The sequence below is a fragment of the Streptomyces sp. STAM6 genome (genome assembly GCF_054963715.1).
In genome coordinates this window covers 283,674-339,670 of the sequence record NZ_JBUEFZ010000005.1, presented here as the reverse complement: position 1 = coordinate 339,670, position 55,997 = coordinate 283,674, and the positions used below count along the sequence as shown (strand labels likewise).

At 71.8% G+C, this 55,997-nt stretch carries 51 protein-coding genes and 8 tRNA genes (2 of these 59 cut by a window edge); 25 read left to right on the top strand and 34 right to left on the bottom strand.

Translation table 11 applies throughout. From position 1 onward, the window contains the following. From ACY34K_RS10240 to ACY34K_RS10175, 14 genes are all read right to left on the bottom strand, one after another. Positions 1-224, bottom strand: partial view of a YcaO-like family protein gene (locus ACY34K_RS10240; RefSeq protein ID WP_462745822.1) — the beginning only. The gene continues 1,102 nt to the left of window position 1, outside the view; only the first 224 of its 1,326 coding nucleotides appear in the window; the start codon lies at positions 222-224; its stop codon lies beyond the left edge, outside the window. Then, complete coding sequence (lanKC, locus tag ACY34K_RS10235; protein ID WP_462745821.1) at positions 221-2,818, bottom strand: class III lanthionine synthetase LanKC; 2,598 nt, start codon at positions 2,816-2,818, stop codon at positions 221-223. The genes ACY34K_RS10240 and lanKC overlap by 4 nt, the downstream gene beginning before the upstream one ends. Positions 2,819-2,946: 128 nt before the next feature. Beyond that, the gene (gene mpaP / locus ACY34K_RS10230) at positions 2,947-4,635 is read right to left on the bottom strand and encodes a daptide biosynthesis intramembrane metalloprotease (RefSeq protein WP_462745820.1); all 1,689 of its coding nucleotides are present in this window, start codon (positions 4,633-4,635) and stop codon (positions 2,947-2,949) included. Continuing rightward, positions 4,632-5,375 carry an ABC transporter permease gene (locus tag ACY34K_RS10225; protein WP_462745819.1) on the bottom strand — a complete coding sequence of 248 codons (744 nt, stop codon included), beginning with the start codon at positions 5,373-5,375 and terminating at the stop codon, positions 4,632-4,634. Before ACY34K_RS10225 ends, mpaP begins: the two co-directional genes overlap by 4 nt. Further along, positions 5,368-6,114 (bottom strand): ABC transporter ATP-binding protein, encoded by a 747-nt coding sequence (locus ACY34K_RS10220; protein WP_462745818.1) that lies wholly within the window; start codon positions 6,112-6,114, stop codon positions 5,368-5,370. Before ACY34K_RS10220 ends, ACY34K_RS10225 begins: the two co-directional genes overlap by 8 nt. Then, positions 6,111-6,305: a hypothetical protein gene (locus ACY34K_RS10215; protein WP_462745817.1), complete on the bottom strand. Its 195-nt coding sequence runs from the start codon at positions 6,303-6,305 to the stop codon at positions 6,111-6,113. The genes ACY34K_RS10220 and ACY34K_RS10215 overlap by 4 nt, the downstream gene beginning before the upstream one ends. A gap of 132 nt (positions 6,306-6,437) precedes the next feature. Next, on the bottom strand, positions 6,438-6,617 hold the full coding sequence (locus ACY34K_RS10210; RefSeq protein ID WP_462745816.1) for a daptide-type RiPP: 180 nt from the start codon (positions 6,615-6,617) through the stop codon (positions 6,438-6,440). Between the two features lie 98 nt (positions 6,618-6,715). Next, positions 6,716-6,904 (bottom strand): daptide-type RiPP, encoded by a 189-nt coding sequence (locus ACY34K_RS10205; RefSeq protein ID WP_462745815.1) that lies wholly within the window; start codon positions 6,902-6,904, stop codon positions 6,716-6,718. A 103-nt stretch (positions 6,905-7,007) separates the two neighbouring features. Continuing rightward, a complete protein-coding gene (mpaC, locus tag ACY34K_RS10200) occupies positions 7,008-8,216 on the bottom strand; it encodes a daptide-type RiPP biosynthesis dehydogenase (RefSeq protein ID WP_462745814.1) in 1,209 nt (402 codons plus the stop codon). Further along, on the bottom strand, positions 8,213-9,517 hold the full coding sequence (mpaD, locus tag ACY34K_RS10195) for a daptide-type RiPP biosynthesis aminotransferase (protein ID WP_462745813.1): 1,305 nt from the start codon (positions 9,515-9,517) through the stop codon (positions 8,213-8,215). Before mpaD ends, mpaC begins: the two co-directional genes overlap by 4 nt. Continuing rightward, positions 9,514-10,398 carry a daptide-type RiPP biosynthesis methyltransferase gene (gene mpaM / locus ACY34K_RS10190; RefSeq protein WP_462745812.1) on the bottom strand — a complete coding sequence of 295 codons (885 nt, stop codon included), beginning with the start codon at positions 10,396-10,398 and terminating at the stop codon, positions 9,514-9,516. The genes mpaD and mpaM overlap by 4 nt, the downstream gene beginning before the upstream one ends. Then, a complete protein-coding gene (mpaB, locus tag ACY34K_RS10185; RefSeq protein ID WP_462745811.1) occupies positions 10,395-11,522 on the bottom strand; it encodes a daptide biosynthesis RiPP recognition protein in 1,128 nt (375 codons plus the stop codon). The genes mpaM and mpaB overlap by 4 nt, the downstream gene beginning before the upstream one ends. A gap of 18 nt (positions 11,523-11,540) precedes the next feature. Continuing rightward, on the bottom strand, positions 11,541-12,500 hold the full coding sequence (locus ACY34K_RS10180) for an LLM class flavin-dependent oxidoreductase (RefSeq protein ID WP_462745810.1): 960 nt from the start codon (positions 12,498-12,500) through the stop codon (positions 11,541-11,543). Positions 12,501-12,711: 211 nt separating this feature from the next. Then, positions 12,712-13,350: a helix-turn-helix transcriptional regulator gene (locus ACY34K_RS10175; protein ID WP_462745809.1), complete on the bottom strand. Its 639-nt coding sequence runs from the start codon at positions 13,348-13,350 to the stop codon at positions 12,712-12,714. 477 nt (positions 13,351-13,827) lie between these two features. On the opposite strand from ACY34K_RS10175, the gene ACY34K_RS10170 reads away from it, so the two are divergent. From ACY34K_RS10170 to ACY34K_RS10145, 6 genes are read left to right on the top strand one after another with little or no spacing between them, the layout of a single operon-like run. Next, on the top strand, positions 13,828-14,874 hold the full coding sequence (locus ACY34K_RS10170; protein ID WP_462745808.1) for a glycosyltransferase family 2 protein: 1,047 nt from the start codon (positions 13,828-13,830) through the stop codon (positions 14,872-14,874). Continuing rightward, on the top strand, positions 14,871-16,292 hold the full coding sequence (locus ACY34K_RS10165) for an NDP-hexose 2,3-dehydratase family protein (protein ID WP_462745807.1): 1,422 nt from the start codon (positions 14,871-14,873) through the stop codon (positions 16,290-16,292). The genes ACY34K_RS10170 and ACY34K_RS10165 overlap by 4 nt, the downstream gene beginning before the upstream one ends. After that, complete coding sequence (locus ACY34K_RS10160; protein ID WP_462745806.1) at positions 16,289-17,290, top strand: NAD-dependent epimerase/dehydratase family protein; 1,002 nt, start codon at positions 16,289-16,291, stop codon at positions 17,288-17,290. Before ACY34K_RS10165 ends, ACY34K_RS10160 begins: the two co-directional genes overlap by 4 nt. Then, positions 17,287-18,399 carry a DegT/DnrJ/EryC1/StrS family aminotransferase gene (locus ACY34K_RS10155; RefSeq protein ID WP_462745805.1) on the top strand — a complete coding sequence of 371 codons (1,113 nt, stop codon included), beginning with the start codon at positions 17,287-17,289 and terminating at the stop codon, positions 18,397-18,399. Before ACY34K_RS10160 ends, ACY34K_RS10155 begins: the two co-directional genes overlap by 4 nt. Next, a complete protein-coding gene (locus ACY34K_RS10150; protein WP_462745804.1) occupies positions 18,396-18,977 on the top strand; it encodes a dTDP-4-dehydrorhamnose 3,5-epimerase family protein in 582 nt (193 codons plus the stop codon). Before ACY34K_RS10155 ends, ACY34K_RS10150 begins: the two co-directional genes overlap by 4 nt. Positions 18,978-18,984: 7 nt before the next feature. Then, on the top strand, positions 18,985-20,202 hold the full coding sequence (locus ACY34K_RS10145) for a methyltransferase domain-containing protein (RefSeq protein WP_462745803.1): 1,218 nt from the start codon (positions 18,985-18,987) through the stop codon (positions 20,200-20,202). 20 nt (positions 20,203-20,222) lie between these two features. Here the strand turns inward: ACY34K_RS10145 and ACY34K_RS10140 are convergent. From ACY34K_RS10140 to ACY34K_RS10125, 4 genes are all read right to left on the bottom strand, one after another. Continuing rightward, positions 20,223-20,298: transfer RNA gene (locus tag ACY34K_RS10140), tRNA-Lys, on the bottom strand. A 182-nt stretch (positions 20,299-20,480) separates the two neighbouring features. After that, positions 20,481-23,507 (bottom strand): FG-GAP-like repeat-containing protein, encoded by a 3,027-nt coding sequence (locus ACY34K_RS10135; protein WP_462745802.1) that lies wholly within the window; start codon positions 23,505-23,507, stop codon positions 20,481-20,483. Between the two features lie 253 nt (positions 23,508-23,760). Next, a complete protein-coding gene (locus tag ACY34K_RS10130) occupies positions 23,761-25,953 on the bottom strand; it encodes a DEAD/DEAH box helicase (protein WP_462745801.1) in 2,193 nt (730 codons plus the stop codon). Positions 25,954-26,183: 230 nt separating this feature from the next. After that, positions 26,184-26,762: a hypothetical protein gene (locus ACY34K_RS10125; protein ID WP_462745800.1), complete on the bottom strand. Its 579-nt coding sequence runs from the start codon at positions 26,760-26,762 to the stop codon at positions 26,184-26,186. Positions 26,763-27,052: 290 nt separating this feature from the next. On the opposite strand from ACY34K_RS10125, the gene ACY34K_RS10120 reads away from it, so the two are divergent. The 5 genes from ACY34K_RS10120 to ACY34K_RS10100 all read left to right on the top strand — a co-directional run bounded on the left by ACY34K_RS10120 (position 27,053) and on the right by ACY34K_RS10100 (position 29,446). After that, entirely contained in the window at positions 27,053-27,403 is a 351-nt protein-coding gene (locus tag ACY34K_RS10120; protein ID WP_462745799.1) for a metallopeptidase family protein, read from the top strand. A gap of 111 nt (positions 27,404-27,514) precedes the next feature. Next, positions 27,515-29,083 carry a metallophosphoesterase family protein gene (locus ACY34K_RS10115; RefSeq protein WP_462745798.1) on the top strand — a complete coding sequence of 523 codons (1,569 nt, stop codon included), beginning with the start codon at positions 27,515-27,517 and terminating at the stop codon, positions 29,081-29,083. Between the two features lie 80 nt (positions 29,084-29,163). Then, positions 29,164-29,236, top strand: a tRNA-Glu gene (locus tag ACY34K_RS10110). 39 nt (positions 29,237-29,275) lie between these two features. Then, positions 29,276-29,350: transfer RNA gene (locus tag ACY34K_RS10105), tRNA-Asp, on the top strand. A 22-nt stretch (positions 29,351-29,372) separates the two neighbouring features. Next, positions 29,373-29,446 (top strand) — tRNA-Phe (locus ACY34K_RS10100). 207 nt (positions 29,447-29,653) lie between these two features. Here ACY34K_RS10100 and ACY34K_RS10095 read toward each other — a convergent pair. From ACY34K_RS10095 to ACY34K_RS10080, 4 genes are all read right to left on the bottom strand, one after another. Then, positions 29,654-29,998 carry a hypothetical protein gene (locus ACY34K_RS10095; protein WP_462745797.1) on the bottom strand — a complete coding sequence of 115 codons (345 nt, stop codon included), beginning with the start codon at positions 29,996-29,998 and terminating at the stop codon, positions 29,654-29,656. A gap of 189 nt (positions 29,999-30,187) precedes the next feature. Next, positions 30,188-31,006 (bottom strand): cytochrome c biogenesis CcdA family protein, encoded by an 819-nt coding sequence (locus ACY34K_RS10090; RefSeq protein WP_462745796.1) that lies wholly within the window; start codon positions 31,004-31,006, stop codon positions 30,188-30,190. Then, the gene (locus ACY34K_RS10085) at positions 31,003-31,719 is read right to left on the bottom strand and encodes a DsbA family protein (protein WP_462745795.1); all 717 of its coding nucleotides are present in this window, start codon (positions 31,717-31,719) and stop codon (positions 31,003-31,005) included. Before ACY34K_RS10085 ends, ACY34K_RS10090 begins: the two co-directional genes overlap by 4 nt. 61 nt (positions 31,720-31,780) lie before the next feature. Further along, positions 31,781-32,263 (bottom strand): hypothetical protein, encoded by a 483-nt coding sequence (locus ACY34K_RS10080; RefSeq protein WP_462745794.1) that lies wholly within the window; start codon positions 32,261-32,263, stop codon positions 31,781-31,783. A 141-nt stretch (positions 32,264-32,404) separates the two neighbouring features. On the opposite strand from ACY34K_RS10080, the gene hrpA reads away from it, so the two are divergent. From hrpA to ACY34K_RS10065, 3 genes are all read left to right on the top strand, one after another. Next, the gene (gene hrpA, locus ACY34K_RS10075) at positions 32,405-36,400 is read left to right on the top strand and encodes an ATP-dependent RNA helicase HrpA (protein WP_462745793.1); all 3,996 of its coding nucleotides are present in this window, start codon (positions 32,405-32,407) and stop codon (positions 36,398-36,400) included. A gap of 98 nt (positions 36,401-36,498) precedes the next feature. Further along, positions 36,499-36,573: transfer RNA gene (locus ACY34K_RS10070), tRNA-Asp, on the top strand. A 130-nt stretch (positions 36,574-36,703) separates the two neighbouring features. Next, positions 36,704-36,904 (top strand): DUF6274 family protein, encoded by a 201-nt coding sequence (locus ACY34K_RS10065; protein WP_462745792.1) that lies wholly within the window; start codon positions 36,704-36,706, stop codon positions 36,902-36,904. Between the two features lie 265 nt (positions 36,905-37,169). Here ACY34K_RS10065 and bldC read toward each other — a convergent pair whose 3' ends face one another. Both bldC and ACY34K_RS10055 read right to left on the bottom strand, forming a co-directional pair. Next, a complete protein-coding gene (gene bldC / locus ACY34K_RS10060) occupies positions 37,170-37,376 on the bottom strand; it encodes a developmental transcriptional regulator BldC (RefSeq protein ID WP_003949541.1) in 207 nt (68 codons plus the stop codon). 543 nt (positions 37,377-37,919) lie between these two features. Next, positions 37,920-38,765, bottom strand: a complete 846-nt coding sequence (locus ACY34K_RS10055) for a hypothetical protein (protein ID WP_462745791.1) — start codon at positions 38,763-38,765, stop codon at positions 37,920-37,922. A 155-nt stretch (positions 38,766-38,920) separates the two neighbouring features. Here ACY34K_RS10055 and ACY34K_RS10050 point away from each other — a divergent pair, with 155 nt between their 5' ends. Then, positions 38,921-40,003 (top strand): Leu/Phe/Val dehydrogenase, encoded by a 1,083-nt coding sequence (locus ACY34K_RS10050; RefSeq protein WP_462745790.1) that lies wholly within the window; start codon positions 38,921-38,923, stop codon positions 40,001-40,003. Between the two features lie 331 nt (positions 40,004-40,334). Continuing rightward, complete coding sequence (locus ACY34K_RS10045; protein WP_462745789.1) at positions 40,335-40,589, top strand: DUF3073 domain-containing protein; 255 nt, start codon at positions 40,335-40,337, stop codon at positions 40,587-40,589. Positions 40,590-40,646: 57 nt separating this feature from the next. Here the strand turns inward: ACY34K_RS10045 and purM are convergent, their stop codons facing one another. The 4 genes from purM to ACY34K_RS10025 all read right to left on the bottom strand — a co-directional run bounded on the left by purM (position 40,647) and on the right by ACY34K_RS10025 (position 45,245). Then, positions 40,647-41,732: a phosphoribosylformylglycinamidine cyclo-ligase gene (gene purM / locus ACY34K_RS10040; RefSeq protein WP_462745788.1), complete on the bottom strand. Its 1,086-nt coding sequence runs from the start codon at positions 41,730-41,732 to the stop codon at positions 40,647-40,649. 44 nt (positions 41,733-41,776) lie between these two features. After that, on the bottom strand, positions 41,777-43,303 hold the full coding sequence (gene purF, locus ACY34K_RS10035) for an amidophosphoribosyltransferase (protein ID WP_462745787.1): 1,527 nt from the start codon (positions 43,301-43,303) through the stop codon (positions 41,777-41,779). A gap of 159 nt (positions 43,304-43,462) precedes the next feature. Further along, positions 43,463-44,272: an META domain-containing protein gene (locus tag ACY34K_RS10030; protein WP_462745786.1), complete on the bottom strand. Its 810-nt coding sequence runs from the start codon at positions 44,270-44,272 to the stop codon at positions 43,463-43,465. Between the two features lie 181 nt (positions 44,273-44,453). Further along, entirely contained in the window at positions 44,454-45,245 is a 792-nt protein-coding gene (locus ACY34K_RS10025; protein ID WP_462745785.1) for a maleylpyruvate isomerase family mycothiol-dependent enzyme, read from the bottom strand. Positions 45,246-45,342: 97 nt separating this feature from the next. On the opposite strand from ACY34K_RS10025, the gene ACY34K_RS10020 reads away from it, so the two are divergent. Beyond that, a complete protein-coding gene (locus tag ACY34K_RS10020) occupies positions 45,343-45,747 on the top strand; it encodes a nuclear transport factor 2 family protein (protein ID WP_462745784.1) in 405 nt (134 codons plus the stop codon). 54 nt (positions 45,748-45,801) lie between these two features. On the opposite strand, the gene ACY34K_RS10015 is transcribed toward ACY34K_RS10020, so the two are convergent. The 5 genes from ACY34K_RS10015 to purS form a co-directional block, all read right to left on the bottom strand. After that, complete coding sequence (locus tag ACY34K_RS10015; RefSeq protein ID WP_462745783.1) at positions 45,802-46,668, bottom strand: M23 family metallopeptidase; 867 nt, start codon at positions 46,666-46,668, stop codon at positions 45,802-45,804. 20 nt (positions 46,669-46,688) lie between these two features. Next, on the bottom strand, positions 46,689-47,189 hold the full coding sequence (locus ACY34K_RS10010) for a helix-turn-helix domain-containing protein (RefSeq protein ID WP_462745782.1): 501 nt from the start codon (positions 47,187-47,189) through the stop codon (positions 46,689-46,691). A 104-nt stretch (positions 47,190-47,293) separates the two neighbouring features. Continuing rightward, positions 47,294-49,543 (bottom strand): phosphoribosylformylglycinamidine synthase subunit PurL, encoded by a 2,250-nt coding sequence (gene purL, locus ACY34K_RS10005; RefSeq protein WP_462745781.1) that lies wholly within the window; start codon positions 49,541-49,543, stop codon positions 47,294-47,296. Further along, positions 49,540-50,220 (bottom strand): phosphoribosylformylglycinamidine synthase subunit PurQ, encoded by a 681-nt coding sequence (gene purQ / locus ACY34K_RS10000; protein ID WP_462745780.1) that lies wholly within the window; start codon positions 50,218-50,220, stop codon positions 49,540-49,542. The genes purL and purQ overlap by 4 nt, the downstream gene beginning before the upstream one ends. Beyond that, entirely contained in the window at positions 50,217-50,462 is a 246-nt protein-coding gene (purS, locus tag ACY34K_RS09995) for a phosphoribosylformylglycinamidine synthase subunit PurS (RefSeq protein ID WP_266379892.1), read from the bottom strand. Before purS ends, purQ begins: the two co-directional genes overlap by 4 nt. A 334-nt stretch (positions 50,463-50,796) precedes the next feature. Here purS and ACY34K_RS09990 point away from each other — a divergent pair, with 334 nt between their 5' ends. The 8 genes from ACY34K_RS09990 (at position 50,797) to ACY34K_RS09955 (ending at position 55,464) form a co-directional block, all read left to right on the top strand. After that, a complete protein-coding gene (locus tag ACY34K_RS09990; RefSeq protein ID WP_462745778.1) occupies positions 50,797-51,126 on the top strand; it encodes a histone-like nucleoid-structuring protein Lsr2 in 330 nt (109 codons plus the stop codon). 181 nt (positions 51,127-51,307) lie between these two features. After that, a tRNA-Gly gene (locus ACY34K_RS09985) sits at positions 51,308-51,379 on the top strand. Positions 51,380-51,458: 79 nt separating this feature from the next. Continuing rightward, positions 51,459-51,531, top strand: a tRNA-Gly gene (locus tag ACY34K_RS09980). A 157-nt stretch (positions 51,532-51,688) separates the two neighbouring features. Further along, positions 51,689-52,630 carry an ABC transporter ATP-binding protein gene (locus ACY34K_RS09975; protein ID WP_462745777.1) on the top strand — a complete coding sequence of 314 codons (942 nt, stop codon included), beginning with the start codon at positions 51,689-51,691 and terminating at the stop codon, positions 52,628-52,630. Between the two features lies 1 nt (position 52,631). Then, positions 52,632-53,396: an ABC transporter permease gene (locus tag ACY34K_RS09970; protein WP_462745776.1), complete on the top strand. Its 765-nt coding sequence runs from the start codon at positions 52,632-52,634 to the stop codon at positions 53,394-53,396. A 27-nt stretch (positions 53,397-53,423) separates the two neighbouring features. Next, on the top strand, positions 53,424-54,749 hold the full coding sequence (locus ACY34K_RS09965; protein WP_462745775.1) for a sensor histidine kinase: 1,326 nt from the start codon (positions 53,424-53,426) through the stop codon (positions 54,747-54,749). Beyond that, positions 54,746-55,369, top strand: a complete 624-nt coding sequence (locus ACY34K_RS09960; protein WP_462745773.1) for a response regulator — start codon at positions 54,746-54,748, stop codon at positions 55,367-55,369. The genes ACY34K_RS09965 and ACY34K_RS09960 overlap by 4 nt, the downstream gene beginning before the upstream one ends. A gap of 22 nt (positions 55,370-55,391) precedes the next feature. Further along, positions 55,392-55,464 (top strand) — tRNA-Gly (locus tag ACY34K_RS09955). Between the two features lie 61 nt (positions 55,465-55,525). Here the strand turns inward: ACY34K_RS09955 and ACY34K_RS09950 are convergent. Continuing rightward, a protein-coding gene (locus tag ACY34K_RS09950; RefSeq protein ID WP_462745772.1) for a phosphoribosylaminoimidazolesuccinocarboxamide synthase crosses the window boundary here: on the bottom strand, positions 55,526-55,997 show its 3' portion. 428 nt of this gene lie beyond the right edge of the window; the window shows 472 of its 900 coding nt (coding positions 429-900); its start codon lies beyond the right edge, outside the window; it ends in the stop codon at positions 55,526-55,528.

The window sequence follows — 55,997 nt, the reverse complement described above, 5'->3', positions numbered from 1 at the left end:
ACGGCCTCGCCGACGCCGCGCGGCAGCGCGTCGGTGCGGGAGTGACCGTACGCCCCGATCACGCAGGGGTCGAGCGCCCGGCCGCCGGGCACGGCCGGGGCCGTCGGCGGGGTGATCCGCACCAGGACGCGCCACAGCAGGTCGGCCGGCGCGGCCGGCGGCATGGCCTCGAACCGCTCGGCCAGCCCGTGCGAGCGGTCCAGGGTCGCCAGGAAGTCGATCACGAGCGGCCCCCGGCGCCGGGGGCGGTTCCGGGCCCGCGGAAGAACGGCAGGGACGGCGCGTCCGGGGTGAGGGCGGCGTTCAGCGCGAGCAGGGCGCCCGCGCCGCCCGTGGCGAGGTCGGTGGAGATCCGCATGGACTCGTGCCCCAGGAACGCCGTGCCGTCGCCGTGGCACACCGCCTGCAGCTCGAAGTCCCGCACGTGGCGGAGCACCGGGTCGTCGGCACCGGCCCGCGCCGGAGCCGGCTGCCCCGGCTCGCCGCTCATGTGGAGCAGCGCCAGCGCCGTGCCCGCACGGCCGTGGAACAGCCCGGTCTGGGGCACGAACTGGTGGGCGGCCGACTCCCGGATCGCGTCCCGGGCGCGGGCCAGCCGGGCGTCGGGACGGTGGGCGAGGAAGTCGTGCAGCACCATGCCCGAGCCGCCGCAGCCCGTCGCCAGCAGGGGCATCCGGCCGGGCGCCTCCTCCGGGAAGTGGCCGTCGGTCCAGCCGAGGTGGCGCAGCTCCCGGTCCAGGGCCTCGTGCGCGCGGTCGAGCAGGGCGTGGTCGCCGGTCTCCTCGTACAGCCGCAGCAGGAACAGGGCGCGGCCGGCCGGGCCGCGGAGAAGACCGAACCGGGCCTTGCCGTCGGGGAGGCCGTCGGGGGCTTCGGCGAGGTGCCCGGCGAGCCGTACCGCCCGGTCCAGCAGGGCGTCCTCGCCGGTGCGCCCGGCGAAGTGCAGCAGCGTCAGGCCGATCCCGGCGGCGCCGCCGAGCAGGGTGTCGTCGGTGGCCCACGGCCCGGCGGGCTCCTCGTCGAGCCGGGTCTCGACGCGGGCGAGCAGCTCCCGCGCGTCGTCCGGGCGCCCGATGCGGTCCAGCGCGAAGGCGATGCCGCTCAGCCCGGTCCAGAAGCCGGGCCCGGGCCGGTCGAGGGCCCGCGCGGAGCGGGTCAGCCAGTCGGTGAGTTCCGCCGGGACGGGCGTGCCGGCCGCGGCCAGCGACCAGAGCACACCGGCCGCTCCGTAGGCCAGGTTCACGCCGCCCTCGGGCGTGACGAACTGCTCCGGGTCGCCCGGGAAGAGCCGGTCGTCGCGCCCGGGCGTGGCGGTGGTCAGCGCCGCGTGGGCGATCCGGGCGCGCAGCGCGGGCCAGTCGGCCCGGCTCGGCGGCCAGGTGCCTGTGCCGCCGGTCTCCCCGGTGTGCGGCTCGGTGCCGAGGTCGCGGTGGACGGCGTCGGCGTATCCGTCGGGCACCGGGAAGTGCCGGACGACGGCGGAGACGAGGTGGTCGGTCTTCTCCGGCCCCCAGCGCATGACCGCGGGCAGCGGAACGAAGACCGCGAGCCGCAGACAGCCCAGCGCGTACCGGTCGATGGCGCGCCCGGAGTAGCCGTCCGGGGCGGTGAAGCCGATCGCGCCCATGGTCTGCCGGGTCGCGGACTCCACGGGGCCGGCCGTCTCGAAGTCGATGAAGGTGACGGTGTCGTCGGGCCGGACGAGGATGTTGGAGGGGTGGAGGTCGCCGAAGACGACGCCGCGTTCGTGCAGGGCGGTGACGCCCCGTTCGATGTGGCCGAGGATCCGGCAGGCCCACTCGGTGTACGCGGCGTACTCCTCCGGGGAGCGGCTGCCGCGGGCGAGCGGGTTGCGCCGGATCATCTCCCGGGCGAGCGGCTCGCCCTCCACGTACTCCCTGACCAGGAAGTAGTGTTCGCGGCCCTTGCGGAAGTCGACGAGCTCCGGGACGCAGTCGAGTCCGGCCAGCCGCGTGAGGGCCCAGTGCTCCTTGCGCTGCCGCTCGACGGCGTCGTCGCCGTCGACGAGCCCGGCGAGCGGGCGTGCCTCGCGCAGCAGGACGTCGGCGCCGGTGCGGGTGTCCGTGCCCCGGTAGACGCCACCACCGTTGGAGAAGTGCACGGCGGCGGTGACCCGGAAGGGGAAGTCCTCCAGCGTGCCCGAGTTGCGGGCGGCGACCGCGTCGGCCAGGCAGTCGGGGATCGTCACCCACGGCGGCGGCCGGAAGCCCGGGCCGCGGTGGTCGGGCACGAGCCGGCCCTCGGGGTCCTTGATGCAGTGCACCAGTTCACCGGACTCCGTCCGCACGGTCTGCAGGACGAACCCGCCGTAGCGCACGTACAGGGGGCCGGACCGCCACCTCAGGTCGCTGAGGATGTACGGGCCCTCCTCGCCGTCCAGCAGGTCGCCCAGCTCCCGCAGGATCAGCGCGAGGTGCTCCTCGTCCAGCGGGTAGAGGGTCAGGAACTTGCCGCTGGCGCTGCGGTCGCCGTACTTGCCGTTGCGCTGCTCCAGTACAGCGGGCGAGCGGATGAACTTGAACGTGATCCCGCCCGCCAGGCAGTACTTCCAAGTGGTCTCGAGGATCCGCTCGGCGTTCTCGGGAGTCGCCGAGACATGGATCTTCCAGCCCTGTTCGGGTATCCGCACGCCCGGTGGCGTGAAGCCGATCCACTCGGTGTCGCCGCCGCGCGTCCAGCCCTCGGGCAGCTCCTCGCCCGCGAGGGCGAAGTTCCCCTCGGCCGGGTTCGTGGTGGTCGGCAGATCGAAGTACGGGCTGCCGGGCGGGCAGAAGTGAAGGTGCCTGCCAACGTCCATAGCTCTTGACCAATCCCCCTGGGTGAAACGGTGCCGCGCCGTCGGGCACGGCCGTGTGCGCGGCCGGCGGCGGGCCGGCCGGTGTTGCGCGCCGGCGGTCGGGTCGGGAGCGCGGGTCCGGCGCGCGATCAGCGCCAGTACGGCTCGGCGTAGTTCAGGTACAGCCACTCCCAGACGGGGCGGCTGCCGGCGTCGACGTAGGCCATCCCCGCCTCCTCGGCCGGGGCGGCCGCCGTGCGCAGCGGGAACCTCGACACGGCCATCGGGAACTTCTCGCCCTCCCGGACCGGCACGAACGCCGACAGCGGCGCGGTGCCGGGCTCGGCGCGACCGGACGCGACCGTCCCCGCGCCGACGTCGGTGCGCAGGACCACGCCCCGCCGCTCCAGCCGGACCTCGGAGCCCTCGCCGACGGCCGCCAGGTCGGCGGACTCCGCGAGGACGAGGTCGATCCGGCCGTTCTCCTGCACGAAACCGCCCACCACGGTGTACGGCACGCGGACGAGGAGCAGGAGCGCGGCGGCGGCCAGGCCCGCGAGGACCGTGACCGTGGCCCGCCGCCACCGCGCGGCGCCGGCGCGGCGCGCCTCGCCCAGCAGCCGGCCGCCGCCGGTCCAGGCCCGCTGCAGCAGATAGGAGAGTGCCGTGGCCATGACGGCCGCGCCGACGAGCCCGAGGCTCTGCACGACGTCCGACCAGAGGGTGAGCGCGACGCCCACCAGGTAGAGCGGGAAGACCATGCAGGCCAGACCGAAGGGCACCGCCCAGGACAGCTGCGGGAGTTCCCGGGCGTACCGGCCGCCGAAGAGCACCCTGGCGACGAACCTGCGGGCGTCGGTCATGGCCCGGTCGCGCAGGTGCGAGATGTCCAGGTGGCTCATCAGCGCCAGGTATCCGTCGAGTTTGACGAGCGGTACGAAATTGAGGATGCCGGTGACGTAGGTCGAGACGGTGAACACCACCATCCCGTCGTGCAGGGCCGATCCGGCGCCGCCCGAGCCGACCGCGAGCGCCGCGAGGGAGACCGCTCCGGCTACCACCGTCTGGGTCACGATGCCGGCCAGGGCGACCCGGGTGCGCTGTTCCTTGCGGGGCAGCCGCCAGCCGTCCGACACGTCGCAGAAGAACGCTGGCGACATGTAGAAGAGCATCACGCCCATCCGGCTGGGCCGCCCGCCGTAGTACGTGAGGACCGCGCCGTGGCCCAGTTCGTGCAGCGCCGTGGTGGCGACCGTCGCGGCCATCACCCCGACCAGGACGGCGAACGGCATGGGCCGCCCGAGCGCCTCGGCCAGGGTGGGCGCCTGGAGTGCCAGGGCCAGCAGCCCGCCGAGGGCCACGAGTACGGCGAGGACGGCGGCGGCCCGGTTCGCCAGCAGCCGGATGAGCGGGGTCAGCGCGGTCATCAGCCGCTGCGGCTTCACCACGGTGAACTGCAGCGTCATGGGCGGTACGTACTTGAACCAGGGGCCGCTGCGGCGACGCACCGTGCCGTCGTCCAGCAGCCGCATCTTCTGCAGACTGCCGACGGCGGAGGCGACGTCGCGCTCGGTCCACGGCGCGCCCAGCTCCCGGACCAGGGCGGCCTGGTCGCGCACGCCGTCCATGGCGCGCAGCAGCCGGGCCATGTCGGCGCCGACGCGGATGTACTGCTGCTGACCCGACTGGACGATCCAGGGCTGGCCGTCCTCGACGGGCTCGTGCACCAGCACCTCGGGCGCCGGCCGGGGGCGCAGCGTCAGCTCCGCCGCGAGCGCCTCGGACGGCCCCTCGGTCCGTTTGCGGCCGCGTCTCGTCCAGCCGGTCAGCGTGGTCACTTGATGTCCCGGGACACGAGGAGTCGGCGGGCCACGAACCCGGCGAGCGCCAGCCAGCCCGCGATGACCAGCAGGGCGAGCGGGATCGACAGCATCTCGGGCTTGCCGTCGCGGTAGACGGCGCCCATGGCGATGCCCATGGTGAACCTGCCGACCGAGGGCAGCAGCCGGAACAGCGTCTCGTCGACGAAGAGCGTCACGACCAGGACGGCCGTCACGGTCGCGGCCTGGTTGCGGATGATCCAGCCGAGCAGCACGCCCCACGGCGCGGCCAGCGCGACCACGGCGAACACCCCGACGAGGGTGAGCGTCGCCTCCCGGGACCACATGGGCTCGATCCCGAACATCTCGAAGAAGGCCCACAGCGACAGCGGCGCGAGCGCGGCCGTCACCAGGGCGAACACCACGCCCATGGCCGAGCCTACGAGGGTCTTCGCCACCAGCAGCCGGGTGCGTCCGCCGCTCAGCAGCACCGAGCGGTTGATGGCCCCGGAGCCGTACTCCCGGCTCACGAAGACCGCTCCGAACAGCACGGTGGCCAGCAGCACGGAGAACCAGGAGCGGACCAGCTCGGCGGTGGCCGCGGCGGCGTCGGTCGCGCCCTCGTCGAGCTGCTGGTCGGCCACGGCGGCGGCGCCGCTCGCTCCCAGCAGGCCGAGGAACACCCCGAGCGCGGCCATGATCCACCAGGTCCGGCCGCTCCAGGCCTTCAGCCACTCGGCCTTGAGCACCTCACCCATGGACGGCCCCTTCCGCTGCCGGGCCGGCGCCTGTGCCGACCAATTCGAAGAAACGTTCCTCCAGGCCGCCCTCGCCGCCCGCCAGCAGCTCCTCGATGGGACCGCTGTAGCGCAGCGTGCGCTGGATCACCACCACGTCGTCCACCGTCTGCTCGACCTCCGCGAGCTGATGGCTGGAGAGCAGGATGGTGCGCCCCTCGTCCGCGAGCGAGCGCAGGAACGTCCGCAGCCAGCGGATGCCGTCCGGGTCCAGGCCGTTGGCCGGCTCGTCCAGGACCAGCAGCTCGGGGTCGGCCAGCAGCGCGACCGCGAGCGCGTGCCGCTGCCGCATGCCCTGCGAGTAACCCTTGATCCCCCGGTCCGCGCTGCCGGTCAGCCCCACCTGGTCCAGGACCTCGTCCACCCGGCGCGCGGGCAGACCCAGCATCCGGGCCCAGATCATCAGGTCGCGCCGGCCGCTCGTACCGGGAATCGGCGCGATGCCGTCCATGCTCACACCCACCCGGCGGGCGGCGTCGGGCAGTTCGGCGTAGGGCCTGCCGAAGACGGTGGCGGTGCCGGACGTCGGCCGGGACAGGCCCAGCAGCATCCGCAGCGACGTGGTCTTGCCGGCTCCGTTGCGGCCGAGCAGCCCCACGATGCGGCCCGGCCGGACCTCGAACGACACGTCCTCCACCGCGGTGACCTCACCGAACCGCTTGGTCAGGCCGTGGAAAGCGGCCGCCGCGGCGGCGCTCACCGCTGCTCCGCGCGCCTGTTGGCGTTCATCTGGTACGCGCAGATGAAGATGAAGGCGGCCGAGCCACCGATCAGCACCCACTGCGCCGCTCCGGTGAGGGCGGTGCCGAGGGGCATGATGACCATCGCGAGCAGCGCCGTCATCATCGCGAGCGACTTGTTCGACGGATACCGCGATCCGGTGTTCGACATGTGCTTCTCCTTTTCCTGCGGGTTGTTCCAGGTGTGCGAACGTCCGGTCCCGGACGGCCGGGACGAACCGGCCGGACCGGGACCGGACTTCACCACGGGTCACACCGCGAGGGGCTCACACCCCTCGGGGCATCAGGTGGCCGCGGTGACGCTCAGCGCGCCGACGGCGATGCTGAACATCAGGCCGTCCTTGAAGCCGGTGTAGAACCCCGGGGCCTCCATGGCCTCGAGCTCCTGCATACCCAGCTCCAGGGCGGGAGCGGCGTTATCCTTCAGGTCGAAGCCCGTCATGGGCTCGTTGACCGCCTGCATAGCGATACCTCTTCTCCGTTTGGCAGTGGGAAGACTGGCGGATACGGCGGCCGGCTCCCGGGTCGCGGCCAGGCGGCCCGGGAGACGGCCTCACGGCATCAGGTGATGGCCGCGCCGCTGACGGCGACGTAGACGCTGCCGTAGGCGATCGCGCTGGTCACCACGGTGCCCGTGCCGAAGCCGGCCCACGTGGCCCAACCCGGGGCCTCCATGGCCTCGAGCTCCTGCATACCGAGCTCCAGAGCCGGCACGGCCGACTCCTGCGAGAAGTCGACGACTCCCTGCATGGTGTTTCCCTCCCTTTGGTAAGTGAGAATTTCCTTCTGTGTTCCCCCCGTCCGCGCGTCGTGGCCACGACGCGCGGACCGGAAGTCTGTGGGGCGGGCTCCGTCAGCGGACGGCGCCCGCCGGTACGGGGGCCGGGCGGACCGCTCCTTCGAGCAGGGCCCGGACGTCGTCCGCCGTGAGCCCGCCGAGCATCGGCAGTCCGGCGCCCCAGGCCCGTACGGTCCTCGACGCCACCTCGCGCAGCGTGTCCGCGCCGGCGTCGACCCGGCGGTCCACCTGCCAGGCGTCGACCAGCGCGCCGATCCCGGCGGGCGGGTCCTCCGGCAGGGCGTCGGGAGCGGTGGCCCGCAGCAGCGACCAGATCCGGTGCAGCCGGCGGGCCGAACCCAGCCGCTGATCACCCGCGGCGATGGCCCGCCACAGCGGCTCCAGCAGCGCGGCGACCGCGGTCATCTTGCGCAGCCCGAGCGCCGAGGACAGCTCGTTGGCGAGGTACCAGCCCCTGGCGGCGTACCGGTTGCGGCCCAGATAGGTCCAGCGGAGCTGGGTCAGGCCGCTCACCTTGGCGATCTCCAGCCGGAGCCGGTCGCCGGGGCGGCCGCCCGCCCGCGTCACCTCACGCAGCTCGTGCCCGAGGACGGCCAGCCGGGTGGCCAGTGTCTCGGCGAGCGCGTCCTCGGTCGGCAGGTCCTGGTGGTCGCCCGCGTACATGCTGACCACCCGGAACAGCGCCTCCAGCACCCCTTCGGCGAGCAGCTCGTCCGGCAGGGTCGAGGTGGCCAGCGGGTCGAGCACGGCGACGTCGGGCTGCAGCGCGTCCCCGATGACCAGCCGCCTGCCGCGCGGGTACAGCAGGCAGGCGGCCGCGCTCAGTTCGGCGCCGGTGCCGACCGTGGTGGGGACGGCGACCAGCGGGAGACCGCGGCGGACCTCCGGCGGCAGCAGGACCAGTCCCCCGCGCTGGGGCACGGTGAGCCGGGCCCGAACCGCGGGGTCGCCCCGCAGCACGGCGGCCAGCTTGGCCCGGTCGAGCAGCGCTCCGCCGCCGACCGCGACGAGGAGTTCGGCACCGGCGAGCCGGTCCGCGAGGTCGATGACCCCTTCCACGTCACCCGGCCCCGAGGTGACGACGAACGTCGCCTCGCGCTGTGCGCCGCGCAGCACCGTGCGGACCCGGTCGGTGATCGGCCCGGCCTCGACGGCCGCGTCGACCAGCACCGTGACGGTCCGCTCCGGGCGGCTCTCGACCCACTCGGCGAGCCCGTCGGCGCCGAACAGCGTCAGCGTGGGGCAGTGCCAGCTGAGGCTCATCCGCCGGCTCCGCCCGCGAGGGCCGCCGGCGCGGGCGCCGTCCGGGCCGCGTGGGCGGTGAGCCCGGTCCGGACCCGGTCGAGCAGTTCGGTCAGCTCGTCCGGCGTGTACGTGAGGGCGGGGAAGAGCTGGATGCCGTGCGGTCCGGGGTGCACGATCGCGCCCGCCTCACGGATGGCGGCGATCACGGCCGGAACCTCGTCCTGCGGCAGCGGGAGCCCGTCGGGCCCGGCCAGGCGCAGGGCCCGGAAGCAGCCCGCGCCGGTGGTCTCCGTGACGTCGGGCCGCTCGGCGACCAGCCGGGCCAGCTCGGTGTCGAGGAGCGCCGACAGCCGCCGCCCGGCCGCGACCGCGTCGAGCCGCCGCATCTCGTCGATGGTGGCGAGGATCGCCGCGCAGGTCGCCGGGGTGCCGGCCTGGGTCTCGCCGTGCGCCAGGACGGCACCGGACTCGGTGAACACCCGGGCCACGTCGGTCGACACGACCACCGCGGCCGCCGCCATGGTGCCGTTCGTCAGCCCCTTGGACGTGACCAGCAGATCGGGCCGCGCGGGCCAGCGCTGGGACGCGAAGAACGAGCCGGTGCGGCCGAAACCGGTGGCGACCTCGTCCGCGACCAGCAGGAAGCCGTACTCGTCGCGCAGGCGCAGTAGTTCGGAGACGTACGCGTCGGTGAGCGGGATGGCGCCGCTGCCGAGGACCGGCTCGACCACCACGGCCGCGACCTGGTCGCCCTGGCGGCCCAGCAGCGTCGCCAGCTCGGCCGGGTCGTTCGGGGTGACGTGCCGGACCAGCCGCTGGTCGACGCCGTAGACCCCCTGCCCCAGGTCGTCGCCGGTGAGCGCGAAGCCGCCGTAGGTGAGCCCGTGGTAGCTGCCGCGCAGCCCCACGACCACCTTGCGCCGGGCGTCGCCGCGCAGGGTGTGGAAGAGGCGGGCGACCTTCATCACCAGGTCGTTGGCGGCGCCGCCGGAGGTGGAGAACAGCACCCGCCCGTAGGTGTCGCGGCCGCAGACACCGACGAGGGCGTCGGCGGCCCGGCGGGCGTAGTCGTTCTCGTACCGGAAGACGCTGAGGTACGAGGCGTCGCGCACGGCCGCCGCGACCGCGTCGGCGATGGCGCGGTTGCCGTAGCCGAGGTTGGTGTTCCACAGGCCGCTGCAGCCGCAGAGGAGTTCGCGCCCGTCCGCGAACCGGACGCGTACGCCCTCGGCGGAGACCGCGCAGAGCGCGTCGTCGCCCTGCTGCCCGGGGGCGAGCAGCGACGGCCACAGTGCGGCGGATGCCCGCTCGGTGCTCATCGGCGCCCCACCTCTGCTTCCTTCGTTTCCACTGCTTCCCATTCGGTTTCCAGGAGTACGGATTCGTGGTGCTCGGCGTGGGCGAGCGGGTGGCGGGCCCGCACGCGGAACCCCGCGGCGGCCAGTTCGGCCTCCAGCAGCCCGGCCGGCAGGCTGGCGACGGTCGACGTGCAGACGTGGACCGGGCCGTCCCCCGCCAGGTCGGCGGCGTGGAGGGTGACCGTGCGCGTACCGGCCGCCGGGGACCAGTACTCGTGCAGGTGGTACGCGCGGCCGGAAGCGCCCGTCACGTCCATGCGCACCTCGTGGCCGGCGTCCGGGCCGGAGCCTTCGGCGTCCCCGGGGACGTACGCGGTCGAGAGCAGGAACGCCCCGCCCGGCGCCAGGTGGTCGCGCACCGCCCGGTACAGCCCGGCCCTGCCCCGCTCGTCGAGCAGCGAGACCGACGTCGTGCCGAGGACGACCGAGCCGAACCGGCGGCCCAGCGCGAAGGACGTCATGTCCCCCCGCACCGTGGTGCACCGCCCGCGCAGCCGCTCGGGCGCCTCCTCCAGCCGGGCCGACAGCAGGTCCAGCATGGGCCCGTTGAGCTCCAGCGCGGTGACGTCCTTGCCGGCCGCGAGGAGCGGCATCGTCAGCCTTCCTGAGCCGGCGGCCAGTTCCAGGACCGGCCCCGGACGGCGGCGGACGAGAGCGAGCAGCTCGCGCACCTCGTGGGTGTCCTCGCGGCTGAGGTCGTCGTAGATCCGCGAGCCGGTCGCGTCGTAGACGCCGCACAGGACGACCCGGTCACCGAGTCCGGCCAGGATCTGCCCGGCGCGCCCAGGGACCGTACGGGGCGTCCCGCCGATCACCGCGCCCGCCACGGCCGGCGCCGTCACGGCGTGGCCGCGAGGGACTCCGGGGCGGCGGTGAGCCGCACGCCGGCCGTGGCGAAGAAGGTCTCGACCCGGGCCAGCGCCTCGCGGTCGGCACCGGCTCCGGCGTGCGCCGCGGCCGCCTCGGCCGAGCCGTGGACCAGCAGGGCTTCCGCCAGCTCGGCAGCGGCCCGGTCGACGGCGAAGAACCGGCCGGTCGGGGCGTGGTGCACGAAGGCCTTCTCGTCCGTCCACAGCAGCAGCGGGACGTCCACACCGGTGTGGTCGGCGTCGGCCGGGTCCGCGCCCCCGCCGCCCGTGCGCTCCGCGAGTGCCGGGGAGAGCCGGCCGCCGAAGCCGGAGACGCTCAGCCCCGTCGTGCCGCGCGAGCGGAGCTCGCGGACGGCGTCCAGCGCGGCCAGATGGCGGCCGAGCCAGGGCCGTGCGGTGAGTGCGGCGACCCGCTCCGCCTCGGGGACGGCCGCGCCGAGGGAGACCGCGCAGGGCCGCTCGCTCGCGGCGTTGAGCCTGATCCACTCGGCCTCGAGGGCGGCCATGCCGTCGGCGGTCGTACCGAGCGGCAGCCCGCCGGGGGCGAGCGTCACCTCTCCCGAGGCCCGCACGAAGAGCCTGGCCCGCGGACCGTCGCCGGCCGGGTCGGCGCCGAGCGCCGGAAGGTCACCGAGCCGGACGCCCGGGTGGGTCGCGAAGCTCGCGAACTGCCCGGTCTCGCGCGCCTTGTCGGCGTCCGCCAGGAAGGCGTCGAGGTCGGCGGCCTCGGTGAGCCTGATCAGCGTCGGGCCGATCACGGACATGTACTCGCTGGTGGCGTAGTCCTGGGTCTGGAGGAAGAAGGAGTCGCCGATGGACATCTCGTCGCCCGGCTCGGCCAGCGAGCCCTCGTAGGCGAGGACCAGCGGGCCGCCTTCCCCGTGCGGGCCCGGTGCGGTGCCGCCGTCACCGGGTACGAAGACGACGGTCCCCTCCGCGGTGAAGTCCGCGGCCAGTACCGCGTCGAGCCGGTCGGCGCTCTCCAGGACGACGGTCCCGGTCGCCGGTCCGTCCGCGGCCTCGTGCGCCCGGCCGGTACGGCCCGTCCCCCAGGACGCCAACCGGCGCTTCGCGTCGCCGAGCCGACTGCGTTCCATTTCCCCCGTGCCTTTCGTTTACGCGACAGCCGTCAGAATCGCTTTGAGGTCGGCCATGGCCGCCTGGTGGCCGTACAGGTTGAACACACCGGTCGTATTCAGCACGATCTCGTCCACTCCCGCCTCCTGGAATTCGGCGAACATTTCGCCGAGTTCCGCGGGATCCCCGTAGAGAAATGCGCGGCCGTCCACGAGCCGTTTGGCGCTGAGCGGGATGTCGTGCCGGTCCACGGCGATGCCCGCGCGGTGCAGCATGTCGATGTAGTGCGGTGCGGCGAGGTGGGGCGCGTTGCTCGCCCGGGCGAGTGCGGCCGGATCGCGGTCCGGCCCGCGCAGGGCCACCGGCACCATGGCGGTCAGCCGGGGCAGCGGCCGGCCGGCCTTCTCGGCGCCCTCCCGCATCGCGGGAATGATCGTGTCCTTCAGGTACGGCGCCGGGGTCAGCCAGGTGATCGCGGTGCCGGCCAGCTCGCCCGCGAGCCTCGCCATGCCCGGTCTCAGGACGCCGAGTCCCAGTTCCACGGCGGGAGCGGGGCTCGGCGGGAGACCACCGTGGCAGGAGAAGTACTCTCCCTCGATCTTTACGGTACCGCCGTCCAGCAGTCCTCGGACGATCGTCAGGTATTCCCGTGACGCGGTCAGCGGACTGGCGTAGGGCGAGCCCCGCAGGCTCTGCTGAAACGATTTTCCACCCGGCCCGAAGCCCGCCACCACCGGATGTCCGGTGGTCATGGCGAGCGAGCGGGCCTGCTGCGCCGCCTCGAACGGGTGCCGCAGCGGCATCAGCGTGACGCCGAGGCCCACCGGCACCCGGAATCCGGCACCGGCCGCGGCCGTGAAGCCATGAAAGGGATCGACGAGCATCGCCTGTCCCTGCCACAAACGCTCCGCGTGGGTCCAGTCCACCAGAGCGGCATACGGCAACAACTGTTCCGGTCTTCGTGGCAAGAAGGGAACAAGTACCGAATACTTGGTCATGATTCACCCTGTGACGCGCACACGCATGGTCAATGCGTGCGAGCAAAAATTCCCCGTGAGCCCGCCGGTGACAATGGGTACGCCATCACCGCGGGAGTGACGCCGATCCCCTGAGGGTTCCCGTTCGGCGTCGAGAACAACGTAGCCGTACCGTTCGGCTGTGGCTCCCCGTCGCGAGACTAGTTTCTCTCCCCTTCCCGCGACGGGGGATTCAGGCCGCCACCGCCCTGTTGGTATGGACCACCACCGCCAACTGCGCACGGTCGCGGCACTTCAATTTCCTCAGGACATTCGAGACATGGAACTTGACCGTACTGAGTTCCACACAAAGCCGGTCCGCTATCTCCGAGTTCGAGAGCCCCTGCCCCACCAATGCGGCCACATCGGACTCACGGGCGGTCAGCAGGCCGCTCCGGCCGCGGGCGGCCGGCTCGGACGCCCGGCCGGGTACCGGGCGGGGCGCCCGCTCGGGGCCGCCGGACAGCACCCAGCGGGCCAGCTCCGGGGAGATCCAGCCCCGTCCGTCGACCACCGCCTCCACGGCCGCCACGAGCCCGTCGTCCGAGTCGTCGCGGTCCACCACACCCATCACCCGGCCCTGTGCGGTGGAGCCCCAGATGCCGTCGCTCTCGCCGTTCACCACCGCGATAAGCCGTGAGCACGGCAGGAGTTCGTCCGGCAGCCGCCCCTCGGTCAGCTCGCAGGACTCCACGAGCGCGACATCGGCGGAGACGGGCGGCGCGGCCCTCAGCTCCGACGTGCGGATCACCCTCCAGCCGACCGCCGCGAGCGCCTTGCCGATCCTCCTGCTCAGCGAGTCGGTACGGACACCGAGAGCCACCGTGATCATCTTGCTACCTTCCCCCTACGCAACATGCACAGCACGGAGCGGCGAGCCACCCGCTGGTCCGGCGGGTGATCACCGTCACCTTTACTCTACCTTTGCGCGACCGAAAATCGCCTCCTCTCTTAAAGGAGATGAGGCCCGGTCGACGGCGGTTGACATCGCTCGCTCATTCCCTACACCCTGTAGGCGGCACCCCACTGCGGAGGTGCACTTCGGGGGAATTTCTGACTGGCCGTCATTGCGCGACGGGCCATTACACCCTCCTGACCAAGAGGGCTCCCCCAATGCATTTCCGCGTTCCCGGAGCAGCGCCGGGAACCAGAGCTTTGGGCGAGGGGCGAAGGGCCGGGGGTCAGGGGCGAGGGCACCGGCCGTGGCCGCGCCGGACGCGTGTCCGGGGCGACGCCCGCTCATGCCGACACATCGCGATCCGAGCGGGCCCTCCCGAACGCTCCCACCGACGAACGGAAGGAAGTGCTGATGCCCCGCATTTCCGTCATATGCCCTACGTACAACCGCGGCCGGGCCATCGTGTCCACTCTGGAGTCCGTCCGGGCCCAGTCCTTCACCGACTGGGAGATGCTCGTCGTCTCCGACGGCAGTGAGGACGACACCGACGACGTGGTGGCCGAAGTCGCCGCCGACGACAGCCGGATACGGCTGCTGCGCGTCCCGCACTTCGGCTTCCAGGCCGGGCCGACCAATGTCGCCCTGCCCCAGGTGAAGGGCGACGCCGTGGCCTACCTCGACCACGACGACATCTGGAAGCCCGGGCACCTCGCGCTCCTGGCCGCCGCGTTCGACGACGGGGCGGGCTTCGTCGCCACCCGCGCCCGGAAGGTCACCGCGACCGGTACGGTCACCTCGGTCGCCGACCCGCTGACGATGTGCTGGCACCCCGACCTCCAGCTGATGAACCCGCTGTTCGAGAACTCCTGCGCGGCCCACCTGGCCGGTCTCGCGGAGTCGGTGGGCGGCTGGCGCGAGTCCGAGGTCGGCCTGGAGGACTGGGACCTGTGGCTGCGGATGGCGGACGCGGGGGTCCGCTGTACGACGCTGCTCGACGTCACCGTCGACATGCTGGACGACCCCGGCACCCGGCAGCACAGCCTGCCCTGTGCCCATGACCACGAGATCGCCCGGTTCGAGGACGCCCGCGCGGCCCGCGCCGCCTTCCGCGCCCTCACCCACCCGCGCCACTACCGCGCGGGGCTCGACGCCAGCCGCCAGGACCTGCTGCGCTGGTACGGCTCGCTGGCCGATGCCGGCGAACTGGTCCTCCCGCGCGGCTGGGAGGGCGGCCCGGAGGCCCTGCCCGAGGCGATCGAGCGGCACATCGGCGCCGTCAAGCTGGCCTGGCACAACCTGATCATCGAGCCCAAGGACGGATACGTCGCGCTCGCCATGGTCCTCGGCACCATGACCGCCGCCCACGCGGAGCGCTACAGCGCCTACTTCCGCGCCACCATGGCCCACCAGCAGGCGTTCTTCGAGGACGTCCTGCCCGCGGGAAGCGTGGTGCGGTGACCCCGGCCACGCACCTGGACGACATCCACGGCGCGCTCGCCGCCGCCCGCCGGCGGATGTTCACCCGGACCGAACGAGTGCCCCTGGACGAGCTGACCGGCTGGGCCGGCGACCCACTCACCGGCACGCTCCGCCACCACCGGGGCGGCTTCTTCACCGTCGAGGGGCTCCGCGTGCGCCGCCCGGGCCATCCGGTCGCCGAATGGGCCCAGCCGATCATCAACCAGCAGGAGATCGGCATCCTCGGCATCCTCGTCAAGGAGTTCGACGGCGTGCCGCACTGCCTCATGCAGCTGAAGTCCGAACCGGGCAACCACAACGGCATCCAGATCTCCCCCACCGTGCAGGCCACCCGCAGCAACTACCTGGGGGTGCACGGCGGCCGGCCCGTCCCTTACCTGGAGCACTTCAGGGACTCGTCACGGCACCGGGTCATCACCGACGTGCGCCAGTCGGAACAGGGCTCGTGGTTCCTGCGCAAACGCAACCGGAACATGGTGATCCAGGTCAGTGACGAGGTCGAGGCGCTCGACGGCTACCTCTGGCTGACCTTCCCCCAGCTCCACCGGCTCCTCGCCGTGGACGACCTCGTCAACATGGACACGCGGTCGGTCCTGGCCTGCCTCCCGCTCACGGAGGGTGAGGAGACCGGCGCCGGCGGAACGGCGGACGGCGACACCGCGGACGGGCCGGCCGACGACTTCACCATCGCCCTCCTCCGCTCGTGCGACCCGGGCGCGCCCGCCCGCCACTCGACCGCGAGCATCCTCAGCTGGATCACCGACACCCGGATCCGCACCGACCTCGCCGTCGAGCCGGCTCCACTGAACCGACTGCCCGGCTGGCACCGCACCGCCGACGGCCGGATATCCCACGACGGCGGGCGGTTCTTCGACGTGATCGGCGTACGGGTGGAGGCGGCCGGCCGCGAGGTCGCGCACTGGGACCAGCCCATGATCGCCCCGTACGGCACCGGGATCGCCGCGCTCCTCGTCGCCCGCGTGGACGGAGTGCTGCACGTCCTCGTCCACCTGCGCCCGGAACCCGGGTACGTGGACGTCGTCGAACTCGCCCCGACGGTCGCCTGCGTCCCCGGGAACTACGACGTCCTGCCGCCCGGCGCCCGCCCGCCCCTGCTCGACGAGGTGCTGCGGGCGGACCCCTCGGACATCCGGTTCGACACCGTGCAGTCGGAGGAGGGCGGCCGCTTCCACCACGCGCGCAGCCGCCACCTCGTCGTCGAGACCCCGTACCGCCCGGAGCTCGCCGCCCACCCCGGCTTCCGCTGGATGACGCTGCACCAGCTCACCGGACTGCTGCGGCACAGCCACTACGTGAACATGGAGACCCGCAGCCTGCTCGCCTGCCTCCGCTCCCTCGCCACCGCGGCACCGGCCCCGGCCGGGGTGGCCCGATGACCACCGCCGCACCTCTCGTCACCGTCCTCGGCGCGTCCGGCTTCATCGGCTCGGCCGTCACCGCGCTGCTCGCCCGCCGGCCCGTCCGGCTGCGCGCGGTGGCGCGGCGCGCGCCCGACGTGCCGCCGCCCGCCGCACCGCCCCTTCCCGCCGCCGGGCCGTCCACCGCGGGGCCCGGCGGCACGGTGCAGCCCGACGTCCGGACGGCCGACCTCACCGACCGGGCCGCGCTCGCCGAAGCGGTGGCAGGCTCGGACGCGGTCATCCACCTCGTCACCCACCGCTCCGCCGGGGGCGACTGGCGCACCGCCGACGGCGACGCGGCCGCCGAGCGGACCAACGTCACCGTGATGCGCGATCTGGTCGAGCTCCTCGGCGCCGAGGGCAGGGTGCCCACGGTGCTCTTCGCGTCCACCATCGGCGCCGACGCCCCGGCGACCACTTATGAGCGGCAGAAGCGCACCGCCGAGCGGATCCTGCACACCGCGACGGCGAACGGGCACGTCCACGGACTGTCCCTGCGCCTGCCCACGGTCTTCGGCGATCCCGGTGCCTCGGTCACGGACCGGGGCATCGTCGCCGCCATGACCCGCCGGGCCCTGGCCGGCCTGCCGCTCACCATGTGGCACGACGGCACCGTCCGCCGCGATCTGCTGCACGTCGACGACGCGGCCCGCGCCTTCCTCGACGCCCTCGACCACGCCCCGGCCCTCGCCGGACGGGCCTGGCCGATCGGCAGCGACCGCAGCCGGCCGCTGGCCGAGGTGTTCCGGACCGTCGCGGAGTTCGTCGCCCGGCACACCGGGCGGCCCCCCGTCCCCGTCGAGGCGGTTCCGCCGCCCGCGGGCGCCACCCCCACGGACTTCGTCAGCGTCGACGTCGACTCGTCCGCCTTCCGCGCCGCCACCGGCTGGCGGCCGCACACGGACCTGCGGGACGCCCTGGAGCGGGCGCCGGCGGACACATTCAAGGAGCCCAAGGAGGGGAACCACCTGTGACCACCCATGTCTGGGACTACCTGCCCGAGTACGAGAAGGAGCGGGCGGACATCCTCGACGCCGTCGAGACGGTCTTCCGCTCCGGGCAGCTGATCCTCGGCGCGAGCGTGCGCGGCTTCGAGGAGGAGTTCGCCGCCCACCACGGCACCGGGCACTGTGTCGGCGTCGACAACGGCACCAACGCCATCAAGCTCGCCCTGCAGGCCCTCGGCGTCGGCCCCGGGGACGAGGTGATCACCGTCTCGAACACCGCGGCCCCGACCGTGGTCGCCATCGACGCCGTCGGCGCCACCCCGGTCTTCGTCGACGTCCGCGAGGACGACTTCCTCATGGACACCGAGCAGGTCGCCGCCGCGATCACCCCGCGCACCCGCTGTGTGATCCCGGTCCACCTGTACGGGCAGTGCGTCGACATGGACCCGCTGCGCCGCCTCGCCGACGAGCACGGACTGCTGATCCTGGAGGACTGCGCGCAGGCGCACGGCGCCCGGCACCGCGGCAGGCTCGCCGGGACGATGGGCGACGCGGCGGCGTTCTCCTTCTACCCGACGAAGGTGCTCGGCGCGTACGGCGACGGCGGCGCCGTCCTCACCGCGGACGAGGAGGTCGCGAAGCGGCTGCGCCGGCTGCGGTTCTACGGCATGGAGGACCGCTACTACGTCGTCGAGACACCCGGCCACAACAGCCGGCTCGACGAGGTCCAGGCGGAGATCCTGCGCCGCAAGCTGACCCGGCTGAACGCCTACACCGAGGGCCGCCGGGCCGTCGCCGCCCGGTACGCCGAGGGCCTCGCCGGCACCGGTCTCGTCCTGCCCCGCACCACGCCCGGCAACGAGCACGTGTACTACGTCTACGTCGTACGGCATCCCCGGCGGGACGACATCATCGCCGCCCTGAAGGACCGCGGCATCTCGCTCAACATCAGCTACCCCTGGCCGGTGCACACCATGAGCGGCTTCGCCCACCTGCCGCAGAAGGCCGGCTCCCTGCCGGTGACCGAGGCGCTGGCGGCCGAGATCTTCTCCCTGCCGATGTACCCGTCGCTGCCCGGGACGCTCCAGGACGAGGTCATCGACGCCGTCCGGGACGTCCTGGCGGACCTGGCATGAAGGCCCGCGAACTCGCCGTCGCCGGCGCCCTGGAGTTCACGCCCACCGCTTACCCGGACGAGCGCGGTCACTTCGTGTCCTCCTTCCAGGAGGGCGCCTTCGCCGCCACGTACGGCGCACCGCTGTTCCCCGTGGCGCAGGCCAGCTTCAGCAGCTCACGGCGCGGCGTGGTGCGGGGCGTCCACTTCACCGCGGGTGTGCCCGGCACCGCCAAGTACGTGACGTGTCCCAGCGGAGAGGCGCTGGACATCGTCGTGGACATCAGGGAGGGCTCGCCCACCTTCGGCCGCTGGGACGCGGTCCTGCTCGACCAGCGGGACTTCCGCGCCCTGTACCTGCCGCCCGGTGTCGGGCACGCCTTCGTCTCGCTGCGCGACGGCACCGTCATGTCCTATCTGCTCTCCGCCGAGTACGCCGCCGAGCGCGAGCTCGCCCTGTCGGTGTTCGACCCGGACCTGGCGCTGCCGATCCCGGCCGGGATCGACCCGGTCCTGTCCGCCCGCGACCGGGCGGCCGGCACCCTCGCCGAGGCCCGCGCGGCCGGGCTCCTCCCCTCGTACACCAGCTCCCAGGAATGAAGAGACCATGAGCAACTGCCGTATCTGCCAGGGCCCCGTCAAGGAGTTCCTCGACCTGGGCCGCCAGCCCCTGTCCGACGCCTTCCCCGAACCGGGCGGCACGGACGGGGAATTCTTCTTCCGGCTGGCGGTCGGGCTGTGCGGGGACTGCACCATGGTGCAGCTCGTCGAGGAGGTCCCGCGCGAGAGGATGTTCCGCGAGGACTACCCGTACCACTCGTCCGGCTCGTCGGTGATGCGCGCCCACTTCGAGGCGACCGCCCGGCGGTTCCTCGACGCCGAACTGACCGGCCCCGATCCCTTCGTCGTCGAGCTCGGCTGCAACGACGGCGTGATGCTGCGGACCATCAGCGACGCCGGGGTGCGGCACCTGGGCGTCGACCCGTCGGCCGGTGTGGCGGAGGTCGCCCGCGGGAAGGGCGTACGCGTCCGCACCGCGTTCTTCGAAGAGGCCACCGCGCTCGACATCGCGGCCACCGAGGGCCGGGCGGACGTCGTCTACGCCGCCAACACCCTCTGCCACATCCCGTATCTCGACTCGATCTTCCGCGGTCTGGACGCGCTGCTGAAGCCCGAGGGCGTCTTCGTCTTCGAGGACCCCTATCTGGGCGAGATCGTCGACCGGACGTCGTTCGACCAGATCTACGACGAGCACTTCTACTTCTTCACCGCCCGGTCCGTGCGGGCCATGGCACGCCGCTTCGGCTTCGAACTGGTCGATGTGGAGCGCCTCCCCGTGCACGGCGGCGAGGTGCGCTACACCGTCGCCCGGCAGGGCGCCCGCACCCCGTCGGACGCGGTGGCCGGGCTGCTCACGGAGGAGGAGGTCCGGCGGCTGGCCGACCCGGCCACGCTGGAGCGCTTCGCCGCCGCGGTCGGCCGCACCCGCGACGAGCTGGTCGCCCTCCTGGAACGGCTGCGGGACGAGGGCCGGCGGGTCGTGGCGTACGGGGCGACGGCGAAGAGCGCCACCGTCGCCAACTACTGCGGCCTCGGGCCGGAGTTGATCTCGTTCGTCACCGACACGACCCCGGCGAAGCAGAACCGGCTGACCCCCGGCTCACACATCCCCGTGCGCGGCCCCGAGGCCTTCTCGGCGCCCTACCCGGACTACGCGCTGCTGTTCGCCTGGAACCACGCCGAGGAGATCATGGCCAAGGAGGAGGGCTTCCGGGCGGCCGGCGGCCGGTGGATCCTGTACGTCCCGGACGTCCACCTGGTCTGACCCGGGCGTGGTGCGTGTACTGGTAGGCCCTGTGGGACTCGAACCCACAACCAACGGATTAAAAGTCCGCTGCTCTGCCAATTGAGCTAAGGGCCCTCGGCGATTCATCCCCGAGCATAGCCCGACGACGCCCGGCATCCCACGGAGTATGGGGTGCCGGGCGTCGTCACGGCCGGATCGCCCGGCCGGCACGAGTCCGGGAACCGGGCGGCGCGCGCCGCCCGGTTCGGGCGCGGCGGTGGTTCCGCGGGCCCGCCCCGACCGGACTTTCGAACCCGTCAGAACAGGCCCTTGTACCCCTGCCAGCCGGTGCCGATCTTCGCCGTGGAGCCGAACGACCCGGCGCCGTTGCCGTAGTTGCGCAGCAGATCACCGGCCGCGTTGCGAGAGACCAGGTCGGACTTGCCGTCCTTGTTCAGGTCCCCGACGCCGACGAAGACGTTGCGGCCCGTGCCCCAGTTGCCGCCGAACACCAGCACCCGCGGCTTCCACGTGCCCGTGCCCGTGCCTTCGTAGCGCCACAGCGAGTTGGCACTGTCCACGCCGAGAAGGTCACCGATGCCGTCGCCGTTGAGGTCACCGGCGCCGAACAGCGCGCGGTAGCCCTTCCAGCCGCTGCCGATCTTGCCGCGGGCCTGCAGCCTGCCCGCGCCGTCGTCCGCGTACAGGTAGACGTCACCCGTGGACGCCTGACGCGCCACCAGGTCCGCCCGCCCGTCACCGGTCATGTCACCGGGCGAGGTCAGCACGTTGAACTGCGCCCACACCGTCCCGAGCGAGGTGTACGGAGCGGTCGGCACCAGCGCCTTGCCGCAGCCGGGGCGGTAGGCCCGCAGCTCACCGCTCGGCATGCGCACCAGCACGTCGTTGCACCGGTCGCCGTTCAGGTCCCCGAACGGCACCGCGATCGCGGAGGTCGACCAGCCGCTGCCGGTGACCGAACCGGACAGGGTGCCCGCGCCCGTCCCGTAGCGGACCGCGAGGGACCCCGTCGAGCTCAGCGAGACGAGGTCGCCGACACCGTCGCCGTTGTGGTCACGGCGCACCGCCGCGGCGCCCGACAGCGTGACCGTGCCGGACCGCACCAGCGCGGCACCCTGGCCGTCCGCCGGGAGGGCCGTCAGCGACCAGGTGTACGAGCCGTTGCCGACCAGGCGGCCGGCCGTGTCCTTGCCGTCCCAGGCGGCGCCGATCAGGCCGCGGGCCTCACCGCCGGTCAGGGTGCGCCGCACGGCGCCGGAGGCGTCCTTGACCGTGAGCTGCCAGGAAGCGGCCGGCTTGGACAGCCACCAGCGCGGCCGCCAGGGCGCGCCGCCGCCGTTCACCGCCTGCGTCGCGGCGACATCCGCGTCGACGGCCGTGAGCGCGGACGGCGTCACCCCGCTGCCGGCGAGGTGGACGGTGCTCTTGGTGTCCGTCCAGGCGACGGTGCCGGTGGCCGGGTCGACCGCCCACGGGTGGTAGGACAGGCGATCGTCGGTGAGCGTGTGCACCGTGCCGCCGTCGCTCAGGTCCTTCAGCTTCAGGGTGTTGCCGACCGGGTAGACGACGAAGCCGTCGCCCAGTCTGGCGCCCGCCCCGTATCCGATGCCGAGCGGGGTGTTCTTGTGGGTTTCGAGGTCGTACACGCCCTCGTCGTTGGTCGACCCCGTGCACGTCCAGTGCAGCCAGCGGCCGATCGCCTCGACGCCGTCGAAGAAGCATCCCGCCAGGTAGACCGACTTCGTCTGGGCTCCCGTCCTGACGTCGTAGCCCACGGCCACGCCCTTGCCCTGGGAAGTCCACAGGGTGGTCCCGGACAGGGAAAGCCCGCGCACCGCCAGTGTCCTGGCCACCTTGCCGGTGTCGAGGTCGATGATCCGCGTGCCGTTCGAGCTGTCCCCCGACGCGTGGACCGCGGCCCAGCGACCCGAGCTGCCGATGAAGCCCGCGTAGCCGGAACCCGTGTCGAGCTTGGTGCCCGGAAGCCGGGCGCCCTCGTTCAGCCGCTGCAGGGGGACGACGGGCTCGCCCCAGATGCGCATGGTCCCGCCGTACGCGATGCGGCCGTCCCCGCTCTCCACGAAGTTCGGGCAGTAGCCCTGGAAGCAGGCTTCGGGCTGGTCGGGCACCCAGCCGCGGTCCTTCCGCTCGCCGTAGCCGGGCGTCCCGCCGGAGATTCCGGTGGTACGCGTGTGGGCCCCGACCCGGCCGGCCGCCGCGTCCGCCTCGACGCTCGTCAGCCGGCCCTGCTGGAACGACAACTGGTGGATCGCGTTCGGTACGGCCTTGACCTCCACCGCGGTCTCACGGGACACGGTGACCCGCCCGGCCTCGTCGGCCCGGAGCGACTGGACGCCCCACTCGGCCATGGTCGCCCCGCCGTGCACCAGCAGGCCGCCGTCGGGTGTGAACGACGCGCTGCCGCTCGACCGGGCCAGCAGCGTGCGTGCGGCGCTCCCGTCCAGTGGCCGGGCCTCCACCCGCCACACCGGCAGGTTCTCGTCGAGCCGTCCCAGCGCCGGGTCGTGCCGGGCGACGACGAGCTCCCCGCCCACCATGCCCAGCAGCCGTGCGTCGCCTTCGGCGAGCGGCACCACACGCTCCGGCACGGCGAGATCACCGCGGGAGTAGACCGACACCTGGCCACCGGACCAGATCAGCAGCCGGTCAGGAGTCATGGCGAATCGTTTCGTCGCCAGCTCCTCCTGGTTCCGGATCGGCACGACACGCCGCTGGGTGACGTCCATCCACACGTTCCCGGCCCCTTGCAGGGCCATCACCAGACCGCCGGCGTCGCCCATCCCCGGGAGAACGGCGTAGGAATGGACGCCCGTGGGCACGCCCTCCACGAGCCGGTCGCGCACCTGGCCCGCCTCCAGGTCCAGCACATGGAAGCGCATGCCCTCGCCGGGCGAGTCGTAGGTGAGCACGTTGCGGCCGAACGCCCCCACATAGCTGTGGCCGGCCGGCAGCGGCACGGTGACGGTCTCGCCCGCGACCATGTCCCGCAACTCGACCCGCTGCGGCGACTCCAGGTACCGGGCGACGACGTCCGAGCCCGTGCCCCGCTGGAAGGTGCGCCCGTCGAACTCCGGGACGCTGTCGACCTGGACGTCGCCGGCGGCGCCGTACGCCCGCCAGACGGTCCCCCGGCCCTGCTCGTGGCGCAGATAGCCGTGGGGCCCGGCGGTGACCAGCGCGCTGCGCACGGGCAGGGCGCTCGTCGTGGCGGGGATCACCACCTCCGCGGTGGGTGCCGCATGGGCGGTGGACACCGCCGGACCGGTGGCCGTCGCGGCCGCCAGGACCACGGCAGCGGCCATGACACGCAAGGGTCTCTTGCCGTACACGTGACTCCGCACTTCTCGATCGGACGGATCGGGCCTGCGGGGTGGTGCTCACCAGGGCGCGGCCCGTGGCACGCCGCGTACGCGTCGAGATGAACGAGAGCCCCCCGGCCCCGCCTCCAGTGCCCCCCACTGCGAGGTGGACGGATCGTAACAGTGGCCGACGACAACACCGCAGGGCCCGCTCCTCCTGGGTAGGAGGTGCGGGCCCTGCTCAGTGGACTATGTGTCAGCCGTTGCGCTTCCAGCGCGGCTTGTCGTCCCGGCGGCCGAAGGAGCCGGAGTTCGAGCCGCGGTGGTCGTCCCGGCGGCCGAACGGGCGGTCGTGCCGGTCGTGGCCGGAGCGGAAGCCACCGGACGGACGGTCGTCCCGGCGGTCACGGTTGAACGGACGGTCGCTGCCACCACGGTGGTCACGGCGCTCGAAGGAGCGGCCGCCCCGGTCGTCACGGCGCTCGTCGCGGCGGAAGCCGCCCGACGGACGGTCGTCACGGCGGAAGCCACCGGACGGACGGTCGTTGTCCCGGCGGAAGCCGCCACGGTCGTCACGGCGGTCACGGTCGAAGGAGCGGCCACCGCGGTCGTCACGGTCGCGGTTGAAGCCGCCCCGGTCGTCACGGCGCTCGTCACGGCGGAAGCCGCCCGACGGACGGTCGTCACGGCGGAAGCCACCGGACGGACGGTCGTTGTCCCGGCGGAAGCCACCACGGTCGTCACGGCGCTCGTCCCGGCGGAAGCCGCCACGGTCGTCACGACGGTCACGGTCGAAGGAGCGGCCACCGCGGTCGTCACGGTCGCGGCGCTCGAAGTTGCCCCGGTCGTCACGGCGGTCACGGCGCTCGTACGAGGACGGGCGCTCGTCACGGGACTCGCGCTCGTCGCGGGACTCGCGCACCGGCTGCGCCGGGACGGACACCGCGGCCTCGACCTCCGCCTCGGCGGCCTCGGTCACCTCGGCGACGGCGGCCTCCGGGTCCTCGCCCCGCTCACGGGCGGCCCGCGCCACCAGGCGGTCGGCCTCCTCGCGCAGTTCGCCGGCCCGGCGCTGCATCCGCTCCAGCTGCTTGGTGAGCTCGGCGACCTCGCGCTCGGCCTGCTTCGCGGCGTTGTTCGCGGAGTCGGCCTGGACCTCGGTCAGCGAACGGGCGCCGGTGATCTCGGCGACCTCCGGGTCGAAGGCACCGGCGCCGCCCACGATGTGGCGCGAGGCGTCCACGCCCGCGTCCTCCATCAGGCGGAAGATCTGGCGGCGCTGGTGCGGCAGCGCGAGGGAGACCACGACACCGGAACGGCCGGCGCGCGCGGTGCGGCCCGAGCGGTGCAGGTAGTCCTTGTGGTCACCGGCCGGGTCGACGTTCAGCACCAGGTCGATGCCGTCGACGTGGATACCGCGGGCGGCGACGTCGGTGGCGACCAGGACGTTGACGTACCCGTCCTTGAAGTCGGCCAGCGTGCGGGTCCGCGCGCCCTGCGTCATGCCGCCGTGCAGCGCGTCCGCCTTCACACCCGCGTCGCGCAGCTGCTCGGCGACGCGGTCGGCGCCCAGCTGGGTGCGGACGAAGATGATGGTGCGGCCCTTGCGGGCGGCGATGGCGGCGGTGACCGGGGCCTTGTCCTTCGGCTTCACGACCAGGACGTGGTGGGTCATGGTGGTGACGGCGCCGGCGGACGGGTCCACCTCGTGCGTGACCGGGTTCACCAGGTAGCGCTTGACCAGGCTGTCGATCTCGTTCTCCAGGGTGGCGGAGAAGAGCAGGCGCTGGCCGCCCTCGGGGATCTGGTCGAGCAGCTCGGTGACCTCGGGCATGAAGCCCAGGTCGGCCATCTGGTCGGCCTCGTCGAGGACCGCGATCTTCACGGCCTCCAGCGAGCAGGCGCCCCGGTTGATGATGTCGCGCAGCCGGCCCGGGGTGGCGACGAGGATGTCGACGCCGCGCTCCAGGGCGTAGATCTGGTTGCCCATGGACGTACCGCCGCAGACGACCTTCATCTTCAGGCCGAGGACGTCGCCGTAGGGCTGCAGGGCGTCCGCGACCTGCATCGCGAGCTCACGGGTCGGGGTGAGGATGACGCCGCGGGGCTTCTTCTTCTCGGTGTGGCCGCCGGCCAGCGTGGCCAGCAGCGGAAGACCGAAGGAGAGGGTCTTGCCGGAGCCGGTACGGCCGCGGCCGAGGATGTCCTTGCCGGCCAGGGCGTCCGGAATGGTCGCGGCCTGGATCGGGAAGGGGGTGGTCACGCCGTTCTGCGCGAGCTTGCGGACGATGCCCTCGGGCAGACCCAGGTCCGCGAAGGTCACGGTCGGCTCGGCGTCGGCGGCGTCCGCCGTCTCCGCGGCGTCCTCGATCGCCTCGTCGACGGCAGCGGCCACGGCCGCCTCGTCGTTCTCGGACACGACGGCGTGGTCAGAACTGAAAATGGACATGCGAAATGCGAAACCTTCCGGAGTCTCGGCACGCGCCCGTCAACTCCGTGTTTCGCAATTCGACCGCCTCTATGCGGTCAGCCACGGCAAGGGAGAGTACGCGCCACACGCGGCGCTCTTCGGTACTGGCGCCGGGCAAATGGGAAATGGGATCAAACGATCTACCACCATACGCACCTACCCCCTGTCGACGCAAACCGGTCTTCGTCACACCGATGCGGGGGACCCCCTCACGCGGGCGCCACCTGCGGCGACGCCTGGGGCTCCGAGCGGGCCCCGGGCCCCTCGGGCGCCCGCATCGCCTCATTGCGGGTGTCGGCGGCCGGGGACGCGGACGGCGGCTCCGACGGGTCGGGGCTCGGCTCGGGCGGCGGCGTCGGGGAGGGCGTCGGCTCCACGGGCGGGGTGGGCGTCGGAGTCGGCTCGGCCGGCGGCGTGGGCTCGCTGTCGCCGCCCGTGGGCGCGGGCGGCGACGGCTCGGCCGGGCCGGCCCCCGGCCCGCCGTCCGGCGACGGCGCCGCGGTCGGCGCGCCCGAGACGGTCGGGCCCGGCGACGACGACGGGCCGCCCTTCGGCCTGCCGGACGTCCCGTCCGCCTCGTGCCCGCCGCCGGCCGTGGCGCCGCCGCCCTGCACCGCCGCGAAACCGTCCCCCTCTGCCGCCGCCGGCCCCGTCGGGCCGGCGGACTTCGCGGGCGTGGGCTTGGCACTCTCGTCGCTCACGCTCATGCAGCCGCTCAGGGAGCCTGCGGAGGCCGCGACCGCCAGTGCGGTGACGGCCCATCGGGCGGGGACGGACAGCTGGCGCACGAGGGGGACCTCCACGGCGGCGGGACGGCGTTTCCCTGCCCAACTCCCCGGACCCCACGAGGGACACGCCCGAAAGGGACTCGCCCGAATGGGGGGTCCGTCAGCCGTGGCCCAGCTCGTACGGCCGCTCGTCGTCGATCCCGGAGTCGGGCGCGTCTCGTACCGTCCGGGGGCCCGGCGACACCGCCGGGCCCCCGTTCCCGCCCGGGCGAGCCCCGGCTGTGTGCCTGGCGGAAGGCCAGGACTCCGTAAGTGCTCCGATTACGTGACCCCTCACAGACAATGGGCCTGTGCTGGAGATGACACGCGACAGGTTCGAAGAACTGGTGAGTGAGGCCCTGGACCAGATCCCGCCGGAGTTGACGCGGGTCATGGACAACGTGGCCGTCTTCGTGGAGGACGAACCGCCCGCCGACGACCCGGAGCTACTGGGGCTGTACGAGGGAACCCCGCTCACGGAACGCGGGGAGTGGTACGCCGGAGTCCTCCCGGACCGCATCACGATCTACATGGGCCCGACCCTGCGCTACTGCGAGACGGCGGAGGACGTGGTCCAGGAAGTGGCCGTGACGGTCGTCCACGAGGTGGCGCACCACTTCGGCATCGCGGACGCGCGGCTCCACGAACTGGGCTGGGGCTGATCCCCCGACGTCCCCCCGACACCGCGTGCGTCGTCTCCGGCACCCGGCCGTCGTCCCGGATGCACCGGACGGACGGGCATAGCCGGGCGCCCGTCCGGGCATACGGTGCCAATGGCCCGAGCCGTCGTCCGTGCCACGTACCACCGCGTACTGAGCCATTACCGAGCGCACCACGCAAGTCCCACGAGCGCGCTGGTCAGCGCGCCGCACCCCTATGCGCGGGCAGGGGGGCTGATCGCCGTCGTGCTGCTCGGCGCGTGGCTCGGCCTGCTGATCGTCGGCAGCGTCCGTACACCCGTTGGGCCCATGGACACGAGCATGACTCTGCGCCCGTCCCTCAGCGGCGGCACGAAGATCAACGTGTCTCCGCTCGGCGCCCTCGAACTGGACTCGCACACCGCCCCCATCCGGCTCGACGTGGATGTCGACCAGCTCGACCCGGTCCGCTCCAAGGCCCTGGTCGAGCACCCGGAGCGGATCTCCGGCCTCCAGGACGAGATCACCCAGGACGTCGTCGACGGCACCCGCGAACTGGCGGTGCGCTCCTGCGTCGCCGTCGTCTCCGGCGCCACCGCCCTCGGCCTCGCCGTCTACCGCCGCCCCCGCCGCGCCCTCGCCGCCGGGGGCCTGGCCCTCGCCCTGCTCGCCGCGTCCGGCGCCTCCGCCTTCGCCACCTGGAACCCCAAGTCCGTCCTCGAGCCCAAGTTCTCCGGCCTGCTCAGCAGCGCGCCCTCGGTCGTCGGCAACGCCCGCTCGATCGTCAGCGAGTTCGACGTGTACCAGAAGGAGCTGGCGCGCCTGGTCACGAACGTGACCAAGCTGTACGACGCGACCTCGACCCTGCCGACCTACCAGCCCGACCCGGGCACCATGCGCGTCCTGCACGTCTCCGACATCCACCTCAATCCGGCCGCGTGGCACATCATCGGCTCCCTCGTCGAGCAGTACCGGATCGATGTGATCATCGACTCCGGCGACACCATGGACCACGGCACGTCCGCCGAGAACGGCTTCCTCGACCCGATCACCGACCTCGGCGCGCCCTACGTGTGGGTGCGCGGCAACCACGACTCGCGGATCACCCAGGAGTACCTGGAGAACCTCAAGAACGTGCACGTACTGGACGAGGGCCGGGCGGTGACGATCAAGGGCCTGCGCGTGGCCGGGACCGGTGACCCGCAGTTCACCCCCGACCGCTCGGTCCTGGCGGCGGGCGACGACGCCGAGCGCGCGGCGGGCGCACGCCTGGCGGCGGCCCTGCGCGGCCAGCAGCGCGCGGGCCGGCCCGTGGACATCGCCGTGGCCCACAACCCGGTCGCCGCCCAGGAGACGGACGGCACGGTCCCCCTGGTCCTGGCGGGCCACGTGCACCGCCGGGTGAACAAACTCCTGCCGCACGGCACCCGGCTCAAGATCGAGGGCTCCACGGGCGGCGGCGGACTGCGCGCGGTCGAGAACGAGAAGCCCGAGAAGATCCACGCCTCGGTCCTCTACCTGGACCGGGAGAAACACCACCTGCAGGCCTGGGACGAGATCACCCTCGGCGGGCTGGGCCTGACGACGGCCGAGGTCAGCCGCCATCTCCCGGAGGACAACCGCCCCGGCGCCCCGGCCTCGCCGGCCCCCGGCACGGGCTCCGCGCCCCCTTCCCTCCGGGGGTCGCCGCCGGGCCGTCCCTGAACCGTTTTGGCGATCGGTCGCCGCATCCCATATGCTTCTCACGTCCCCGACGCGCTGAGAAGCGCCCAGGCGGGCCATCAGCCCTCATCGTCTAGTGGCCCAGGACGCCGCCCTTTCAAGGCGGTAGCACGGGTTCGAATCCCGTTGGGGGCACGCATCACCGTGTGCGAGACTAGTGCTCGCACCACGCTTGGTCCTGTGGAGCAGTTTGGAGTGCTCGCCACCCTGTCAAGGTGGAGGCCGCGGGTTCAAATCCCGTCAGGACCGCTGCGACTCGAAAGAGCCGCATGGCTGGGTAGCTCAGTTGGTACGAGCGTCCGCCTGAAAAGCGGAAGGTCGCCGGTTCGACCCCGGCCCCAGCCACCGCAGCCCTGCCCAGGGCATACACCCCCTCCGGGATCTTCCCGAGGGGGTGTTTTCGTGTGGCGGCCACCCCGATCCGCCCGGGGTGGCCGCGTCACACGGGTTCGCATCGCCTCGCCCGGCACACACGAACGACCCCTGACCGAGTCATCCGGTCAGGGGTCGCCCAGGTGGTCCGGGGCCGGGAGCCGGCCTGCCGGTGGCGGGTCAGGCCTTGATGTCGACGACCTTCATGTTGTACGGGTAGCCGGAGGAGCCGCAGTTGAGCGTCGCCATCTTCTCCATGCCGAGCTTGCGGTAGCCGGGGGTGCCCTTGTAGGGGCCCCGCGCGCCGCCCGGGCCGCCGCACCAGGCCTGGACGTTCCAGGTGCCGTTGCCCGAGCTGCACACACCCACGGCGACGTGGCTGTTCTGGTGCGACACGTAGGCGGAGCAGCCCTTCGGCCCGACGCCGGCGGCCTGCGCCGACGGTGCGACGCCGAACGTCATACCCGCGGCCAGCAGGCCGATCGCCGACGCGGTGGTCCCGAACTTCTTCAGTGTGCTGGTCACGCACTCTCCCCGTTCGAACGGATCTTCCAATAAGTGAAGATATGCGGGCGTGATCAGCTGACGCGTCCTACCGGGAGACGAGCGAAGTCCACCTCAAGGTGGATTGACACCCCGCAACTAGGGGATATTTCAGGCCAGTTGGAGGGGGTGCGGCCCGCGCCGCGCGTGGCACCCCCGGCGCGCCCCGGCCTACCCGTCGCGACGGCGGGCCCGCAGCGTCAGGAACAGCGCCGCCGCCGTCGCCACCGCCGTCAGGAGCACCCAGTCCGGGACCGCGCGGCCGAGGGCGGAGGCCCACTCCTCCACGGCGTAGGAATCGTCGACGCCCAGCACGCCCGGAAGTGCCGTCGTGCCGTCGAAGGCCAGGAACAGCACGCCCAGCGCGATGAAGAAGAGGCCCGACAGCACGGACGTGGTGTGCAGTTCGAAGCGGCCCAGCCGGAAGGCCCGGCCGCGCAGCCAGCGCCGGCGGCCGAGGTCGAAGCGTTCCCACAGCAGTGCCAGCAGGAACAGCGGGACCGCCATGCCGAGCGCGTACACCGCGAGCAGCACCCCTCCGTAGACCGGGCTTCCGCTGAGTGCCGCCACGGTCAGGACGCTGCCGAGGATCGGGCCCGCACAGAAGCCGGCCAGACCGTAGACCAGCCCCAGGGCGTAGACCGAAAGGGCGGTTCCGGGCCGGATGCGGCCGCTCGCCTCGGCCATCCGCCGGGACGCGAAGCCCAGGCCGAGGATCTGCGCCACGCCCAGCGCGACGATCAGCCAGCCGCCGGTGGCGATCAGCAGGTCACGGTGGCCGTAGAAGAGCCGCCCGGCGAAGGATCCGGCCGCGCCCAGCGGCACCAGCGTCGTGGCGAGCCCGGCGTAGAAGACGCCGGTACGGGCGACCAGCCGGGCCGGGCTGTCGATGGAGTACGCGAAGAACGCGGGCAGCAGCAGCGCGCTGCACGGGCTCAGCAGCGCGAGCAGCCCGCCGAGCAGCGCGGCCAGATAGCCGATGCCCGTCACTTCGCGGCCTCCCGCTCGGCCGCCTCGATCGCCTGGGTGAACGTCTCCAGGGGCTGTGCGCCCGCGATCGGCCGGCCGTTGACGAGGAAGGACGGCGTGGAGGCCGCCCCCAGCGCGTAGGCCTGCTCCTGGTCCTTGGCGACGGCCCGCCGGGCCGCCTCACTGCCCAGGTCGCGGGCGAAGCGGTCGAGGTCGGGCACGCCGGCCTCCTCGGCCAGCGCGGTCAGCCGGTCCACGGAGAAGCCCTTCTCCTTCGCCCCCTCGGCGTACGCCGCCTTGTGGAACTGCCAGAAGCGGCCCTGCCGGCCCGCGGCCCAGGACGCCCGCGCGGCGTTCTCGGACTCCTCGCCGAAGATCGGGAAGTTGCGCCATTCGATGCGCAGCGTGCCCGCCCTGACGTACTTCTCGATCAGGGCCGGTTCGGTGTCGCGGGCGAACTTCCCGCAGTAGCCGCACTTGAAGTCGGCGTACTCGATCAGGACGACGGGCGCGTCCGCCCGCCCGACCGCGAGCGGGTCCTTGGCGTCGCGCCGGGCGTACTTCTGCAGCTCGGGGTAGACCCCCGCCTGAGGATCGGCCGGAGCCACGACGGCGGGGGACGACGAGGACGCGCCGGAGTCGGCGGGCTTGGTGGCGGTGTACGAGAGGACACCCATCACGGCGGCGGCAGCGACGACACCGGCACCGATGGCGTAGGGCTTGAACTTGGACATGGCGGAGCTCCTGAGCACGGAAGAAGAAAGCACGGGTCGGTACGTGGGGGCGTACCGGCGGCTATACGCGCAGGATCGACAGGTCCACGGGAGAGGGAGCGGGGAGCGGCGGCGCGCGCTCGGGCCGGACGCTCAGCACCGTCTCGTCCGGACCCCACGCGGCGGCCGCCGTGCGCGCGTCGTACAGGGCGGGCAGCAGCTCGCAGGTGGTGCTGGAACGCGGCGGCGTACCGGGGTGCGGCCCGCCGTCCTCGGACGAGGACCCCTTTCCGCAGCCGGGCACCTTGCCGGGCCCCGGCTCGAAGCCGGCGACCGGGTGCGCGACGGGGGCCCCGGCCACGGTCACGGCCGGGCTGCCGGGCGGGCTTACGGCGGGGCTCCCGGCCGCGGTGGCGTCCGAGGAGCCGCGCGACATGACCGTCCCGGGACCGGCCCCGGGAGCCGCCCCGGGCCCGCCGGCCGCGCAGACCAGCAGGGCCAGCAGCGTGCCCACTGCCACCACGGCGGCACCGAGGCGGTACCACCGGCCGCCGGCACAGGGCATGGGGACACCGCCTTCCGGGTCTCTTTCACGAGCGCTTTTCCAGGTCACCGCCGAGAACTCGGAAGATCGTCGACGTGCCGGAAATGGTACGGGGAAATCGGTTCGCCACTCCGGAGCGCCGGGTGAGATCCTGGATCAGGTATGTCTACTTCCTTCGCCGACCTCCAGACCCTGCTGGCCGAGGTCTCGCTGCGCGACGCGCACCGGCTCGGCCGCCGTCTCGAAGGCGCCCGCCGCATCCGCAAGCCCCAGGCCCAGCAGGCCGTGCTGGACGAGATCGCCGCCGAAGCCGGGCGCGCGGCCGCCCGCACGGCCGAGCGCGCCTCCCGGATGCCCGAGGTCACGTACCCCGAACAGCTGCCGGTCAGCCAGAAGAAGGACGACATCCTCAAGGCGATACGCGACCACCAGGTCGTGATCGTCGCCGGTGAGACCGGATCCGGAAAGACGACCCAGATCCCCAAGATCTGCCTGGAGCTGGGCCGCGGCGTGCGCGGCATGATCGGTCACACGCAGCCCCGCCGGATCGCCGCCCGCACGGTCGCCGAGCGCGTGGCCGACGAGCTGGGGACGCCGCTGGGCGAGGCGGTCGGCTGGAAGGTCCGGTTCACCGACCAGGTGAACCAGGACGCCACCTTCGTCAAGCTCATGACGGACGGCATCCTGCTCGCCGAGATCCAGACGGACCGCGAGCTCCGCGCCTACGACACGATCATCATCGACGAGGCCCACGAGCGGTCCCTCAACATCGACTTCCTGCTCGGCTATCTGGCCCAGCTGCTGCCCCGCCGCCCCGACCTCAAGGTCGTGATCACCTCCGCGACCATCGACCCCGAGCGCTTCTCCCGCCACTTCGGCGACGCGCCCATCGTGGAGGTCAGCGGACGCACCTATCCCGTCGAGGTCCGCTACCGCCCCCTCCTGGAAGAGGACTCCGAGGAGTCCGACCGCGACCAGATCACCGCCATTTGCGACGCCGTCGACGAGCTCCAGGCCGAGGGCCCCGGCGACATCCTGGTCTTCCTCTCCGGCGAGCGCGAGATCCGCGACACGGCGGACGCGCTGCTCAAGAAGAAGCTCCGCCACACCGAGGTCCTCCCGCTCTACGCCCGCCTCTCGCACGCCGAGCAGCACCGTGTCTTCCAGCCCCACCCCGGCCGCCGCATCGTCCTCGCGACGAACGTCGCCGAGACGTCCCTGACCGTGCCGGGCATCAAGTACGTGATCGATCCGGGCACCGCCCGCATCTCCCGCTACAGCCACCGCACCAAGGTCCAGCGCCTGCCGATCGAGCGGATCAGCCAGGCCAGCGCCAACCAGCGCAAGGGCCGCTGCGGCCGTACGTCCGACGGCATCTGCATCCGGCTGTACGACGAGGACGACTTCCTGTCCCGGCCCGAGTTCACGGACGCCGAGATCCTCCGCACGAACCTGGCCTCGGTCATCCTGCAGATGACGGCCGCCGGCCTCGGCGACATCGAGAAGTTCCCCTTCATCGACCCGCCGGACCACCGCAACATCCGCGACGGCGTGCAGCTCCTCCAGGAGCTCGGCGCGATCGACCCGGCCCAGAAGGACCCGAAGAAGCGCCTCACGCAGCAGGGCCGCAAGCTGGCGCAGCTGCCGGTGGACCCGCGCCTGGCCCGGATGGTGCTGGAGGCCGACAAGAACGGCTGCGTACGCGAGGTCATGGTGATCGCGGCCGCGCTGTCCATCCAGGACCCCCGCGAGCGCCCCGCCGACAAGCAGGCGCAGGCCGACCAGCAGCACGCCCGCTTCAAGGACGAGACGTCCGACTTCCTCGCCTATCTGAACCTCTGGCGGTACATCCGCGAGCAGCAGAAGGAGCGGGGCTCCTCCAGCTTCCGCCGGATGTGCAAGCAGGAGTACCTCAACTTCCTGCGCATTCGTGAATGGCAGGACATCTATGCGCAGCTGCGCACCGTGGCGAAGCAGATGGGCATGCACCTCGAGGACTCCTCGGCGGAGCTGAGCGCGCCCGAGGAGCGCGTGCACGTCTCGCTGCTGGCGGGTCTGCTGTCCCACGTCGGGATGAAGGACGTGAAGGACGGCGCGAAGAACGAGTACCTGGGTGCCCGCAGCGCCAAGTTCGCCGTCTTCCCCGGCTCGGCGTTGTTCAAGAAGCCGCCGCGCTTCATCATGTCCGCCGAGCTGGTCGAGACGTCCCGCCTGTGGGCGCGGGTCAACGCGAAGATCGAGCCCGAGTGGATCGAGCCGCTGGCCCAGCACCTCCTGAAGTGCACCTACTCCGAGCCGCACTGGGAGAAGGACCAGGCCGCCGTGATGGCGTACGAGAAGGTCACGCTGTACGGCGTACCGATCGTCGCCCAGCGCAAGGTGAACTACGGCCGCATCGACCCCGAGGTCTCGCGCGAGCTGTTCATCCGCCACGCGCTCGTCGAGGGCGACTGGCGCACGCACCACAAGTTCTTCGCGGACAACCGCAAGCTGCTGACCGAGGTCGAGGAGCTGGAGCACCGGGCCCGCCGCCGCGACATCCTGGTGGACGACGAGACCCTGTTCGACTTCTACGACCAGCGGGTGCCCGAGCACGTCGTGTCGGGCGCGCACTTCGACTCGTGGTGGAAGCACAAGCGCCGGGACGAGCCGGAACTGCTCGACTTCGAGCGCGAGATGCTCATCAACGAGAAGGCCGGGGCGGTCACCAAGGACGACTACCCGGACTCCTGGCGCCAGGGCCGGCTGAAGTTCCGCGTCACGTACCAGTTCGAGCCCGGCGCGGACGCGGACGGCGTGACCGTCCACATCCCGCTCCAGGTGCTGAACCAGGTCACGGACGAGGGCTTCGACTGGCAGATCCCGGGCCTGCGCGAAGAGGTCGTGACCGAGCTGATCCGCTCCCTCCCGAAACCGATCCGCCGCAATTACGTGCCCGCGCCGAACTTCGCCGCCCGCTTCCTCGACACCGTCGCGGTCCCGGCGCAGGAGCCGCTGACGACGGCACTCGCGCGCGAGCTGCAGCGGATGGTGGGGGTGCCGGTGACGGCCGAGGACTTCGACTGGGCGAAGGTCCCCGACCACCTCAAGATCACCTTCAGGATCGTCGACGAGCGGCGCCGCAAGCTGGCCGAGGACAAGGACCTGGAGACACTGAAGCTCAGGCTGCGGCCGAAGGCCCGCCAGGCCCTCTCCAAGGCCGCCGCGGCCGCCACGGCGGGCCCGGACGGATCCGGTTCGTCCCTGGAGCGCACAGGGCTCAGGGAGTGGACGATCGGCACCCTCACGCGGGTCTTCGAGACCCGCCCCCGAGCTCTCGGCTCCGCTCGAGCAGGGGGGACCCCCATGCCGGCCCTGCCGGTCAAGGCGTACCCCGCGCTGGTGGACGAGGGTGAGACCGTCGCCGTGCGGCTCTTCGACACGGAGGCCGAGCAGGCCCTGGCCATGTGGCGGGGCACCCGGAAGCTGATCATGCTGAACATTCCGGTGAACCCGGCGAAGTTCGCCTCCGACAAACTGACGAACCAGCAGAAGCTCGCCCTGTCGCGCAACCCGCACGGGTCGATACAGGCGCTCTTCGACGACTGCGCGACCGCGGCGGCCGACAAGCTGATCGCCGACCACGGCGGGCCCGCGTGGGACGAGGAGTCGTTCCGCAAGCTGTACGACAAGGTCCGTGCCGACCTCGTGGACGTGACCGTCCGCACCATCGGGCAGGTGCAGCAGATCCTGGCCGCCTGGCAGGCCTGCGAGCGCCGTCTGAAGGCCACGAACAGCCTGGCCCTGATGAACAACGTCCAGGACGTCCGTGAGCAGCTGGCGGCCCTGATGCCGGCCGGCTTCGTCACCGCCACCGGCCTGCGCCGGCTGCCCGACCTGATGCGCTACCTGGTGGCGGTGGACCGCCGGCTCCAGCAGATGCCGACGGCCGTCCAGCGCGACACCACGCGCATGGAGAAGGTCCACGAGATGCAGGACGAGTACGCGTGGCTGCTGGAGCAGATGCCCCCGGGCCGCCCGGTCCCGCAGGAGGTCCTGGACATCCGCTGGATGATCGAGGAGCTGCGGGTCAGCTACTTCGCCCACGCCCTGGGCACGGCCCATCCGGTGTCGGACAAGCGGATCGTGAAGGCGATCGACGCGGCGGTACCCCGGTGATGGCCCTGTCGCCATGAGTGAGTTCGACCGGACCCTCTGACCTGCTGTACAGTCTGTCTCGCAGCCAAGCGCAAGCGAACACAACGGCTGCGAAACCTGGTCCTGTGGAGCAGTTTGGAGTGCTCGCCACCCTGTCAAGGTGGAGGCCGCGGGTTCAAATCCCGTCAGGACCGCATTGATGATGTATCAGAAGGCCCGGATCCCTTGGGGATCCGGGCCTTCTGCTGTGCATCTTGACGGCGTCATCTGCCACCGGTACCCAGTCATCAGGGAATCGGGCCCCCTTCTGCGGAGGTGACGCACATGGCGGCGGCGTCCACGGCCAGACACGAGACCCGCGCGCTGCTGCGCGCCCACCTGGCGGCTGCTTCCGGTTATCGCCACATCACCCGGCAGTGCCCGGTCTGCCACCGTCTCCAGCGGCTCGCCATGGAGGTTCCGGACGACTACGGAAGCGACACGGACCCTTCGTGCGAGCCCCCTCCGGACGTTGAATCGGTGTGACGCGAGTCACCATGGAAGTTTTAGAAACCGCTTAACTTACACCCTCCCTACAACGGCCCCATTTAATATGTGCAATTGCACGCGCTCCAGGAGCTTCCGGAGAGTTCCGGTGAGGGCCAGCCGCGAGGACACAAAAAGATCGCGCTGGACCCGGCGGAGTCCAGCGCGATCGATGACGAAGACCCGTTGGGGCGGGCTGCCGTCGGTGGAGCTGAGAGCGGGCTGACCAGGTTGGGGGACCCGGCATCGCCCGTTAACGGGGTGTTCAGGCCTCGCTGCGCTGCTGCGGAATACCCGCCAGCAGTGCACGGACCTCTGCCTCGCGGTACCGGCGGTGTCCACCCAGCGTGCGGATGGACGTGAGCTTGCCCGCCTTCGCCCAGCGGGTCACCGTCTTCGGGTCCACGCGGAACATCGTGGCAACCTCAGCGGGGGTCAGCAGCGGCTCGGCATCAGGGGTGCGAGCGGTCATGAGCGGCCTCCTCGGGAGAACCGAACCTTCTCGGTTCTTTCCTCTAAATTCTGCACCTTGACCCGCGTTGCCCGAAATGGCGGACGCGAGCCGAGTCGGTTATAGGACGAACGGCTTGTCCTCGGCACTACAACTACACCATCTGTCCAGCCACGTTCGGCCAAACCGACGGAATTGCCCTCTCAGGTGTCCATCAGCGGCGGAAGCCGATGGACCATGCCATAACGGACAGTCACGTCACAGTGACGATCAGTCACAGAGCGATCAGGAGCCACCAGACCCCCCATAGGATGCAATGCTGAGCATTCCGCCCTTAGTTGGACGGAAGGAACCCTCCCCGGACTCCTTGTCCTATTTTGGCATGAGGTCGGGCGATGGGCGCAAGAGCCGTGTTAGTGCTATCCGTCACGCTTGAGACAAAGGCCCGGATCGGGACCTCCGTCCCCGTGGCCCCGGTCACCCCGGTGGCCCCAGGGAAACCGGGACCCCCGGAACCCCGGAACACCGGGACCCCGAGAGAGAAGATCACCGGACAGGATCACGTCAATTGGCGAACTGACGGTTCCGGACCTCGCGCCAGCGCGCCGTCAACCGCTGGTACGCCTCACCCGCGCCCTGGCCGTCGCCGGCCCGCAGCGCTGCGATCCCCTCCGCCACGTCCGCCGCCGACCGGTCGCCGGCCAGCTGCTCACCGGACAGGGCGTGCACCAGGCCGCCGTAGTCCAGCTCGACCAGCGAGCGCGGGTGGAATTCCTCCAGCCACCGCCCCACATCTACCAGGCCCTCGGTGAGCGGACCTTCGTCGATCGTCTCGCGCAGCGTCTTCAGGGCCCTGGCCACCCGCCGCCTCGCCTGCACCATCGGCGTCCGGTAGCGCAGCACGGGCGCCTCGCCGGGCGACGCCGCCGGCAGGTACTCCCGCTCCTCGTCCGAGAAGGGCACGAACCACCGCACCGGCACCTGCCACACCGACGTCCGGATCCACGGCCGGGCGTCCGGGTTGCCCTTGCGCCAGCCCTCGAAGTCCGCCGCCGCCTGCCCCCGCACCACCGGCGGCAGCACCGCGTCCAGCAGCGGCGCCGGCAGCAGCGCCGGCAGCTCCTCCAGCGCCAGCCAGCCGCGCAGCCGGGTCCGCCAGGGACAGACGCACACCACGCCGTCGACCTCCAGCACGAAGGCGTCCGCACTCTCGTGCACGGGCACGGGGACCGGCGGCGTGGGCAGCAGATCGGCGAGCGAGCGCCGCAGTTCGTCCTGGGCCGTGGGCGTCGCCCCGCGGCGCGCGTAGCGGGTCCAGTGGCCGCGCTCCGGCTCCGGGAAGGCCGCCAGCGGCTCGTACACCCGCAGATACGACGCGTACGGGACGAGGACCGAGGAGACGGCTGGCATGCCGCAAATCCTTCCACGCCAGTACTCCGCGAGGGGGTGATCCTCGGCACTGCGTCGGATCTACGCGCAGGTAGGACTTACTCTCTTGCCGAACAGGCCCTCCCCCACCCAGAAGGGGGGCCTCTATCGCCGCTTCGTACTTGGGAGTCACCACCGTGACCGATGTGACCGACGGCGTCCTGCACACCCTGTTCCACTCGGAGCAGGGGGGCCACGAGCAAGTCGTGCTGTGCCAGGACCGTGCCACCGGCCTGAAGGCCGTCATCGCCATCCACTCGACCGCCCTAGGCCCCGCCCTCGGCGGCACCCGCTTCTATCCCTACGCCTCCGAGGAGGCTGCCGTCGCGGACGCGCTGAACCTGTCGCGGGGGATGTCGTACAAGAACGCGCTGGCCGGCCTGGAGCACGGCGGTGGCAAGGCCGTGATCATCGGCGACCCGGAGAAGATCAAGACGGAGGAGCTGCTGCTGGCCTACGGCCGGTTCGTGGCCTCCCTCGGCGGCCGGTACGTCACGGCCTGCGACGTCGGCACCTACGTCGCGGACATGGACGTCGTCGCCCGCGAGTGCCGCTGGACCACCGGCCGCTCCCCCGAGAACGGCGGGGCCGGCGACTCCTCGGTCCTCACCGCCTACGGTGTCTTCCAGGGCATGCGCGCCTCCGCGCAGCACATCTGGGGCGACCCCACCCTGCGCGGCCGCAAGGTCGGCGTGGCCGGTGTCGGCAAGGTCGGCCACTACCTCGTCGAGCACCTCCTGTCGGACGGTGCCGAGGTCGTCATCACGGACGTCCGGGAGGAGTCGATCCGCCGGATCACCGACAAGTTCCCGCAGGTCGCCGTGGTCGCCGACACCGACGCCCTGATCCGCACCGAGGGCCTGGACGTCTACGCCCCCTGTGCGCTCGGCGGTGCGCTGAACGACGACACCGTGCCCGTGCTGACGGCGAAGGTGGTGTGCGGCGCGGCCAACAACCAGCTCGCGCACCCGGGTGTGGAGAAGGACCTCGCGGACCGCGGGATCCTCTACGCACCGGACTACGTGGTCAACGCCGGCGGCGTCATCCAGGTCGCCGACGAGCTGCACGGCTTCGACTTCGACCGGTGCAAGGCGAAGGCCACCAAGATCTTCGACACCACTCTGGCAATATTCGCACGTGCGAAGTCCGATGGGATTCCGCCGGCCGCCGCGGCCGACCGGATCGCGGAGCAGCGGATGGCGGAGGCGCGTCGCGGGTAGGCGTCCTTGACAGGGCCGACCCCCGGGCGTCGTCCAAGCGTTCGCTCGACGGGGTACCCCCATGCCGTAGGCTCTGGGGGAGAGAGAAGACTCACGCCGGTCGGCGGGTCGGCCCTCAAGAAGAGGTTAAAATCGCAGCTGACCAGCGGGGATGGGGCTTCTCGCCGGTTGTGCTCCGAGGCGCGTCATGCGGGCGGCGTACCGTATGGCCGCGGAAGCAGGTACCGTTGAAGCCCTACGGGCCGGTCTCTCCACGGAGAGTCCGTTCCGAATCATGAACGCGTGTCAAGACTCTGGGGCCGTCGAGCCCCGTCACCGAGGGGGTCGAGCCATGGGGCGCGGCCGGGCCAAGGCCAAGCAGACGAAGGTCGCCCGCCAGCTGAAGTACAACAGCGGTGGGACGGACCTCTCACGTCTGGCCAGCGAGCTGGGCGCATCGACTTCGAGCCAGCCTCCGAACGGAGAGCCGTTCGAGGACGACGACGAGGAAGACGACCCGTACGCCCGCTACGCGGAGCTGTACAACAATGACGACGAGGACGAGGACGAAGAGTCCGGTCCGTCGTCACAGCGTCGCGGCGCTTGACGCCTGCATACTTCCAACCCGGTCCGGGGCGCGCCCCGGACCGGGTTCTTGTGCTGCTCAGCTCGCGTAGTCGCCCACGAGGGTGGCACCGGTGGAGTGCTCGCCACGCTCGGTGATCTCACCGGCGACCCAGGCGTCGACGCCCCGGTCGGCCAGGGTGGTGAGTGCCACGTCGACCGACTCGGCAGGCACCACGGCCATCATGCCGACGCCCATGTTCAGCGTCTTCTCCAGCTCGAGCCGCTCGACCCGGCCGGTCCTGCCGACCAGGTCGAACACCGCACCGGGCGCCCAGGTCGAACGGTCGATCGTGGCGTGCAGCCGGTCGGGGATGACCCGGGCCAGGTTGGCTGCCAGGCCGCCGCCGGTGATGTGACTGAACGCGTGCACCTCGGTCGTCCGGGTGAGCGCCAGGCAGTCCAGCGAGTAGATCTTGGTGGGCTCCAGCAGCTCCTCGCCCAGGGTGCGGCCCAGCTCCTCGACCCGCTGCTCCAGGGCCATGCCCGCGCGGTCGAAGAGCACGTGCCGGACCAGCGAGTACCCGTTGGAGTGAAGGCCGGAGGACGCCATGGCCACCACCGAGTCACCCGTACGGATGCGATCGGCGCCCAGCAGCCGGTCGGCCTCGACCACACCGGTGCCGGCACCGGCGACGTCGAAGTCGTCCGGGCCCAGCAGACCCGGGTGCTCGGCGGTCTCGCCGCCGACGAGGGCGCAGCCGGCGAGGACACAGCCCTCGGCGATGCCCTTGACGATGGCGGCGACCCGCTCGGGGTGCACCTTGCCGACGCAGATGTAGTCGGTCATGAACAGCGGCTCGGCGCCGCAGACGACGATGTCGTCCATGACCATGGCGACCAGGTCGTGACCGATGGTGTCGTAGACGCCCATCCGGCGGGCGATGTCGACCTTGGTGCCCACACCGTCGGTGGCGGAGGCGAGGAGCGGACGCTCGTAGCGCTTGAAGGCGGAGGCGTCGAAGAGACCGGCGAATCCGCCGAGGCCGCCGAGGCCGGCGACCTCGGGGCGCTGCGTCTTCTTCACCCACTCCTTCATCAGCTCGACGGCGCGGTCGCCCGCTTCGATGTCGACGCCCGCGGCTGCGTAGCTGGCGCCGCCTTCGGCACTGGTGGCCTGAGACATGGCTTCAGAACTTTCGTGTCGTACTGCGCGGTTGCAGCGGGGTCTTACGGGCGACGGAGGGCGTCGGCCGCCGCGGTGGCGGCGGGACCGGCGGCCAGCTCGGTCTCCAGGAGCTGCTTGCCGAGGAGCTCCGGATCGGGCAGCTCCATCGGGTACTCGCCGTCGAAGCAGGCACGGCACAGCTTCGGCTTGTCGATGGTCGTGGCCTCGATCATGCCGTCGATCGAGATGTACGAGAGCGAGTCGGCGCCGAGCGACTTGCCGATCTCCTCGACCGTCATGCCGTTGGCGATCAGCTCGGCGCGGGTGGCGAAGTCGATGCCGAAGAAGCAGGGCCACTTCACCGGCGGGGACGAGATCCGGATGTGGACCTCGGCGGCGCCCGCCTCCCGGAGCATCCGGACCAGGGCGCGCTGGGTGTTGCCGCGGACGATCGAGTCGTCGACGACCACCAGGCGCTTGCCCTTGATGACCTCCCGGAGCGGGTTCAGCTTCAGGCGGATACCCAGCTGGCGGATGGTCTGCGACGGCTGGATGAAGGTCCGGCCCACGTACGCGTTCTTGACCAGGCCCGCGCCGAAGGGAATGCCACTGGCCTCCGCGTAACCGATCGCGGCGGGCGTGCCGGACTCGGGCGTGGCTATGACGAGGTCGGCCTCGACCGGGGCTTCCTTGGCCAGTTTGCGCCCCATCTCCACCCGGGAGAGGTACACGTTCCGGCCGGCGATGTCGGTGTCCGGACGGGCCAGGTACACGTACTCGAAGACACAGCCCTTGGGCTTCGCTTCCGCGAATCGGGACGTGCGCAGACCGTTCTCGTCGATCGCGATGAGCTCACCCGGCTCGATCTCGCGGACGAAGCTCGCGCCGCAGATGTCCAGGGCGGCGGACTCGGAGGCCACCACCCAGCCGCGCTCCAGACGGCCCAGGACGAGCGGGCGGATGCCCTGCGGGTCGCGGGCGGCGTAGAGGGTGTGCTCGTCCATGAAGACGAGGGAGAAGGCGCCCCGCACGTCCGGCAGGACCTTGGCGGCGGCGTCCTCGACGGTCAGCGGCTTGCCGTCGTCGTCCGTCTGGCCCGCGAGGAGCGCGGTGACCAGGTCGGTGTCGTTGGTGGCCGCCACCTGCGTGGCCCGGCCGTTCTCCTTGGGGAGGTCGGCGACCATCTCGGCGAGCTCGGCCGTGTTGACCAGGTTGCCGTTGTGGCCGAGCGCGATCGAACCGTGGGCAGTCGCCCGGAACGTCGGCTGCGCGTTCTCCCACACGGAGGCTCCGGTGGTCGAGTAGCGGGCGTGACCGACCGCGATATGACCTTGGAGAGAACCGAGAGAAGTCTCGTCGAAGACCTGGGAAACCAGGCCCATGTCCTTGAAGACGAGGATCTGGGAGCCGTTGCTGACCGCGATTCCCGCGGATTCCTGACCCCGGTGTTGGAGGGCGTAGAGCCCGAAGTAAGTGAGCTTTGCGACCTCTTCACCCGGGGCCCAGACACCGAAGACGCCACAAGCGTCCTGGGGGCCTTTCTCGCCGGGAAGCAGATCGTGATTGAGTCGACCGTCACCACGTGGCACGCCACCGAGTGTAGGCGAGATCGACCACTGGTCCGAATTGGGGATACGCCCGCGGCCCGGCGCGAACACCGCATTTCCCAGGGCCACCCCCGCTGACCAGGGGACTTTTCCAGGCGCGGCGACGCGCCGGGTGTGACGGACCTCGCAGTGCGCGCCCGCCTACTTGTCGGCCGCGCGCGCCGCGAAGCCCGTGCCGCCGGCGGCGGTGACCGAAAGGCTGCGGTGGTCGATCTTGTACGTGACCTTGCCCTTCAGCGCCTCGAGCAGGGCCCGCTCGACCTCCATCTGCGGCCCGGCGCACAGCATGCGGGTGCTGGTGACGCGGCCGAACGTGAGCGTGGAACCGTCCTTCTTCGCGGTCGTGCTGAACCGGTTGCAGCCGAGGTTGCCATGCACCCGGCCGTCCTTCTCGAACACCATGTGGGCCTTGCCCTCGGCGCCGGCCGGCAGCGAGGTCGCGGTCTCGCCGGAGAGCAGCGACTCGACCGTCCACTTCGTCCCGACGAGCGGGGCCGGAGGCTGCTCCGTCAGCTGGATCGAGTCGCCGTCGGCGGTGGTGAGGGTGAGCCGGCCGTCCGCCAGCTCGGCCTTGAGCTTGCCCTCGAACGCCGACTTCAGGCTGTTCTCGAAACCCTGGACCGGCTCCTTGCAGGCCATCTCGGTCATCCCCGCGTCGCTGACGGTGATCGTGTCCCCCTCGACGGAGGCCTTGGCGTTGAAGTGGTTGCAGCCGAAGTTGCCCCTGGCCATGCCCGTGGAGTCGATCCGGACATGGGCGCCGGCCGGTGCGGCGCTCTTCTTGCCGTCGACGGTGACGCTGTCGACGGACCAGTGGACTCCGGTGACCGGCAGATCGGTGGCCACCGAACCGCCGCCGTCGCCCGCCCCGGCTCCGGTCTCGGAGCCGCAGGCGGCGAGGAGGAGGAGCGAGGCCAGGGTCGCGGCCGCGGTGAAGTGCTGTTTCCTCATCGTCTGCATGCCACTGGGACGGGCGGAACACGCTTCCGGTTCCGGTGGCCTCCGGGAAGGGCTCGGTTCTCCCCCGGGGCGCCTGTTGCCGGTGTCGACGGTCGACCGTGCCCGGATCACCCGCCGGGTGGGCGTCGTGCCCTGTGCCTCGGCCCGGGACCGGGCGCCGTTGCCCTGTGGCTCAGCCCAGGACCGGGAGCACGGCAGAGAGGTCCGCGCGGTCGCCGCCGGCGCTCACCTGGGCCGCGGCCACGGCGGTGGCCCAGCTCTCGCGGCCGGTGGCGAGGCGGATCCAGGTGAGCGGGTCCGTCTCGACGACGTTGGGCGGGGTGCCACGGGTGTGCCTGGGGCCTTCGACGCACTGCACCACGGCGTACGGCGGGACGCGGACCTCCACCGAGCCACCGGGGGCCTTCACGGCGAGCGCGTCGGCGAGCAGCCGGGTGCAGGCGGCCAGGGCCTGGCGGTCGTACGGGATGCCGAGCCCGGTCGCGTCGTTGAGGTCGTCGGTGTGGACGATCAGTTCCACGGTGCGGGTGACCAGGAAGTCGTCGAGTCGCATCCCGCCGAACCGGGTGGCGATGAGCCGGTCGTCCGGGGCCCCGGGCAGCAGGGTGGCGATACCCGCCTCGGTGCGCGCGTACAGCTCGCCGAGCTCCGTTCCGGCGGCGATCGCCCGGGTGTCCTCGTCGACCCGCTCCGAGGCGGTGACGGTGGCGAACGGCCAGTCCAGCAGGGCCAGCTCCCGGCGGGCGGGCGCGGGTCCCTCCAGGCCGCGCACGACACTGCCGAGCGCCGTCGTGAGGTGCGCGGCCAGCTCCCGGACCGTCCAGTCCCCGAGCCGGGTCGGCAGGCCGAGTTGTTCGTGGGTGAGCGTGAGGACAGCCTTGCCGACGTGGTCGAACTGCGCGAGCACGCTCGCTCGGATCCTGGCGGAGTCGTAACTGCGCGTGCGTCTGCGGGCCGTTGCCATGGGGGCGAGGTTAATCGACTCACGCGTGGCAGGGGGCGCCGAAGGGGCCGACGATGGGAGGGAGGGGGCACCACCGGCAGGAAAGGTGTGGAACACCATGGCTGAACACCCGGACAGTGCCCTGGTGCGCCAGGGCTACGAAGCGTTCACGCGGGGCGACATGGACACCCTCGCGTCGCTGTTCACGGCGGACTGTACCCACCATTCGCCGGGATCGAGCCAACTCTCCGGGCACCACAAGGGCCGGGACAACGTCATGGCCCATTACGCCAGGCTCTTCGAGCTGACCGGCGGCACCTTCCGGGTGGAGCTGCAGGGCATCTTCCCGGACGGCCGCGGGCACGTGATGTCCGTCCACAAGTGGCACGGCGACAAGGGTGACCGGGGCATAGAGATGAGAGGCGGGCTCTTCTTCACGATCGTCGGCGGCAAGGTCTCCGACATCGACGAGTGTGTCGAGGACATCGACGAGGCGGACGCCTTCTGGGGCATGGCCGATTAGGGCGTGTTTCGCAAGTCCTGTCTGGCCCGTACGGCCCGTCCTGCGCCGCTCTGCTCACCCGCGAGGGAGCAGAGCGGTGTCCGTGGTGCCCGTGGTGAAGGTGTCGTTCGTGGTGAAGGTGTCGCCGCCGGCCGGGACACCGATGTCGCGCCACAGGAACGGCAGCCCCTTGGCCGTTCGCATGTCCGGGCCGTCCATGAGCTGGAAGTGCACGTGCGGCTCCGAGGAGTTGCCGGAGTTGCCGCAGTCGGCCAGCCGCTGTCCCGCGGCCACCCGGTCGCCCGTACGCACCCTCAGGGAGCCGCGCTTGACGTGGGCGTACATCGCGTACGTACCGTCACCGAGGTCCAGCACGAGGTGGTTGCCGGTGATCCACCGCGTCCCGGCGAGGGAACGGACCGTCGACTCGAACACCAGCATGTAGATCAGCCCGGCGAGGGAGTTGCGGCTCAGGTGGTCGCGCTGGCCGTCCTCGGCGTGCACCACCGTCGCGTCGGCGACGGCGAGCAGCGGGGCGCCGAAGGCGGGGAAGGCCTCGGGGCGCCGGACGAGCGGCCACAGCCAGGCGAAGCCGGGTCGGGGGCGCTCCCCGGACTCGGCCACGATGTCGATGGCGTAGGTCTGCCCGAGCTCGTGGGTGCCGTGGCTGGGCACCCGGTCGGCGGGGCTGTTCAGCGCGGACCAGGTGCCGGTCACGGGCGGCTCGACCTCGGTCGTGGGCCCGGCCTTGGCGGCCGCCTCGGCGATCCCGCGGTCCTCGCCCTTGCGCAGTACGGCACCGAGGGCGACGGCCGCGACGGCGGGCAGCCAGCCGAGCCAGTAGTTGTACGGCAGGTCGACGAAGGCCGAGACGACGGCCTGGGCGATGAAGACGGCCCAGAGCAGACGGACGAGTATCGCGGCGAACTTGTGTACGGACATGCTTTTCCCCCTTGGCTTGCTTACGGTCGGGCCGCGGACAGCGTCACGAGCAGGGGCACGACCCGTCCGGGCGGGACCTCGTACCGGCCGCGCCCGGCGGTGTGCAGCCAGCCCGCGCCGGTCAGTTGGCGCAGGTGGTGGTAGATCTGGCCGGTCGTGCCGAGGTCCGCCAGGTCGGCCAGTTCGGCGGCCGTGCGCCGGCCGCCGACGATCTCCCGCAGGAGCCGGAGCCGGACCGGGTGGCCGAGCGCCGCGAACGAATCGGCGGCCTCGGACCAGTCCTCCTCCAGCTGCCCGTCCGCGAGCGCGCCGTACTGCCACTCGTACTGCTCTCCCGTGGGCAGCCGCACGGCTCCGGTAAACAGCACGCCACCGTCCGCCGCGCCGGCCTCCGCGAGCCGCGCCTTGAGCCCTTCCAGGGCCCAGAAATCCCCCGCGGCCACCGGCGGCGCGGCACGGTCCGCGCTCTCCAGCGCCTCCATACGCCGCTCCAGGGCGGCGACGCGTTCCTCCAGCTCCATGACTGAAATATTACGTAACTACGTAATGATGACGCAAGTCGGTCCGGAGACGACGGAGCCCCCGTCGGGACCAGGTCCCGACGGGGGCTCCGAACCACGGAACGTCAGACGAGCAGACCGGGGATGGTCTCCTCGTGCGCCGTGCGCAGCTCGCTCAGCGCGATGCCGAACTGGCCCTGCACGACGACCTCGTCGCCGTCCACGACACCGACACGGGTCGCGGGCAGCCCGCGCGCCCCGCACATGTCGGTGAAGCGGAGCTCCTCGCTGCGCGGGACGGCCACGACCGCCCGGCCGGCCGACTCGCTGAACAGGAAGGTGAAGGCGTCCAGACCGTCCGGGACGACGAGCCGCGCGCCCTTGCCGCCACGCAGGCACGACTCGACGACCGCCTGGATCACACCGCCGTCCGACAGGTCGTGCGCGGCGTCGATCATGCCGTCGCGGGAGGCGGAGATCAGGATCTCGCCCAGCAGCTTCTCCCGGTCCAGGTCGACGGCCGGCGGCAGACCGCCGAGGTGGCCGTGGACGACCTCGGACCAGGCCGAGCCGCCGAACTCCTCCTTGGTGTCACCCAGCAGGTAGAGGAGCTGGCCCTCTTCCGCGAAGGCGATCGGCGTCCGGCGGTTGACGTCGTCGATCACACCGAGCACCGCGACGACGGGCGTCGGGTGGATCGCCACGTCCCCGGTCTGGTTGTAGAGCGACACATTGCCGCCGGTCACCGGCGTACCGAGCTGCTGGCAGCCGTCCGCGAGACCACGCGTGGCCTCCGCGAACTGCCACATGACGGCCGGGTCCTCGGGCGAGCCGAAGTTCAGGCAGTCGGAGATGGCCAGCGGCTTGGCACCGGAGGCGGCGACGTTGCGGTACGCCTCCGCGAGCGCCAGCTGAGCGCCCGTGTACGGGTCGAGCTTGGCGTACCGGCCGTTGCCGTCGGTGGCGATCGCGACGCCGAGGTTGGTCTCCTCGTCGATGCGGATCATGCCCGCGTCCTCGGGCTGGGCGAGGACCGTGTTGCCCTGCACGAACCGGTCGTACTGGTCCGTGACCCATGCCTTGGAGGCCTGGTTCGGGTGCGCGACCAGCTTCAGGACCTGCTCGCGCAGCTCGTCCGCGCTCTGCGGGCGGGGCAGCTTGCCCGCGTCGTCGGCCTGGAGCGCGTCCTGCCACTCCGGGCGCTCGTAGGGCCGGTGGTAGGTCGGGCCCTCGTGGGCGACCGTGCCCGGAGGCACGTCCACGATCAGCTCGCCGTGCCAGAAGATCTCCAGGTGGTCGCCGTCCGTGACCTCACCGATGACGGTGGCGGTGACGTCCCACTTCTCGCAGATCTCCATGAAGCGGTCGACGTGCTGCGGCTCGACGATCGCGCACATGCGCTCCTGCGACTCGCTCATGAGGATCTCCTCGGGCGAGAGCGTCGCGTCGCGCAGCGGCACGGTGTCCAGCTCGACGCGCATACCGCCGGAGCCGGCGGAGGCGAGCTCGCTGGTCGCGCAGGACAGGCCCGCGCCACCGAGGTCCTGGATGCCCGCGACGAGCTTCTCCTTGAAGATCTCAAGGGTGCACTCGATCAGGAGCTTCTCCTGGAACGGGTCACCGACCTGGACGGCGGGCCGCTTGGTCGGCTTGCTGTCGTCGAAGGTCTCGGACGCGAGGACCGAGACGCCGCCGATGCCGTCGCCGCCGGTGCGGGCGCCGTACAGGATGACCTTGTTGCCGGGGCCGGAGGCCTTGGCGAGGTGGATGTCCTCGTGCTTCATCACGCCGATGCAGCCGGCGTTGACCAGCGGGTTGCCCTGGTAGCAGGAGTCGAAGACGACCTCGCCGCCGATGTTCGGCAGGCCCAGGCAGTTGCCGTAGCCGCCGATGCCCGCGACGACGCCCGGCAGGACGCGCTTGGTGTCGGGGTGGTCGGCCGCGCCGAAGCGCAGCGGGTCCACGACGGCGACCGGGCGGGCGCCCATGGCGAGGATGTCGCGGACGATGCCGCCGACGCCCGTGGCCGCGCCCTGGTAGGGCTCGATGTACGACGGGTGGTTGTGCGACTCGACCTTGAAGGTGACCGCGTATCCCTGACCGACGTCGACGACGCCGGCGTTCTCACCGATGCCGACCAGCAGCGCGTCGTTCTCGGGGGCCTTCTCGCCGAACTGCTTCAGGTGGATCTTGCTGCTCTTGTACGAGCAGTGCTCGGACCACATGACGGAGTACATGGCGAGCTCGGCGCCGGTCGGGCGGCGGCCGAGGATCTCGCGGATGCGCTCGTACTCGTCCTGCTTGAGGCCGAGCTCGGCCCACGGCTGCTCGACGTCCGGCGTCTCGGTTGCGTGCTTGACGGTGTCCAGGGTCATGCGGCGACCAGCTTCTTGATGATCGAGGTGAAGAATCCGAGGCCGTCGGTGCCCCCGGTGCCGACGAGCGGCTCCACGGCGTGCTCGGGGTGCGGCATCAGGCCGACGACATTGCCGGCGGCGTTGGTGATGCCGGCGATGTCCCGCAGCGAGCCGTTGGGGTTGATGTCCAGGTAGCGGAAGGCGACCCGGCCCTCGGCCTCCAGCTCGTCGAGCGTGCGCTCGTCGGCGACGTACCGGCCGTCCATGTTCTTGAGCGGGACGGAGATCTCCTGGCCCTGCTCGTAGTCGGCGGTCCAGGCCGTCGCGCCGTTCTCCACCCGCAGCTTCTGCTCCCGGCAGATGAAGTGCAGATGGTTGTTCTGCAGCATCGCGCCGGGCAGCAGGTGGGCCTCGGTGAGGATCTGGAAGCCGTTGCAGATGCCGAGGACCGGCATGCCGGCCCTGGCCTGGTCGATGATCGTCCCCATCACCGGCGAGAAGCGGGAGATGGCCCCGGCGCGCAGGTAGTCGCCGTAGGAGAAGCCGCCCGCGAGGACGACCGCGTCGACCTGCTTGAGGTCCTTGTCGCGGTGCCACAGCGAGACGGGCTCGGCGCCCGCGAGCCGGACGGCCCGCAGCGCGTCCCGGTCGTCGAGTGTGCCGGGGAAGGTGACGACTCCAATGCGAGCGGTCACGACTCCACCTTTACGACGAAGTCCTCGATGACGGTGTTAGCGAGGAAGGTTTCGGCCATCTCGTGGATGCGGGCGAGGGCGGCGTCATCGACCGGCCCCTCCACCTCCAGCTCGAAGCGCTTTCCCTGACGGACGTCCGCGATCCCCTCGAAGCCGAGGCGGGGCAGTGCGCGCTGCACCGCCTGTCCCTGCGGGTCGAGGATCTCCGGCTTGAGCATGACGTCGACTACGACGCGTGCCACTGGCACTCCCGGTGGTGTGTTGCGTGGGCGGTTCCCTCAGCGTACCTGTCTCCAAATTCTACGCGGGTAGACATCTGGAGGACCCTCCAAATGCCCGCCGGAAGGGCGACCGCGACCGGCGCGGAAAATCCCGGAAAAGAATCCGCCCGGCCATTGCCGCCGGACACGCGGATGCAATTGGCTGGGCTTCACAATGCGATGCCTTCCGCTGTACAAAGGAATACGAGGAAAGCAGCATTGCCCCTCAGTAGCCCAGAAGTCGGTATCGCCGCATGTCAACCGTGTGACCACCACACGAAGGACACGGCAACACCGCGGGAAAGGACCGATATCCGTGGCGCAGCGCGTAGTGGTCACTCTCTTCGACGACATCGACGGCGGAGAAGCGGCGGAAACGGTCACGTTCGGCCTGGACGGGAAGTCGTACGAGATCGACCTGAATCCCGCCAATGCAAAGAAACTGCGCAAGGCTCTCGCCCCGTACATGGCGGCCGGCCGGAGCAAGCGCGCCGGTGCGGAGAAGCCCCGCGCGGCGTACCGGCACACCGCCCTCGCACCCGACCCGGCGGCCGTCCGCGCCTGGGCGCAGTCCAACAAGATGGACGTGCCGGCCCGGGGGCGGATCCCCAAGCGGGTCTACGAGGCGTTCCGCGAGGCGAGCTGAACCGGCCCGCCGGCACCGCGACCACACCGCCCGGCACCCGCCCCGGCACCGCGCCGCCACCGGCCGGACCGCCGGGACCACCCCGCCCGCGGTCACTCGAGTTGCGCAGCACCCCGGGTGATCCGCTAGAGTCTGGATCACGCCGAGGGGCGAGGCCGCAAGGCCCCGAACCAAGCAGCGTGCGGGTGTAGTTCAGTAGCAGAACATCCCCCTTCCAGGGGGAAGGCGCAGTGTGCAATTCCTGTCACCCGCTCTGCATCGCGTACCGAGCACTCCGGTGCATCAGGTACAGTGGTGTTCGCACCGCCCGGTGAAAGCCGAGCGGCAGCAATGCGGACGTGGCTCAGTTGGTAGAGCATCACCTTGCCAAGGTGAGGGTCGCGAGTTCGAATCTCGTCGTCCGCTCAGAGCACGAAGGCCCTGGTCATCACGACCAGGGCCTTCGTCGTGTCCGCCGACGCTCCGGATGTCCGCCGGCCGCCGGCCCGCCGATGACATTTGTCATCAGCGGTGGTGACAGCGCGCACTGCCCGCGCCCGCCGTCCGGCGGAAGCCTGGAGACATGACCAGCGATGAGTACGTGATCGAGGCCGACGGGGTCCGGCGCAGTTACGCCGGTGGCTTCGAGGCCGTTTCGGGAATCTCCTTCTCCGTGTCCCAGGGCGAGATCTTCGCCCTGCTCGGGACGAACGGCGCCGGCAAGACCTCCACCGTGGAGCTGCTGGAGGGCCTGGCCCTCCCCAGCGGCGGCACGGTGCGGGTGCTCGGCCACGACCCCTACCGGGAACGGTCCGCCGTACGGCCCAGGATCGGCGTGATGCTCCAGGAGGGCGGCTTCCCCTCCGACCTGACGGTCGCCGAGACCGTACGGATGTGGGCCGGCTGCACCAGCGGCGCCCGGCCGACCGGTGAGGCCCTGGAGATGGTCGGGCTCGGCGGCCGGACCGGCGTCCGCGTCAAGCAGCTGTCCGGCGGCGAGAAGCGCCGGCTCGACCTGGCACTCGCCCTGCTGGGACGGCCCGAGGTGCTGTTCCTCGACGAGCCGTCCACCGGGCTCGACGCGGAGGGGCGCCGCGACACCTGGGATTTGGTGCGCGCACTGCGCGACACCGGCACCACCGTGCTGCTGACCACGCACTACCTGGAGGAGGCCGAGGCGCTCGCCGACCGGCTGGCGATCATGCACCAGGGGCGCATCGTGGCGGCCGGAACCCCGGCCGAGGTGACGGCCTCGCGGCCGTCCCGCATCCGCTTCGTCCTCCCGGAGGGCGTGCGGGCCGGGCAGCTCCCGCTGTCGCTGCGGGCCGCCGAGAGCGGCCGGCGGGTCGAGATCCGCACCCACGAGCTGCAGGACGCCCTGGGCGAGCTGCTGCGGTGGGCCGACGAGACCGGCGTACGGCTGGAAGGGCTCGACGCCCGGTCGGCCTCTCTCGAAGAGGCCTTCCTCGACATCGCGCAGTCGGACGCGCGGAACACGGCGAGCACGGAAACGGCGGGTGTGTGACATGACCACGATGACGGAGCGGCTGACCGCGCTGGGGCGGGCCGAACTCACCCTGCTCGTGCGGAACAGGTACGCACTCTTCACCGCCCTGCTCATGCCGCTGCTCATGGTCGGCGCGATCCGGTCGACGCTCGATCAGGTCGGCTACGACGAGAGCGGGATGAACGCCGTCGAGGCGTCGGTGAGCGGCGGCATCGGCATGGTGCTGATCCTCGTCGTGTACCTGAACCTCGTCTCGGCCTACGTGACCCGCCGCGAGGAACTGGTCCTCAAGCGCCTGCGCACCGGAGAGGCCTCGGACCGGGAGATCCTCGCCGGAACGGCGCTGCCCGCGGTCGTGCTCGCCGTCGCGCAGTGCGCGCTGATGGTGGTGGCCGGAGTGGCGTTCCTCGGCGTCGGTGCGCCGGAACGGCCCGAACTACTCGTCGGCGGCATGTTGTTGGGCATCGTGATGCTGGCGGGGCTGGCCGCCGTGACGGCCGCGGTCACCCGGACCACGGAGAGCGCCCAGCTCACGACGATGCCGCTGTTCCTCGTCTCGGCGATGGGTTCCGGGCTGTTCGTACCGCTGGAGACGTTCCCCGACACGATCGCGTCCGTGCTGGAACTCCTCCCGCTCAGCGGGGTGATGACGCTCGTCCGGGCCGGCTGGCTCGGGGGCGCCGACACCAAGGAGGTGGTGGGCGCCGCGCTCACCGCGCTGGCCTGGACACTGATCTCGGTGTTTGCTGTGCAGCGGTGGTTCCGCTGGGAGCCGCGGCGCTGAGGGTGCAGGGGGACGGGGGAACAGGGCATGGCGAGGCTGACCGGGTGGTGGAGCCGCCGCAGCAATCCGGAGAAGGTCGAGCTCTACACCCGCTGGTCGTACCACGCGCTCGCGCTGGGCGAGGTCGGCGCGATCGGAGTCGGCCCGCTCTCGGGGCCCAACCGGATGCTCGGCGGCTGGCTCTTCCTGGCGGCCTGCGCCCACGCGGTGCTCACCGGTGTGCTGGCCTCCCGCGCCCTGGACTGGGTCACGGGGCGGCGGGCCCGGCCGGACCGGCTCATCGCCGCGGAGATCCTGCTGACCGTCGTCACGGCGGTCACCGTCCTCGCGCTGCGCCGCTTCCGGGTCCTCACCGACGTGTCGGACACCGCGTCGCTGGCCGTCGGCGTCGTCTCCTTCGCCATCGGCGGGCTGGTGCTCTGCCTGCCCAAGGTCCGGCACATGCTCTGTCTCGTCCTCGGTTCGGTGGCGGGCATCGCGGTCGCCTGCCTCGCGGTCGGGCTGCCGGCACGCGAGGCCCCCGGCTTCGGGCTCGGTGTCCTCCTCGGAGGCTTCGCGCTTGCCTTCACCAGCGGTTTCTCCGGCTGGCTGCTGAAGTCGGTGTGGGAGCTGGACGAGGCTCGCCAGTTGCAGACCCGGCTCGCGGTCGCGGAGGAACGCCTCCGCTTCGGCCGTGACCTGCACGACGTGATGGGCCGCAACCTCTCGGTCATCGCCCTCAAGAGCGAACTCGCCGTGCAGCTGGCACGGCGCGGGCTCACCGACCAGGCGGTGGAGCAGATGGCCGAGGTCCAGCACATCGCGCAGGAGTCCCAGCGCGAGGTGCGCGACGTGGTGCGCGGCTACCGGGAGGCGGACCTGCACACCGAACTGGAAGGGGCCCGGGGCGTATTGGCGGCGGCCGGCATCCGCTGCGTCGTCGACTCCTCCGAGCCGGTGCTTCCGCCGCGGGTGCAGTCGGCGCTCGGGTGGGTGGTCCGGGAGGCCACGACGAACGTGCTCCGGCACGGGGACGCGCGCCGCTGCACCGTATCGGTGACGGTGACGGACGGGAGTGCGGTGCTGATCGTGGAGAACGACGGCGCGGGGACGGGCACGGTGAACGGCGTCGGAGGTGCCGGGTCCGGCCTGGCGGGACTGCGGGAACGGCTCGCGGCACTGGACGGCACCCTGGAGGCCGGCCCGGCCGAAGGGGAGCGTTTCCGGCTGACGGCCCGCATCCCCGTGGGCGAGGCCGGCACCGCGGAAGACCCCGCCCCGGCCGGGGCGGGGTCGGGCGCCGACGCCGGGAGCGGGGCCGCGACGGCCGCCGGGCCCCGCGCCGGATCGGGAAGGGCGGCGGAGGCGATATGACCGGGCAGGACTCGACCGTGCGCGTACTCCTCGCCGACGACGAGCACCTGATCCGCGGAGCGCTCGCCGCGCTCCTCGGCCTGGAGGACGATCTCGTGGTCGTCGCCGAGGCGGGCTCCGGCCCCGAGGCCCTCGCCATGGCACGGGCGCACCGGCCCGATGTCGCGGTGCTGGATCTGCAGATGCCGGGCGCCGACGGTGTGAAGGTCGCCACAACCCTGCGGGCGGAACTGCCCGGCTGCCGGACCATGATCGTGACAAGTCACGGCCGGCCCGGACACCTCAAGCGCGCCCTCGCGGCGGGGGTGCGGGGCTTCGTCCCGAAGACCGTCAGCGCCCAGCGGCTCGCCGAGATCATCCGTACCGTCCATGCCGGGAACCGCTATGTGGACCCCGAGTTGGCCGCCGACGCGATCTCCGCCGGCGACTCGCCGCTGACCGCGCGGGAGGCCGAGGTACTGGAGCTGGCCGCGGACGGCGCGCCCGTCGTGGAGATCGCCGAGCGGGCCTCCCTGTCCCAGGGGACGGTCCGCAACTATCTGTCGTCCGCCGTCTCGAAGCTGGGTGCGGAGAACCGTCACGCGGCAGTGCGTCTCGCACGCGAGCGAGGTTGGGTATAGTGGGTTCCGCGCTACGGCGCATGCGGACGTGGCTCAGTTGGTAGAGCATCACCTTGCCAAGGTGAGGGTCGCGAGTTCGAATCTCGTCGTCCGCTCAAGAAGAGGAAGCCCCCGGCCGGTCGGCCGGGGGCTTCTTCGTGTCCCCGTCGTGTCCGCCTACTGCCAGCTCTTGCCCGTCAGCAGCTCGTACGCCTCCAGATACTTGGCGCGGGTGGCCTCCACGACGTGCTGCGGCAGCGGGGGCGGCGGCTGCTCGCTCCTGCGGTCCCAGCCGGACTCCGGGGAGGTCAGCCAGTCCCGTACGAACTGCTTGTCGTACGACGGCTGGGCGTGGCCCGGCTCCCAGGACGCGGCGGGCCAGAAGCGGGACGAGTCCGGCGTCAGCACCTCGTCCGCCAGCACCAGGTCGTCGCCGTCGAAGCCGAACTCGAACTTGGTGTCCGCGAGGATGATGCCCCGGTCGCGGGCGATGTCACGGGCCCGGCTGTACACGGCGAGCGTCGCCTGGCGGAGATGGGCGGCGGTCTCCGCGCCGACCTGCCGGGCCACCTCCTCGTACGACACGTTCTCGTCGTGGTCGCCGACGGCCGCCTTGGTGGCCGGGGTGAAGATCGGCGCCGGCAGTTCG

What these genes read in the sequence shown, in the direction of transcription:
- lanKC (WP_462745821.1), bottom strand. Translation starts at nt 2,818, where the DNA reads ATGGACGTTGGCAGGCACCTTCACTTCTGCCCGCCCGGCAGCCCGTAC.
- ACY34K_RS10225 (WP_462745819.1), bottom strand. Translation starts at nt 5,375, where the DNA reads ATGGGTGAGGTGCTCAAGGCCGAGTGGCTGAAGGCCTGGAGCGGCCGG.
- ACY34K_RS10215 (WP_462745817.1), bottom strand. Translation starts at nt 6,305, where the DNA reads ATGTCGAACACCGGATCGCGGTATCCGTCGAACAAGTCGCTCGCGATG.
- ACY34K_RS10210 (WP_462745816.1), bottom strand. Translation starts at nt 6,617, where the DNA reads ATGCAGGCGGTCAACGAGCCCATGACGGGCTTCGACCTGAAGGATAAC.
- ACY34K_RS10205 (WP_462745815.1), bottom strand. Translation starts at nt 6,904, where the DNA reads ATGCAGGGAGTCGTCGACTTCTCGCAGGAGTCGGCCGTGCCGGCTCTG.
- mpaC (WP_462745814.1), bottom strand. Translation starts at nt 8,216, where the DNA reads ATGAGCCTCAGCTGGCACTGCCCCACGCTGACGCTGTTCGGCGCCGAC.
- mpaD (WP_462745813.1), bottom strand. Translation starts at nt 9,517, where the DNA reads ATGAGCACCGAGCGGGCATCCGCCGCACTGTGGCCGTCGCTGCTCGCC.
- mpaB (WP_462745811.1), bottom strand. Translation starts at nt 11,522, where the DNA reads ATGGAACGCAGTCGGCTCGGCGACGCGAAGCGCCGGTTGGCGTCCTGG.
- ACY34K_RS10180 (WP_462745810.1), bottom strand. Translation starts at nt 12,500, where the DNA reads ATGACCAAGTATTCGGTACTTGTTCCCTTCTTGCCACGAAGACCGGAA.
- ACY34K_RS10175 (WP_462745809.1), bottom strand. Translation starts at nt 13,350, where the DNA reads ATGATCACGGTGGCTCTCGGTGTCCGTACCGACTCGCTGAGCAGGAGG.
- ACY34K_RS10170 (WP_462745808.1), top strand. Translation starts at nt 13,828, where the DNA reads ATGCCCCGCATTTCCGTCATATGCCCTACGTACAACCGCGGCCGGGCC.
- ACY34K_RS10160 (WP_462745806.1), top strand. Translation starts at nt 16,289, where the DNA reads ATGACCACCGCCGCACCTCTCGTCACCGTCCTCGGCGCGTCCGGCTTC.
- ACY34K_RS10150 (WP_462745804.1), top strand. Translation starts at nt 18,396, where the DNA reads ATGAAGGCCCGCGAACTCGCCGTCGCCGGCGCCCTGGAGTTCACGCCC.
- ACY34K_RS10145 (WP_462745803.1), top strand. Translation starts at nt 18,985, where the DNA reads ATGAGCAACTGCCGTATCTGCCAGGGCCCCGTCAAGGAGTTCCTCGAC.
- ACY34K_RS10135 (WP_462745802.1), bottom strand. Translation starts at nt 23,507, where the DNA reads ATGGCCGCTGCCGTGGTCCTGGCGGCCGCGACGGCCACCGGTCCGGCG.
- ACY34K_RS10130 (WP_462745801.1), bottom strand. Translation starts at nt 25,953, where the DNA reads ATGTCCATTTTCAGTTCTGACCACGCCGTCGTGTCCGAGAACGACGAG.
- ACY34K_RS10115 (WP_462745798.1), top strand. Translation starts at nt 27,515, where the DNA reads ATGGCCCGAGCCGTCGTCCGTGCCACGTACCACCGCGTACTGAGCCAT.
- ACY34K_RS10085 (WP_462745795.1), bottom strand. Translation starts at nt 31,719, where the DNA reads ATGTCCAAGTTCAAGCCCTACGCCATCGGTGCCGGTGTCGTCGCTGCC.
- ACY34K_RS10080 (WP_462745794.1), bottom strand. Translation starts at nt 32,263, where the DNA reads ATGCCCTGTGCCGGCGGCCGGTGGTACCGCCTCGGTGCCGCCGTGGTG.
- hrpA (WP_462745793.1), top strand. Translation starts at nt 32,405, where the DNA reads ATGTCTACTTCCTTCGCCGACCTCCAGACCCTGCTGGCCGAGGTCTCG.
- ACY34K_RS10065 (WP_462745792.1), top strand. Translation starts at nt 36,704, where the DNA reads ATGGCGGCGGCGTCCACGGCCAGACACGAGACCCGCGCGCTGCTGCGC.
- bldC (WP_003949541.1), bottom strand. Translation starts at nt 37,376, where the DNA reads ATGACCGCTCGCACCCCTGATGCCGAGCCGCTGCTGACCCCCGCTGAG.
- ACY34K_RS10055 (WP_462745791.1), bottom strand. Translation starts at nt 38,765, where the DNA reads ATGCCAGCCGTCTCCTCGGTCCTCGTCCCGTACGCGTCGTATCTGCGG.
- ACY34K_RS10045 (WP_462745789.1), top strand. Translation starts at nt 40,335, where the DNA reads ATGGGGCGCGGCCGGGCCAAGGCCAAGCAGACGAAGGTCGCCCGCCAG.
- purM (WP_462745788.1), bottom strand. Translation starts at nt 41,732, where the DNA reads ATGTCTCAGGCCACCAGTGCCGAAGGCGGCGCCAGCTACGCAGCCGCG.
- ACY34K_RS10030 (WP_462745786.1), bottom strand. Translation starts at nt 44,272, where the DNA reads ATGAGGAAACAGCACTTCACCGCGGCCGCGACCCTGGCCTCGCTCCTC.
- ACY34K_RS10025 (WP_462745785.1), bottom strand. Translation starts at nt 45,245, where the DNA reads ATGGCAACGGCCCGCAGACGCACGCGCAGTTACGACTCCGCCAGGATC.
- ACY34K_RS10020 (WP_462745784.1), top strand. Translation starts at nt 45,343, where the DNA reads ATGGCTGAACACCCGGACAGTGCCCTGGTGCGCCAGGGCTACGAAGCG.
- ACY34K_RS10015 (WP_462745783.1), bottom strand. Translation starts at nt 46,668, where the DNA reads ATGTCCGTACACAAGTTCGCCGCGATACTCGTCCGTCTGCTCTGGGCC.
- ACY34K_RS10010 (WP_462745782.1), bottom strand. Translation starts at nt 47,189, where the DNA reads ATGGAGCTGGAGGAACGCGTCGCCGCCCTGGAGCGGCGTATGGAGGCG.
- purL (WP_462745781.1), bottom strand. Translation starts at nt 49,543, where the DNA reads ATGACCCTGGACACCGTCAAGCACGCAACCGAGACGCCGGACGTCGAG.
- ACY34K_RS09975 (WP_462745777.1), top strand. Translation starts at nt 51,689, where the DNA reads ATGACCAGCGATGAGTACGTGATCGAGGCCGACGGGGTCCGGCGCAGT.
- ACY34K_RS09970 (WP_462745776.1), top strand. Translation starts at nt 52,632, where the DNA reads ATGACCACGATGACGGAGCGGCTGACCGCGCTGGGGCGGGCCGAACTC.
- ACY34K_RS09965 (WP_462745775.1), top strand. Translation starts at nt 53,424, where the DNA reads ATGGCGAGGCTGACCGGGTGGTGGAGCCGCCGCAGCAATCCGGAGAAG.
- ACY34K_RS09960 (WP_462745773.1), top strand. Translation starts at nt 54,746, where the DNA reads ATGACCGGGCAGGACTCGACCGTGCGCGTACTCCTCGCCGACGACGAG.